The 54,726-nt window shown below is 70.2% G+C and carries 58 protein-coding genes and 1 riboswitch (2 of these 59 only partly in view); of the genes, 23 read left to right on the top strand and 35 right to left on the bottom strand.

Translation table 11 applies throughout. The features are described 5' to 3' along the window. The 5 genes from ACIRG5_RS21065 to ACIRG5_RS21045 all read right to left on the bottom strand — a co-directional run. A protein-coding gene (locus ACIRG5_RS21065) for an SRPBCC family protein (protein WP_402906900.1) crosses the window boundary here: on the bottom strand, positions 1-416 show its 5' portion. The gene continues 16 nt to the left of window position 1, outside the view; only the first 416 of its 432 coding nucleotides appear in the window; its start codon is at positions 414-416; its stop codon lies beyond the left edge, outside the window. Positions 417-546: 130 nt separating this feature from the next. Then, complete coding sequence (locus ACIRG5_RS21060; RefSeq protein WP_402906898.1) at positions 547-1,164, bottom strand: DUF1345 domain-containing protein; 618 nt, start codon at positions 1,162-1,164, stop codon at positions 547-549. 158 nt (positions 1,165-1,322) lie between these two features. After that, positions 1,323-2,054 carry an alpha/beta fold hydrolase gene (locus ACIRG5_RS21055; protein ID WP_402907097.1) on the bottom strand — a complete coding sequence of 244 codons (732 nt, stop codon included), beginning with the start codon at positions 2,052-2,054 and terminating at the stop codon, positions 1,323-1,325. Positions 2,055-2,139: 85 nt separating this feature from the next. Beyond that, entirely contained in the window at positions 2,140-3,012 is an 873-nt protein-coding gene (locus tag ACIRG5_RS21050) for an alpha/beta fold hydrolase (RefSeq protein WP_402906896.1), read from the bottom strand. 39 nt (positions 3,013-3,051) lie between these two features. Next, entirely contained in the window at positions 3,052-5,802 is a 2,751-nt protein-coding gene (locus ACIRG5_RS21045; RefSeq protein WP_402906894.1) for an AAA family ATPase, read from the bottom strand. Positions 5,803-6,128: 326 nt separating this feature from the next. Here ACIRG5_RS21045 and ACIRG5_RS21040 point away from each other — a divergent pair, with 326 nt between their 5' ends. The 3 genes from ACIRG5_RS21040 to ACIRG5_RS21030 all read left to right on the top strand — a co-directional run bounded on the left by ACIRG5_RS21040 (position 6,129) and on the right by ACIRG5_RS21030 (position 7,388). Then, positions 6,129-6,329 (top strand): hypothetical protein, encoded by a 201-nt coding sequence (locus tag ACIRG5_RS21040; RefSeq protein ID WP_402906892.1) that lies wholly within the window; start codon positions 6,129-6,131, stop codon positions 6,327-6,329. Further along, positions 6,326-6,739 (top strand): hypothetical protein, encoded by a 414-nt coding sequence (locus tag ACIRG5_RS21035; protein WP_402906890.1) that lies wholly within the window; start codon positions 6,326-6,328, stop codon positions 6,737-6,739. Before ACIRG5_RS21040 ends, ACIRG5_RS21035 begins: the two co-directional genes overlap by 4 nt. Positions 6,740-6,902: 163 nt before the next feature. Next, positions 6,903-7,388, top strand: a complete 486-nt coding sequence (locus tag ACIRG5_RS21030; RefSeq protein ID WP_402906888.1) for a hypothetical protein — start codon at positions 6,903-6,905, stop codon at positions 7,386-7,388. Between the two features lie 132 nt (positions 7,389-7,520). Here ACIRG5_RS21030 and ACIRG5_RS21025 read toward each other — a convergent pair whose 3' ends face one another. The 8 genes from ACIRG5_RS21025 to ACIRG5_RS20990 form a co-directional block, all read right to left on the bottom strand. Continuing rightward, a complete protein-coding gene (locus ACIRG5_RS21025; RefSeq protein WP_402906886.1) occupies positions 7,521-8,453 on the bottom strand; it encodes a M56 family metallopeptidase in 933 nt (310 codons plus the stop codon). Then, a complete protein-coding gene (locus tag ACIRG5_RS21020; RefSeq protein ID WP_402906884.1) occupies positions 8,450-8,812 on the bottom strand; it encodes a BlaI/MecI/CopY family transcriptional regulator in 363 nt (120 codons plus the stop codon). The genes ACIRG5_RS21025 and ACIRG5_RS21020 overlap by 4 nt, the downstream gene beginning before the upstream one ends. Positions 8,813-8,867: 55 nt before the next feature. Then, positions 8,868-11,102, bottom strand: coding sequence for a heavy metal translocating P-type ATPase (locus ACIRG5_RS21015; protein WP_402907095.1), 2,235 nt, complete (start codon positions 11,100-11,102; stop codon positions 8,868-8,870). Between the two features lie 31 nt (positions 11,103-11,133). Further along, entirely contained in the window at positions 11,134-12,075 is a 942-nt protein-coding gene (locus ACIRG5_RS21010; protein WP_402906882.1) for a hypothetical protein, read from the bottom strand. Positions 12,076-12,086: 11 nt separating this feature from the next. Beyond that, positions 12,087-12,296, bottom strand: coding sequence for a heavy-metal-associated domain-containing protein (locus ACIRG5_RS21005; protein ID WP_402906880.1), 210 nt, complete (start codon positions 12,294-12,296; stop codon positions 12,087-12,089). A 35-nt stretch (positions 12,297-12,331) separates the two neighbouring features. After that, positions 12,332-12,613, bottom strand: coding sequence for a metal-sensitive transcriptional regulator (locus ACIRG5_RS21000; RefSeq protein ID WP_189155145.1), 282 nt, complete (start codon positions 12,611-12,613; stop codon positions 12,332-12,334). Between the two features lie 322 nt (positions 12,614-12,935). After that, on the bottom strand, positions 12,936-13,547 hold the full coding sequence (locus ACIRG5_RS20995; protein ID WP_402906877.1) for a DUF305 domain-containing protein: 612 nt from the start codon (positions 13,545-13,547) through the stop codon (positions 12,936-12,938). Positions 13,548-13,596: 49 nt separating this feature from the next. Continuing rightward, positions 13,597-13,977 (bottom strand): hypothetical protein, encoded by a 381-nt coding sequence (locus ACIRG5_RS20990; protein ID WP_402906875.1) that lies wholly within the window; start codon positions 13,975-13,977, stop codon positions 13,597-13,599. Positions 13,978-14,142: 165 nt separating this feature from the next. Here ACIRG5_RS20990 and ACIRG5_RS20985 point away from each other — a divergent pair, with 165 nt between their 5' ends. From ACIRG5_RS20985 to ACIRG5_RS20975, 3 genes are all read left to right on the top strand, one after another. Further along, the gene (locus tag ACIRG5_RS20985; RefSeq protein WP_402906873.1) at positions 14,143-14,625 is read left to right on the top strand and encodes a DUF4396 domain-containing protein; all 483 of its coding nucleotides are present in this window, start codon (positions 14,143-14,145) and stop codon (positions 14,623-14,625) included. Positions 14,626-14,728: 103 nt separating this feature from the next. Further along, positions 14,729-15,502: a maleylpyruvate isomerase family mycothiol-dependent enzyme gene (locus ACIRG5_RS20980; RefSeq protein WP_402906871.1), complete on the top strand. Its 774-nt coding sequence runs from the start codon at positions 14,729-14,731 to the stop codon at positions 15,500-15,502. Positions 15,503-15,589: 87 nt separating this feature from the next. Continuing rightward, positions 15,590-16,963 carry a DUF4241 domain-containing protein gene (locus ACIRG5_RS20975; RefSeq protein WP_402906869.1) on the top strand — a complete coding sequence of 458 codons (1,374 nt, stop codon included), beginning with the start codon at positions 15,590-15,592 and terminating at the stop codon, positions 16,961-16,963. Between the two features lie 70 nt (positions 16,964-17,033). On the opposite strand, the gene ACIRG5_RS20970 is transcribed toward ACIRG5_RS20975, so the two are convergent. The 5 genes from ACIRG5_RS20970 to ACIRG5_RS20950 all read right to left on the bottom strand — a co-directional run bounded on the left by ACIRG5_RS20970 (position 17,034) and on the right by ACIRG5_RS20950 (position 21,737). Then, complete coding sequence (locus tag ACIRG5_RS20970; RefSeq protein WP_402906868.1) at positions 17,034-18,440, bottom strand: pyridoxal phosphate-dependent decarboxylase family protein; 1,407 nt, start codon at positions 18,438-18,440, stop codon at positions 17,034-17,036. Continuing rightward, positions 18,433-19,596, bottom strand: coding sequence for an ATP-grasp domain-containing protein (locus ACIRG5_RS20965; RefSeq protein WP_402906866.1), 1,164 nt, complete (start codon positions 19,594-19,596; stop codon positions 18,433-18,435). Before ACIRG5_RS20965 ends, ACIRG5_RS20970 begins: the two co-directional genes overlap by 8 nt. Before the next feature lie 107 nt (positions 19,597-19,703). Next, entirely contained in the window at positions 19,704-20,237 is a 534-nt protein-coding gene (locus ACIRG5_RS20960) for a hypothetical protein (RefSeq protein WP_402906864.1), read from the bottom strand. A 138-nt stretch (positions 20,238-20,375) separates the two neighbouring features. After that, entirely contained in the window at positions 20,376-20,858 is a 483-nt protein-coding gene (locus ACIRG5_RS20955) for a DoxX family protein (RefSeq protein ID WP_402906862.1), read from the bottom strand. Between the two features lie 27 nt (positions 20,859-20,885). After that, on the bottom strand, positions 20,886-21,737 hold the full coding sequence (locus ACIRG5_RS20950; protein ID WP_402906860.1) for a hypothetical protein: 852 nt from the start codon (positions 21,735-21,737) through the stop codon (positions 20,886-20,888). A gap of 7 nt (positions 21,738-21,744) precedes the next feature. Between ACIRG5_RS20950 and ACIRG5_RS20945 the strand changes: the two genes are divergently transcribed. Then, a complete protein-coding gene (locus ACIRG5_RS20945) occupies positions 21,745-22,044 on the top strand; it encodes a TetR/AcrR family transcriptional regulator C-terminal domain-containing protein (protein WP_402906858.1) in 300 nt (99 codons plus the stop codon). A gap of 50 nt (positions 22,045-22,094) precedes the next feature. Next, positions 22,095-22,814, top strand: coding sequence for a polysaccharide deacetylase family protein (locus tag ACIRG5_RS20940; RefSeq protein ID WP_402906856.1), 720 nt, complete (start codon positions 22,095-22,097; stop codon positions 22,812-22,814). On the opposite strand, the gene ACIRG5_RS20935 is transcribed toward ACIRG5_RS20940, so the two are convergent. Beyond that, entirely contained in the window at positions 22,811-23,683 is an 873-nt protein-coding gene (locus ACIRG5_RS20935; protein WP_402906854.1) for an SDR family NAD(P)-dependent oxidoreductase, read from the bottom strand. The genes ACIRG5_RS20940 and ACIRG5_RS20935 overlap by 4 nt on opposite strands. Beyond that, a complete protein-coding gene (locus ACIRG5_RS20930; RefSeq protein WP_402906852.1) occupies positions 23,683-24,408 on the bottom strand; it encodes an SDR family oxidoreductase in 726 nt (241 codons plus the stop codon). Before ACIRG5_RS20930 ends, ACIRG5_RS20935 begins: the two co-directional genes overlap by 1 nt. A 93-nt stretch (positions 24,409-24,501) precedes the next feature. Between ACIRG5_RS20930 and ACIRG5_RS20925 the strand changes: the two genes are divergently transcribed. Then, positions 24,502-25,173 carry a TetR/AcrR family transcriptional regulator gene (locus ACIRG5_RS20925; protein ID WP_402906850.1) on the top strand — a complete coding sequence of 224 codons (672 nt, stop codon included), beginning with the start codon at positions 24,502-24,504 and terminating at the stop codon, positions 25,171-25,173. Here ACIRG5_RS20925 and ACIRG5_RS20920 read toward each other — a convergent pair whose 3' ends face one another. The 3 genes from ACIRG5_RS20920 to ACIRG5_RS20910 form a co-directional block, all read right to left on the bottom strand. Next, positions 25,174-25,923: an NPP1 family protein gene (locus ACIRG5_RS20920; RefSeq protein WP_402906848.1), complete on the bottom strand. Its 750-nt coding sequence runs from the start codon at positions 25,921-25,923 to the stop codon at positions 25,174-25,176. Positions 25,924-26,077: 154 nt separating this feature from the next. Then, positions 26,078-28,303: a 5-methyltetrahydropteroyltriglutamate--homocysteine S-methyltransferase gene (gene metE, locus ACIRG5_RS20915; RefSeq protein WP_402906846.1), complete on the bottom strand. Its 2,226-nt coding sequence runs from the start codon at positions 28,301-28,303 to the stop codon at positions 26,078-26,080. Positions 28,304-28,410: 107 nt separating this feature from the next. Continuing rightward, a riboswitch (cobalamin riboswitch) is annotated at positions 28,411-28,616 on the bottom strand. Continuing rightward, positions 28,615-29,175, bottom strand: a complete 561-nt coding sequence (locus tag ACIRG5_RS20910; RefSeq protein ID WP_402906844.1) for a TetR/AcrR family transcriptional regulator — start codon at positions 29,173-29,175, stop codon at positions 28,615-28,617. (Overlaps the previous riboswitch by 2 nt.) 76 nt (positions 29,176-29,251) lie before the next feature. On the opposite strand from ACIRG5_RS20910, the gene ACIRG5_RS20905 reads away from it, so the two are divergent. Genes ACIRG5_RS20905 through ACIRG5_RS20885 form a run of 5 tightly spaced genes read left to right on the top strand, consistent with a single transcriptional unit; the run spans position 29,252 to position 33,899 of the window. After that, a complete protein-coding gene (locus ACIRG5_RS20905) occupies positions 29,252-29,992 on the top strand; it encodes an enoyl-CoA hydratase/isomerase family protein (protein ID WP_402906842.1) in 741 nt (246 codons plus the stop codon). Beyond that, on the top strand, positions 29,985-31,361 hold the full coding sequence (locus ACIRG5_RS20900) for an AMP-binding protein (RefSeq protein ID WP_402906840.1): 1,377 nt from the start codon (positions 29,985-29,987) through the stop codon (positions 31,359-31,361). Before ACIRG5_RS20905 ends, ACIRG5_RS20900 begins: the two co-directional genes overlap by 8 nt. Beyond that, positions 31,358-31,747 carry an acyl-CoA thioesterase gene (locus ACIRG5_RS20895; RefSeq protein ID WP_402906838.1) on the top strand — a complete coding sequence of 130 codons (390 nt, stop codon included), beginning with the start codon at positions 31,358-31,360 and terminating at the stop codon, positions 31,745-31,747. Before ACIRG5_RS20900 ends, ACIRG5_RS20895 begins: the two co-directional genes overlap by 4 nt. Further along, on the top strand, positions 31,744-33,297 hold the full coding sequence (locus tag ACIRG5_RS20890; RefSeq protein WP_402906836.1) for an amidohydrolase: 1,554 nt from the start codon (positions 31,744-31,746) through the stop codon (positions 33,295-33,297). Before ACIRG5_RS20895 ends, ACIRG5_RS20890 begins: the two co-directional genes overlap by 4 nt. Continuing rightward, a complete protein-coding gene (locus ACIRG5_RS20885) occupies positions 33,294-33,899 on the top strand; it encodes a GNAT family N-acetyltransferase (RefSeq protein WP_402906834.1) in 606 nt (201 codons plus the stop codon). Before ACIRG5_RS20890 ends, ACIRG5_RS20885 begins: the two co-directional genes overlap by 4 nt. On the opposite strand, the gene ACIRG5_RS20880 is transcribed toward ACIRG5_RS20885, so the two are convergent. Beyond that, a complete protein-coding gene (locus ACIRG5_RS20880; protein ID WP_402906832.1) occupies positions 33,885-34,706 on the bottom strand; it encodes a siderophore-interacting protein in 822 nt (273 codons plus the stop codon). The two genes, ACIRG5_RS20885 and ACIRG5_RS20880, sit on opposite strands and share 15 nt — an antisense overlap. Before the next feature lie 76 nt (positions 34,707-34,782). On the opposite strand from ACIRG5_RS20880, the gene ACIRG5_RS20875 reads away from it, so the two are divergent. Beyond that, entirely contained in the window at positions 34,783-35,262 is a 480-nt protein-coding gene (locus tag ACIRG5_RS20875) for a hypothetical protein (RefSeq protein WP_402906830.1), read from the top strand. A 92-nt stretch (positions 35,263-35,354) separates the two neighbouring features. After that, a complete protein-coding gene (gene argG / locus ACIRG5_RS20870) occupies positions 35,355-36,800 on the top strand; it encodes an argininosuccinate synthase (RefSeq protein WP_319979878.1) in 1,446 nt (481 codons plus the stop codon). Positions 36,801-36,858: 58 nt separating this feature from the next. Here argG and ACIRG5_RS20865 read toward each other — a convergent pair whose 3' ends face one another. Continuing rightward, the gene (locus ACIRG5_RS20865; protein WP_402906828.1) at positions 36,859-37,326 is read right to left on the bottom strand and encodes a hypothetical protein; all 468 of its coding nucleotides are present in this window, start codon (positions 37,324-37,326) and stop codon (positions 36,859-36,861) included. 40 nt (positions 37,327-37,366) lie between these two features. On the opposite strand from ACIRG5_RS20865, the gene ACIRG5_RS20860 reads away from it, so the two are divergent. Further along, positions 37,367-38,023 carry a hypothetical protein gene (locus ACIRG5_RS20860; RefSeq protein WP_402906826.1) on the top strand — a complete coding sequence of 219 codons (657 nt, stop codon included), beginning with the start codon at positions 37,367-37,369 and terminating at the stop codon, positions 38,021-38,023. Here the strand turns inward: ACIRG5_RS20860 and ACIRG5_RS20855 are convergent. Continuing rightward, a complete protein-coding gene (locus tag ACIRG5_RS20855) occupies positions 37,974-39,221 on the bottom strand; it encodes an MFS transporter (RefSeq protein WP_402906824.1) in 1,248 nt (415 codons plus the stop codon). The genes ACIRG5_RS20860 and ACIRG5_RS20855 overlap by 50 nt on opposite strands. 82 nt (positions 39,222-39,303) lie before the next feature. On the opposite strand from ACIRG5_RS20855, the gene ACIRG5_RS20850 reads away from it, so the two are divergent. Further along, on the top strand, positions 39,304-40,191 hold the full coding sequence (locus ACIRG5_RS20850; RefSeq protein WP_402906822.1) for a LysR family transcriptional regulator: 888 nt from the start codon (positions 39,304-39,306) through the stop codon (positions 40,189-40,191). Between the two features lie 6 nt (positions 40,192-40,197). Here the strand turns inward: ACIRG5_RS20850 and ACIRG5_RS20845 are convergent, their stop codons facing one another. Continuing rightward, complete coding sequence (locus ACIRG5_RS20845; protein WP_402906820.1) at positions 40,198-41,811, bottom strand: tannase/feruloyl esterase family alpha/beta hydrolase; 1,614 nt, start codon at positions 41,809-41,811, stop codon at positions 40,198-40,200. 13 nt (positions 41,812-41,824) lie between these two features. Continuing rightward, the gene (locus ACIRG5_RS20840; protein WP_402906818.1) at positions 41,825-43,189 is read right to left on the bottom strand and encodes an MFS transporter; all 1,365 of its coding nucleotides are present in this window, start codon (positions 43,187-43,189) and stop codon (positions 41,825-41,827) included. Between the two features lie 144 nt (positions 43,190-43,333). On the opposite strand from ACIRG5_RS20840, the gene ACIRG5_RS20835 reads away from it, so the two are divergent. Next, positions 43,334-45,001 carry a helix-turn-helix domain-containing protein gene (locus ACIRG5_RS20835; RefSeq protein ID WP_402906816.1) on the top strand — a complete coding sequence of 556 codons (1,668 nt, stop codon included), beginning with the start codon at positions 43,334-43,336 and terminating at the stop codon, positions 44,999-45,001. Here the strand turns inward: ACIRG5_RS20835 and ACIRG5_RS20830 are convergent. After that, positions 44,994-46,595, bottom strand: coding sequence for a long-chain fatty acid--CoA ligase (locus ACIRG5_RS20830; protein ID WP_402906814.1), 1,602 nt, complete (start codon positions 46,593-46,595; stop codon positions 44,994-44,996). The genes ACIRG5_RS20835 and ACIRG5_RS20830 overlap by 8 nt on opposite strands. Positions 46,596-46,675: 80 nt before the next feature. Next, positions 46,676-47,527: a LysR family transcriptional regulator gene (locus tag ACIRG5_RS20825; protein ID WP_402906813.1), complete on the bottom strand. Its 852-nt coding sequence runs from the start codon at positions 47,525-47,527 to the stop codon at positions 46,676-46,678. A gap of 68 nt (positions 47,528-47,595) precedes the next feature. Between ACIRG5_RS20825 and ACIRG5_RS20820 the strand changes: the two genes are divergently transcribed. Beyond that, positions 47,596-48,456 (top strand): EamA family transporter, encoded by an 861-nt coding sequence (locus ACIRG5_RS20820; RefSeq protein WP_402906812.1) that lies wholly within the window; start codon positions 47,596-47,598, stop codon positions 48,454-48,456. A gap of 25 nt (positions 48,457-48,481) precedes the next feature. Beyond that, positions 48,482-50,482, top strand: coding sequence for a neutral/alkaline ceramidase (locus ACIRG5_RS20815; RefSeq protein WP_402906810.1), 2,001 nt, complete (start codon positions 48,482-48,484; stop codon positions 50,480-50,482). On the opposite strand, the gene ACIRG5_RS20810 is transcribed toward ACIRG5_RS20815, so the two are convergent. Further along, positions 50,475-51,524, bottom strand: a complete 1,050-nt coding sequence (locus tag ACIRG5_RS20810; protein ID WP_402906808.1) for a saccharopine dehydrogenase NADP-binding domain-containing protein — start codon at positions 51,522-51,524, stop codon at positions 50,475-50,477. The genes ACIRG5_RS20815 and ACIRG5_RS20810 overlap by 8 nt on opposite strands. An 88-nt stretch (positions 51,525-51,612) precedes the next feature. Here ACIRG5_RS20810 and ACIRG5_RS20805 point away from each other — a divergent pair, with 88 nt between their 5' ends. Both ACIRG5_RS20805 and ACIRG5_RS20800 read left to right on the top strand, forming a co-directional pair. Continuing rightward, positions 51,613-52,179, top strand: a complete 567-nt coding sequence (locus ACIRG5_RS20805) for a TetR/AcrR family transcriptional regulator (RefSeq protein ID WP_402906806.1) — start codon at positions 51,613-51,615, stop codon at positions 52,177-52,179. Between the two features lie 61 nt (positions 52,180-52,240). Continuing rightward, the gene (locus ACIRG5_RS20800) at positions 52,241-53,176 is read left to right on the top strand and encodes an alpha/beta hydrolase (RefSeq protein WP_402906804.1); all 936 of its coding nucleotides are present in this window, start codon (positions 52,241-52,243) and stop codon (positions 53,174-53,176) included. A gap of 47 nt (positions 53,177-53,223) precedes the next feature. Here ACIRG5_RS20800 and ACIRG5_RS20795 read toward each other — a convergent pair whose 3' ends face one another. The 4 genes in view from ACIRG5_RS20795 to ACIRG5_RS20780 are tightly spaced (at most 54 nt apart) and all read right to left on the bottom strand, a layout consistent with a single transcriptional unit that may run on beyond the window. Next, positions 53,224-53,487 (bottom strand): hypothetical protein, encoded by a 264-nt coding sequence (locus ACIRG5_RS20795; protein ID WP_402906802.1) that lies wholly within the window; start codon positions 53,485-53,487, stop codon positions 53,224-53,226. After that, a complete protein-coding gene (locus tag ACIRG5_RS20790) occupies positions 53,487-53,969 on the bottom strand; it encodes a hypothetical protein (RefSeq protein ID WP_402906800.1) in 483 nt (160 codons plus the stop codon). Before ACIRG5_RS20790 ends, ACIRG5_RS20795 begins: the two co-directional genes overlap by 1 nt. A gap of 54 nt (positions 53,970-54,023) precedes the next feature. Then, on the bottom strand, positions 54,024-54,449 hold the full coding sequence (locus ACIRG5_RS20785; RefSeq protein WP_402906798.1) for a hypothetical protein: 426 nt from the start codon (positions 54,447-54,449) through the stop codon (positions 54,024-54,026). Positions 54,450-54,455: 6 nt separating this feature from the next. After that, positions 54,456-54,726 carry the 3' portion of a universal stress protein gene (locus tag ACIRG5_RS20780; protein ID WP_402906796.1) on the bottom strand. 581 nt of this gene lie beyond the right edge of the window, so only the last 271 of its 852 coding nucleotides appear in the window; its start codon lies off the right edge, out of view; it ends in the stop codon at positions 54,456-54,458.

Raw genomic sequence — 54,726 nt, 5'->3', positions numbered from 1 at the left:
GCGCGCAACCGCTCGAGGTCGGCGGTGATGCTCTTGCGCACCTGGCGCGCCATGAACGGCGTCGCCCAGCCGAAGAACCTGCCCGGCGCACCACTGGCACGGATCGCGACGACCGTGCCAGTCGGCGCGTCCGCCAGCTCGTAGCGCACTGTCATCGGGAACGGCCGGTCGACCTTCAGCTCGACCAGCCGGTCCGGATCGTGTTCGGTCACCACATAGCCGTAGACGAACTCACGTCCCAGAAACCGGGCCGTGCGTTCCACCGTCGCGCCTGTCACGAGCGATCCGGGCTGGGCGGGCCGGCTGGAGGTGATCCCGCCGGTCCACCGGAGATCGTTGGCCGGGTCGAACATGAACGCGGCGACGTCGGAGCGCGGCCGGTGAACGAGCACCTCGGGTCGCACGTCCACGGGCATGCGGCACCTCCGCGATGAGACAGGGCCGCGGCATACCGCGCGCGTCCGCCGTGAATCATCGCCCAACTTCTGGCGGCGCGCCTGAGCGTGCGACGCAGAGCCGAGCGAGTTGCCGGGCCCACTTGCGTGATCAGCCGCCGATCACGCCGATGGCGATGCCGAGCATCGCGGTGTTGTAGATGAACGAGAGCACGCCGTGCGCGAGAAGCCGCAACCGCATCCCGGAGGTGTTCGAGTCGACGTCGGAGACCGCGAAGGTCGTGCCGACGGTGAACGAGAAGTACGCGAAGTCGATGAACGTCGGGTGCTCGGTGCCGGGGAACACCAGCAGCTTCTCGGGCAGGGCGCGGTAGTAGGCCTGCGCGTAGCGGTCGGCGTAACCGAAGTGCAGGATCGCCCACGCCAGCAGCACGGCGGGCACACCGACGACCTTGTTGTCCATCGCCGCCTGGGTGCCTTCGTCGGCGACCGCGATGGTCAGGCCGGACATGATTCCGGTGACGCTGGTGATCACGGTGAACAGGGTGCCGCTGCGGCGGCCCAGCGCGGTCCTGACCCATGCGCCCTGGTCGTCACCGGCCCGCTTGCCGCGACTGAGGCGGACCACGCGGATCGCGAGGTAGACGACGGCGATGACGTCCCACAACGCGATCCACCTGAGGTCGTCGAAGAAGAAGATGGGGACGCCGAGCAGCACGAGGATGCTCTCGATGATCCGGGACAGCACGATGGACAGGCTGAAGCGCATGACTTTCCTTCATCGGAACGGCAGGGGTGGTCGTCGCTCACCTCGTCCGGATGACGACGGTCATTCCGCGGGAGCGACGCCGGGAGAGGTCATAGGCCGTACTGCTGGACAACCGCCCTGGCCCCGCGGTCTCGGGATCGCGGGGCCAGGGGGAGGCGTCAGCCCGCGGCGCGGAGGATGAGTTCGGTGACCGCGTTCGGACGGGAGACCGCCACGGCGTGCGAGGCTCCCTGGACGGTCACGGTGTCGCGTGAACCGGCCCGGTCGGCCATGAACTTCTGCGCCTGCACGGGGATGTTCTTGTCGGCGCCGGCCAGCAGGAACCACGAGGGGATGCCCGCCCAGGCGGGTGCGCCGGACGCCTCGTTCAGGGCGACGTCCCGGATGGGGCGCTGGGTGCTGGCCATGAGCGCGGTCTGGCGCGCCTGGACGTCGGCGGCGAACTGCTGCCGGAAGAGCGCGGGCTTGATGTAGAGGTCCGTCGAGCCATCGGGCAGCGGGACCGGTGCCAGCGTCTCACCCAGCGTGCTGCCGGGGTACTTCGCGGCGAGCTGTGCCGCGGCCTCGCCCTCGGCGGGGGCGAAGGCGGCGACGTACACCAGCGCCTTCACCTTCGGGGACCGTGCCTTCACGTTGGTGATGACGGCACCGCCGTAGGAGTGGCCGACGAGCACTACGGGCCCGTCGATGGCGGCGAGGCGCGTGTCGAGGGCCTCGGCGTCGGAGGCGACTCCGCGCAGGGGTTGGGCCACGGCGACGGCGGTGAAGCCTTGTCGCTGCAGCCGCTCGATGACGGGGTTCCAGCTCGCACCGTCCGCGAAGGCGCCGTGGACGAGGACGATCGTGGGCTTCTGGCCGGTCGCCGGGTGGGCTGCGACCGCGTTCGACATGCCGAACAGGGCGAGCCCGGCGGCAGCGGCGAGCACGGCCAGCAGAGCGGTGACGCGGTGTCTGTGCTTGAGCATGTCTGCGTTCTCAGTCTGTGAGGAAGGCGAGCAGGGCGGCGTTGACCTCGGCTGCGTGGGTGAGCAGGAGGCCGTGCGGAGCACCGTCGATCTCGACGTAGCGCGCGTCGGGCAGACGGCGGCGGAACTCGCGGGCGGTGGCGTCGATCGGCAGGATGCGGTCGGCGGTGCCGTGCAGGATCAGCGCCGGCACGTCGATGTGCTTCACGTCGTCCCGGAAGTCCGTCAGCCACGCCGGGACGCACGCGTACGCCGCCACGGGCGCCGAGGCGATGGCGGTGGCCCAGTTCGCCCGGAGCGCGGCATCGCTGAGACGGGACCCGAGCGTCTCGTCGGTGTTGAAGAAGTCGACGAAGAAGTTCTCGTACCAGGCGTAGCGGTCGGCCTCGGCCTGCTCGGCGATGCCGTCGAACACCGACTGCGGCACGCCGGTGGGGTTGTCGTCGGTCTGCAGCAGGAACGGCTGGAGCGCGCCGAGGAAGGCCGCCTTCGCCACCCGCTGCGAGCCGTAGGTGCCGAGATAGCGGGCGACCTCACCCGAACCCATCGAGAAGCCGACGAGGACGACGTCGTTCAGGTCGAGCTGGGTCAGGACCTTGTCCAGGTCGGCCGCGAAGGTGTCGTAGTCGTAGCCCGTCATGGTCTTGCTCGACCGGCCGAAGCCGCGGCGGTCGTAGGTGATGACGCGGTAGCCGGCCTTGACGAGGGCGTCGGTCTGCTTCTCCCACGACTGCCCGTCCAGCGGGTAGCCGTGGATCAGAACGACCGGCTGGCCGGCGCCGTGGTCCTCGTAGTACAGCTCGACGTCGGTCGAGCCCTCGGTGCCGACGGTGATGGTTCCCATGGTGCCTTCCCGCCCGTCCGCCGTGTGCGGACCGGGCATGGCACGAACCTAGGGAGCGAGCAGGGCCGTTCGCGTCCGTCAGACAACGTCTTCGGCGTACGTCATCGTGCCGCGCAGCACCGCGGCGAGCTCGCCGCGGGACGTCACGCCCAGCTTGGGGAACATCCGCTGGAGGTGAGTGCTCACCGTCCTGGGGGAGACGTACAGCCGCTCGCCGATCTCCCGGTTGGTCAGCCCTTGCGCGGCCAGCTGGGCGACGTGCAGCTCGGTCGAGGTGAGCCGGTCGACGGCGGCCGGGTCCTGGCGGGGGGAGGACGTCCCGGCGGCGCGCAGCTCCTGGCGTGCCCGCTCCGCCCAGGCCGACGCGCCGAGCGCGTCGAAGATCTCGCAGGCGGCCTGCAGGACGATCCGGGACTCCGCGGGCCGCCGGTGCCGCCGCAGCCACGCGCCCAGGGCGAGGTGCACCCGCGCCCGCTCGAACGGCCAGTCGACGGGGACGGCGTCGAGGGCCGCCCGGTAGAGCTGCTCGGCGTCGTCCGGCGGGCTGAGCAGCGCGCGGGCGAGGCGCAGCCCGCAGAGCAGGGCCGGTGAGGGGGTCGGCTCGGCGAGCGGGGTCAGCTCCCGCAGGACTTCCCGCGCCGCTTCGGCGGACTCGCTGCGCACGGCCGCCTCGACCAGTTCGGCCACGCCGTAGAAGCGCAGCCAGGGGTGGAAGGCGGGGTCGGCCGGCTCGAAGACGCGGCGCAGGTGACCGAAGGCGTCGCCGTAGCGCCCCTGGCAGAGGGCCGCCTGCCCGCGGGCCATCTGCACGATGGCCAGTACGGGGCGGGCGTTGCCGGGAAGGGCGGTGCGTTCCGCCTCCGCCGCCCACGACTCCGCCAGCGGGTCGCCGCAGACGGCGGCGACCTGTGCGCGGATGGCGTGCACCATCGCGTGCACGAGGGACTGGCCGGTCTCGCGGGCCAGCTCGGCCGCCTCCTCGGCGGCGAGGTGAGCGGCGCGCACGTCACCGAGCCGTGCGGCGCTGCCCGCCTGCACGCACAGGGCCCTGGCCAGCATCGACAACCGGCCCTGCGCCCGCAGGGCGTCCAGCGACCTCACCGCCAGCCGGCTCGCCAGGGCGGGAGCGGCCACCGTCACGGCGGCGGCACCCAGGAGCTGGTCGCCTTCGGGGTCCTCGGACGCGCGCTCCAGCTGACCGGTCAGGGCATCGAGGACGGCTCGTCCGTGCTCGACCGGCGCGCAGTACGCCCGCAGGGCCACCAGGTCGGCGTTGTCCGCGGCCACGGGCATCCGGTCGGCCGCGGCGGCGACCCGGCGGCGGGCGTCCGGCCCCGGCTCGCCCCAGAAGCAGTGCAGGACCGCGCCCCACAGCATGCGCAGCCCCAGCACGGGCTCACCACCGGCGGCGATCTCGACGGCCAGTTCGGCCAGTTCGGCGGTCGCGGTGCCCTGGCCCTGCGCCGCCCCCTCGACCAGTGCGATGCCGACCCAGGCCGCACGCCCCCGGTCCCTGGCCGAGAGATCCAGCGAGCGCGCCTGGTCCAGCAGGTGCGCCGCGGCGTCGCACTGACCCGACTCCAGGGCGAGCTCGGCCGCGCGCAGCAGCCGGTCCGCACGAGCGGAGGGGTCCGCGGTCAGCTCCGCCGCTCGCCGCAGCGCGGCGGCAGCCGCGGCGACACCGCCGCGCCGCAGGGCCCTGCCTGCGGTGAGGTCCAGCTCCCGCGCCGCGTGCTCGTCGGGACCGGCGGTGGCGGCGGCGCGGTGCCACGCCTGCCGATCGGGCTGTCCTTCGAGCTGGGAGGCGAGAGCGGCGTGCGCGGCCTGTCGTTCCGCGGCGGTCGCCGCGTGGTGCAACGCCGAGCGGACGAGCGGGTGCCGGAAGACCATTCCCCAGGGCTCCAGCAGGCCGGCGCCGACCGCGGGCGCGAGGGCGGCGGCGTCGACCGCCGTCCCGAGCATCCGGGCAGCGGCGGTGAGGCACTCGTCCGTCGTGCCGTCGCCGTTGAGGGCCGCGAGGAGAAGAACCGCCCGCGTGTGTGCCGGCAGACGGGAGACCCGTGCCGTGAAGGTCCGCTCCAGCCGCTCGGTCAACGGCAGTGGGCCCGGCGTGAGCGCGTACGCCCCGCCGACCGACCGCAGCGCCACCGGCAGTTCGGTCAACGCCAGCGGGTTCCCGGCAGCCTCCACCAGCAGTCGCCGCCTGACCTGCTGACCCAGGCCGGGGGCGACCGCGTCCAGCAGCTCACCCGACACCTCGTCCGTCAGTGGGTCCAGGTTCAGCACGGGCAGCCCGGCGCCGCCGAGCCGGTCGTCGAGGCTGCGGGTGACGGCGACCAGCGCGAGGGGGTCGGACTCGATCCGCCGCGCGACGAACCCGACCACGTCGAGGCTGGCCCGGTCCATCCAGTGGGCGTCCTCGACGACCACCAGCAGCGGTGTCCTCACCGCCGCGTCCGACAACAGGGTCAGCGCGGCCAGGCCGACGAGGTAGAGGTCGGGCACGGCCTCGTCGGCGAGCCCGACGGCGGCGCGCAGCGCGGCACGTTGCCGTCCGGGCAGGTCGTCGATCCCGTCTCGCAACTGGTGGACCAGCTGGTGCAAGCCGGCGAAGGGAACGTCCTCCTCCGACTCCACTCCCACCGCCGTGATCACCCGGATCCCGCGGTCGGCTGCCCGCGCCGCCGCCTCGGCGACCAGCGCCGACTTGCCGATCCCGGGGGCGCCGAGGACGACCACCGCGCCACCCGACCCGGAGGCGGCCTGCTCGACCAGGGCGGCCAGTGCACGGCGTTCCGTCGCACGACCCAACAGCGCCCGTCGTTGCATGCCGCGCTCTCTCTTCCCTGTGGTCACCCGCTGCCGGCAAGCGCCGCGACCCCGCGCCGGGCCCGGCCGTCAGCCGGCCGGAAGGCCTGGCAGGTGACGCGATCCGCACGATGGCACGCGCGTCACTTCGGGTAGCGGCGAGGGCTCCAGTGCCCTGCCGGAGTATTTGAGCACCAGCTCGAACGTTCCACGGACTTGTCGCTCGCGGAGGTGGCGCGCTTCACATCCGGGACCTGAAGCCGCCGTCGGTGACGCATGAGCAGTCGCTACCTCACCGATGTTCACAGTTGCTTCAGTGTTGACCAAATTCAATCCTCGCGTGCGCCGTGGTGATCACCGAGGCGGGCAACAAGAACTCGGTCATCACGGCTTATGGTCTGGTCGACACGAGGGCCTCGACGCCGAGACCGGTCGACCCGGAGCAATGGGCGGGAAACCCGAACTTCGTGGAGATCCGGACCAGCAACGGCGTCAACGAAGTGGTGTATCCCAACCGGGAGCGCTGGGAGAGGAACGACTGGCCGTGACGGTCGAGAACGGACCCGAGGACACCCCCGCCGGCCAGTGGGGGTCGGCGATCGACGCCCTGGCCGCCAGCCTCGGCACTCACCTAGGCGAGCAGGTGACGGTGGTCAACGTGACCGAGATGGAGGACGCGTTCTCCTGCCTCGTGCGCGGACCCGAGCCCTCCGGGTCACCCCTGCGGGTGGCGTGGAAGGCAGTGCTCGGCATGGAGCACTTCGACGGCAAGCCCACCGTGAGCGCGACGCTGTTCCTGTACAGCAGGGGCCGCCAGCTGCGGCTCGACGACCAGCGCGGCAGCTACCTGGAAATCGTCTACGACGGGCCGCTCGACGGCTCGGGGACGTGGCACGACCTGGGCTGGCTGCAGGACGACTTCGGCGAGTTCGAGGCGCACGACCACTACGGCGGCTGAGGCGCGCCGACCGGGACCGCCACCAGGCTGTGTGGCCGCCCTGCACGAGGAGGACGACGCGTTGCGCGACCGTGATCGCGCCAGAGCCGCGCGCGGGAACGGCCGTGCGACCAGTTCACCCCGCGCCGAACAACCAGGTGCGGGGCACGATATGGGGGAGCAAGTGAGAATAGGGTTCGCGGCCGCCTTGACGGCGTTCGTGCTCATGGCCGTGGGAGCGTGCGGCACCGACGTGCCCGCCGGTCTCGCCGACAAGGTCGAGTCGGGCTGTCCGGAGCTGCTGAAGCCAGAACCGCTCGCGGTCATCACCCAGGGCTTCGTGGTCTCCGAGGTGAACTCCGTGGAGACCAACGGCTGCCAGGTCTTCGTCTCGACCGGACGCCAGGTGCTCAACGTGGGGATCGTCGCCTACTCGAGCCCGGAGGAGTCGGAACGGCTGACACCGATGCTCTGCAGCAGCGGCACGCTGGACGCGAACACGAAGTCGTGCGCTGACGACGAGCCCGGCGGCCGCCACACGGTGCATGCCGCCGCCGGCAAGTGGAGTGTCGTGGTGTCGGTGTACGAGGTGCCGGTGAACGACGACGTGAAGGAAGCCGTGCAGCAGATCGTCGAGGACCTCAGGAGCTCCGACAAGACCCGCGGCTGACGAGCTCGTAATCCAGCAGCCTGAAGTCCTGACCGGATCTCCGCGCGCACCGCGCTTGCTCGTCGTAGGTTTCCCCGCGGTGCGCGGGTGCGCCGCGCCGCGCAACCGGACAGGAGCTGAACCGGCTGACGATCAGCCCTGCAGACAGGTCAGCAGCATCACCGCGATCAACGCCGCGGACGCGGTCACGACGGGAAGCGTCATGGCGGTGACGCCCGCGATTCCGCAGGAGAGGATTCTGCGGGTGCGGTTCGGCATCCGGTGGCTGCGTTGCAGCCGGTCCAGTCGCGTGCCGAGCGCGTCTCTGCCCATCGCGAGCGCGGAGTTCGGGGTGCCGTGGGAGGACACCCGCACCAGTGCTTCGCGGACCGTCTCGATGCCGTGTGTACGTGCTGAGGCCAGGTCGGCGGCCACCTCGACGAGTTCGCGTGTGGTCGTGGCCGCGCGCTTGAACAGCGGCAGGATCGGCAGCGTGGCGGCTATCGCGTCGGCGGCGGCGACCAGCAGGTGGTGGCGGCCGTCGAGGTGTGCTCGCTCGTGGTCGAGCACGGCGTCGACCTGGCTGGGGGTCAGGTGACGGTGCAGTCCTTCCGTGGCGACGACGACGCCGGGCTTGCCCGCGAGGCTGAACGCCAGCGGACGGTCGTGGTCGAGCCACACGGTGGGGTGGGTGCCGGCCTCTCGCCGTCCGGCGAGGCGCAGGACGGACAGGTGTTCCTCGCGGGCGCGGGCGCGTTGCCGGGCGCCGCGCGTGCCCACGACCGCCAACCGGACGAGCAGGGCGGTCAGCAGGGCGCCGCCGGTCAGGCCGCTGACCGCCTCGACCGCGGGCGTGGTGCCGTGCCGCACCGACTCCCAGCAGTGGTGCAGGGTGTCGAGAACGGCGAGGCCGTGCTCGGGCAGAACGAGCAGCACCACGGCCGCGGTCGAGGTGACCACGACCGCGGCGATCGAGGCGGTCCACGCGACCAGGGCCACCACGGGGTCGCTGATCCGCCACAGCGCGCGTGGCGCCAGCCAGCCCACCGCGGCGGAACCCAGCAGCAGCGCGAGTGCGACCGTCATCGTCCCGAGGCTTTCCTGCGCAACGCGCGGCGCAGCACCGCGGACTCCTCCGCGGTCGCGGACTGCGCGAAGTGCAGCAGCGCGGCTTCCGGGTCACCGGAGGCGATGAGGACGTCCCGTACGGCGTTCGCGGCGGCTTCCGCGCGGCTGATCGTCGGCTGGTAGCGGTAGGCGTTGCCCTCGAGTTCGCGCGTCACCCAGTCCTTGCGGTGCAGGTTGTCGAGCACGGTGAGCACGGTCGTGTAGGCGAGTTTCTTGCCGGTGTCCAGCCGCTCCAGCACCTGGCGCACCTTGAGCGGCTCTCGGGCGTGCCAGAGCACGTCCATCACCGCGGCTTCCAGCTCACCGAGTCCGTGCATCGGTCACACCCTCCCCTGAAGAACGAGAAGTATGCCTTCCTCCAGCGCGACGGCCCTAATCGTCGGCTGTGCTGCGGAACCCGCGCAGGCGCAGGCTGTTGCTCACCACGAAGACCGAGGAGAACGCCATCGCGGCCCCGGCGATCATCGGGTTGAGCAGGCCGAGCGCGGCCAGCGGCAGGGCGGCCACGTTGTAGGCGAAGGCCCAGAACAGGTTGCCCTTGATGGTGCCGAGGGTCCGGCGCGACAGGCGGATCGCGTCGACCACCGCACGCAGGTCGCCCCGCACCAGTGTCAGGTCGCTGGCCTCGATGGCGACGTCCGTGCCCGTGCCCATGGCGAGCCCGAGGTCGGCCTGGGCGAGCGCGGCGGCGTCGTTGACGCCGTCGCCGACCATGGCGACCACGCGTCCCTCCGCCTGCAGCCGCTTGACCACCTCGACCTTGTCCTTCGGCAGCACCTCGGCGATGACCTCGTCGATGCCGACCTCGGCGGCCACCGCCTTCGCCACGGCCTCGTTGTCCCCGGTCAGCAGCACCGGCCGCAGACCGAGTCCGCGCAGTCCCGCGATCGCCTCGGCCGAGGTGGGCTTGACCGTGTCGGCCACCACGAGGACGCCTCGTGCTTCGCCGTCCCACGCCACCAGCACGGCCGTGCGGCCCTTGTCCTCCGCCTCCTTCTTCGCGGTCGCGAGGTCCTCGCCGAGCCGGACGCTCCAGTCGTCGAGCAACCGGGCCCGGCCCACCAGGACGGCGTGCTCGTCGACGACCCCCTGCACGCCGAGGCCTTCCAGGTTCTGGAAGCCCTCGACCTCGGGCAGATCACCGACCCGCTCGGCGGCACCGGCGGCGATGGCCCTGGCGATCGGGTGCTCGGAGGCGTGCTCCAGCGCACCGGCCAGGCGCAGCACCAGCTCCTCCTCGACACCGTCGGCCGCGTGCACCTCGACCAGGCTCATCTGCCCGCTCGTGACGGTGCCCGTCTTGTCGAGCACGACCGTGTCCACGCGGCGGGTCGACTCCAGCACCTCGGGACCCTTGATCAGGATGCCCAGCTGGGCGCCGCGGCCGGTGCCGACCAGCAACGCCGTCGGCGTGGCGAGGCCGAGCGCGCACGGGCAGGCGATGATCAGGACCGCCACGGCGGCGGTGAAGGCCGCCGCGGCACCGGTTCCCGCACCCAGCCAGAACGCCAGCGTGCCGACGGACAGGGCGATGACGATCGGGACGAAGACCGCGGAGATCCGGTCGGCGAGGCGTTGGGCCTCGGCCTTGCCGCTCTGCGCGTCCTCCACGAGCTTGGCCATCTGCGCGAGCTGGGTGTCCGCGCCGACCCGCGTCGCACGCACGACCAGTCGTCCGCCCGCGTTGACCGTGGCGCCGACGACGCTGTCGCCGGCGCTCACCTCGACGGGCACCGACTCGCCGGTGACCATGCTCATGTCGACCGCGGAGCTGCCCTCGTCGACCACGCCGTCAGTGGCGATCTTCTCACCGGGGCGGACGACGAACCGGTCGCCGACCCGCAGTTCGTCGACGCCGACGCGCTGCTCGCGTCCGTCCCGCAGCACGGCGACGTCCTTCGCACCGAGTTCAAGTAGTGCGCGCAGTGCCGCACCGGCGCGGCGCTTGGAGCGAGCCTCGAAGTAACGACCGGCGAGGATGAACGTCGTCACGCCCGCCGCGACCTCGAGGTAGATGTTGCCGGCGCCGGACGTGCGCTGGACGGTCAGGTCGAAGCCGTGCGTCATGCCCGGAACGCCTGCGGTGCCGAAGAAGAGCGCGTACAGCGACCACAGGAACGCCGCGCCCACGCCGAGGGAGATCAGCGTGTCCATGGTGGCCGCACCGTGCCTGAGGTTCGTCCACGCGGCCTGGTGGAACGGCCAGGCCGCCCACACCACGACGGGCGCGGCGAGCGTCAGCGACAGCCATTGCCAGTAGGTGAACTGCAGCGCCGGGATCATCGCCATGGCGATCACCGGCACGCTCAGCACCGCGGAGGTGATCAACCGCCGGCGCAGCGACCGGGTGGGGTCGGACTCCTCTGCCTGTGCATCGGCCTGCGGGGGAGTGGGGAGCTCGGCGGTGTAGCCGGTGTTCTCGACGACCTTGACGAGGTCGTCGGCGGTGAGCGACTCGGGGAAGCTGACCCGCGCCTTCTCGGTGGCGTAGTTGACGGTGGCCTGGACGCCGTCGAGCTTGTTCAGCTTGCGCTCGATCCGCGCGGCGCAGGAGGCGCAGGTCATGCCGCCGATGGACAGTTCGATCTCACTCGTCGGTGAGCTCATGGAACGCGCCTCCTCTTCGAGGGTGTCGTGCTCAGCCACCGTGACCACCGTGATCGTCGGTCTGCGTGGGCGTGGCGGTCGTGGGTGACGGCGCGGGTGCGGCGCCGCTGGTGTGGAGCGTGAAACTCGCCGTGCGGACCTTGCCCTCGTGCTGGAAGTCCAGGAACAGCCGGTACCGGCCCGCGGTCGGCACTTCGACCGCGAACTTCACGTCCGGTCCGGAGCCGGGGCCGTCCTGCGGGTGCACGTGCAGGTAGGCGAGATCGGCCGCGCGCAACGCGACGAGGTGGCCGTTCGCGCCGAGGTAGGGCTGCAGGTCCGTCACCGGCTTGCCGTCTTTCGTGACCGTGGTGGTCACCGTGGACTCGGCGCCCGCGGTGAGGTCGCCGGTCAACCGGACGACGTATCCGTCCACCTCGGACTCGCGGGAGTCCTCTGCGAACTGCTGCGGCTCGTACGCGCCGGCGACCTGGAGGTCCGCACCCAGCGTGGTCTTCGCGCCGCCCGCGGGCTTGAAGTCCGCGAACACGCGGTAGCTTCCGGCCGCAGGGAGGGTGAGCGGGACCGACCAGGTGCCGTCCGCGGTCATCTCCGGGTGCACGTGCTGGAACCCGGATCCGTCGCGGCGCACCAGCACGAGGTGCAGCTTCTTCTCGTGCTCCACGTCGAACTCGGTCACGGCGCCGCCGCCGATCCTGGCGATCTTGAAGCTGAAGGTCTGCGTCGTCCGGGCCGGCAGGGCGTTCTGCGTCAGGTCGAGCACGTACCCGTTGTCCGCGACGGACAGTCCCGGTGGGAGCTCGCTCTCGGCGTTCGCCGGGGCCGACTTGGGTTGTCCGGCGCCGTGCTCCGACGCGTTCGGCGCTGACGGGCCGTCGCCGAACGGTCCGGCGGCGGCGCCGGCGGCCCATGCGCCGCCGAAGACGATCGCCAGCGCACCGGCGTAGGCAGCCACCTTCGTGGCGGTGTTCATCCAGCGCTCCTTCAGCTCGTGACCAGCGTGTAGCCGGCCTCGGTGACGGCGGCGCGGACGTCGTCCTCGGCGAGAGGCTCGTCACTGGTGACGGTGACCTTGCCGCTGTCGAGCTCGACGGCCACGTTCCGCACGCCGCCGATCTGGCTGATCTCCTCGGTCACCGAGCTGGCGCAGTGGCCACAGGTCATGCCGCTCACGGTGAACACGGACTCGGACATCGGATGCTCCTCAGCTGTGGTTCGAAAACGTGGAATCAGGAGCGGACCAGGCGGGCGATGGCGTTGGTGGCCTCGGCGATCTTCTCGTCCGCGGTCGTGCCGCCCTCGGTGATGGCCTGGCTGACGCAGTGCTTGAGGTGCTCGTCGAGCAGGTTGAGCGACACCGACTGCAACGCCCTCGTGGCCGCGGAGATCTGGGTGAGGACGTCGATGCAGTACTCGTCGTTCTCGATCATCCGCTGCAGCCCGCGCACCTGACCCTCGATGCGCCGCAGCCGCCGCAGGTGGTCTTCCTTGTTGCTGGTGTAGCCGTGCATCCACCGCTCCTGTCTGCCGGTCCACCGCGCGGCCGGTCGCGAAATGACCGGGGGAACGGTGAACTCTTGCGACCTTTATACCCATAGGGGGTATAGGTTCGCAAGGGCTGGTGGCATACGGAGTGGGGGTATCCGGCCTGTGTGGCGCCGCGTGGCCGAGTGGTGACGGGTGGAAGGGCGCGAGTGCGCACGCGTACTATCGGCTATAGTAGAAATGGCTGGTTCCCCCCGACCAGCCTGCCTCGACGAGGTTTCCCCGCCTCGCCGAGAAGAGCGCCGGACGTGCTGTGCAGGGCACCCCGTCCGGCGCTTTCTCACGTCATCAGCTGGATTTGAGCAGGTTCTGCATCTCGGTGATCTCCGCCTGCTGGGCCGCGATGACGTCCTGCGCCAGCTGCTTGGCGCCGGCGTCGCTGCCCTTCTCCTGCTGCACCTCGGCCATCTCGACGGCACCCTGGTGGTGCTTGATCATCATGTCGAGCCACGTGCGCTCGAACTCCGTGCCGGTGGCGCCGTTGAGCTTCGCCATCTCCTCGGCCGTCATCATGCCGGGCATGGAGCCGTGGCCGGAGCCGTGATCCATGCCCGGCATCGACGTCGCGGGAGTCGCGCCCCACTTCGCCAGCCACTCGGTCATGGTCCTGATCTCGGGATCCTGTGCCGCCGCGATGCGCTTGCCGAGGTCCGTGACCTTCGGGTTCGTGCTCTTCGCCGGGATCATCGCCGCCATGTCCAGCGCCTGCTGGTGGTGCGCGATCATGTCCTGGGCGAACTTGACGTCCTGCTGGTTGTGACCGGCCTGCTGACCTGCGGCGGACGGTGGCGCGGTGGTCGAGCTGTGCTGCGTGCCCGCCGAGTCGCCGCCGCAGCCCGCGAGGAGCGCGGCCGCCGCGACACCGGCGACACCGAGACCGATCAGGGACTTCTTCATCATGTGCAACTTCCTGTGCTGGGGATGTGACCGTCTGTGAAGCCGGTGTCGATCACAACCTCAGCACGCACAGCGAACTCAGCAGTCCGCGTCCGCCGAGCGGTGGCGGTCCGTCCGGTGTGCGTGGCCAGGGGGGAGTGGCTGTCGGCTCGTTCGTCGCAGGGCGTGCCGCGCGCAGCAGGAGCCATCCGAGCAGCAGCAGCGAGGCGGCGGCGCCGAGGACGGCCATGCACAGATGCAGCGCGTCGTGCGAGGGCGCGGGCTCCGGTTCGTCCGGAGTGTGCTCGCCGTGGGAACCGGCCGCCAGAGACATGACGGCGTGACCACCGGGAACATCCGCGCCGGCGGTGACGTGGTGCATTCCGACGACGCCGAGGAAGAGCAGGCAGAGCAACGCCCATCGGGTCGCTGTCCGCCGCGCGCTTCCTGTCATGCCACTACCGTACCTAGTAGATCCCATCAACGAAATCTACGGGTCAACGTTGCGGATGGTTCACCTCGAAGGCTGGAAGATCGGAGTTGACACCCCCTGGGGGTATGAACGTAACCTGCTCGCCGGGATACCCCCTAGGGGTACACGTCACTTGAAGGGGAAGTCATGGACCACGGCGGCGCACAGCAGAGTCTGACCAAACTCGCCATTTCCGCGACGCTGCACTGCCTCACGGGCTGCGCCATCGGTGAGGTGCTCGGCATGGTGATCGGCACCGCACTGGGCTGGTCCACCCTGTCGACCATCGTGCTCGCCATCGCGTTGGCCTTCGTGTTCGGTTACTCGCTCACCATCCGCCCGGTGCTCAAGTCGGGGCTGCCGCTGCGCGCGGCCATCGGCGTGGCCTTCGCCGCCGACACGGTCTCGATCGCGGTCATGGAGATCGTCGACAACGCCGTGATGCTCGTCGTGCCAGGAGCGATGGAGGCGGGCCTGGCCAGCTGGCTGTTCTGGGTGAGTCTCGCGTTCGCACTGGCCGTGGCGTTCGTGGTGACGGTCCCGGTCAACCGCTGGCTGATCTCTCGCGGCAAGGGCCACGCCGTGGTGCACGAGTACCACGGCGGCCACGAGGGTCATCACCAGCACTGACCCGCCCGTGGCCGTGCCGAGCCTGCGGCCCGGCTTTCACGACGGCGAGCCGGCGATCGTTGATCAGCGGAACACCTGCGCGGGTCCGGGAGTTGGGGATGGCATGAGTCAACTCGTGGACCGCACCATCACCGTCCTGCGCGCCGAGCACGACGTGCTCGCCGGTCTCGTCCGCACCCTCACCGACGATCAGCTGGCTCTCACCAGCGGCGCCGCGGAGTGGACCGTAGCGCAGGCCCTGTCCCATCTCGGCAGCGGCGCGGAGATCGGCCACGCGCCGATCGCCCAGGCAGCGGGAGAGACCGTGGCGGCCGAGGACAACCAGACGATCTGGGCCCGCTGGGACGCGTCCGCGCCGCGAGCGCAGGCCGAGGGCTTCCTGGAGCACAACGGCCGCTGGCTCGACATGGTCGAGGCGCTCACGCCCGAGCAGCGCTCGTCGCTGACCGTCGACCTCGGCTTCCTGCCGGAGCCGGTCCCGCTGCTGACCGCCCTGGGCATGCGGCTCAACGAGGTGGCCAACCACTCGTGGGACGTGCGCGTGGCCTTCGACCCGCACGCCGGGGTGAACGCCGACTCGGCCGCGGTGCTCGTCGACCACCTGGCCGGGCCCGTGGGCTTCCTGCTGGGCTTCCTCGCGAAGCCGGCCGAGCTCGCGGCACCCGTGTCCGTCGCGATCCCCGGCGCCGGTCTGGTGATCGACGACGCGGTCACCGTGGTGGACCACCTCGAGTCGCCTTCCGCGACGTTCAACGGGCCGCAGGAAGCGTTCATCCGCCTGGTCAGCGGCCGTCTCAAGGCACCGTACGACGACGGCGTCACCGTCGAGGGCAGCGTCACGCTCGACGACCTGCGTCGCGTGTTCCCCGGCTTCTGACCCAATCGCCGGGCCCGCGCAGCAGTGGCCGGCGGCGTGGTCTGGGCCGTGCCGCCCGGCCCTCGAACGCAGGTAACATCGCGGCCCGTGACTGCGGCGGACGGGGGCAGGACGCCGACGCGTCTTTCGCGAAGAGCGCTGCTCATCGGCGGCACCGTTGCCGCGTCGGTGGTGGCCCTGGGAGTGCAGGCGACGCGCACCTCGCCCGGTCCACGGCCGCACGGACCGCCCGACTGGGAGTCGGTGCCCGCGCCTGCCGGGACGACCGAGCCGGTCGAGGTCGTGTACTGCGCGGGATGGGACTCCGCCGCGCGCTCTCCGGCGTCGCCGATGTCCGAGTCGGTCGCACGCGGGCGGGACGCGGCGGGCGACCAGTACGCCGCGGTCCTGTTCGCCGGTGGGGTGGCGCGGGCGGTCGTCGAGGTGTGCTGGTCGGCCCACCACGCGGAGGTGTGGCACATCGACGCGTCCGGGCGCCGCTACCGGGGCGTCGCCTACCGCCGTTGGCCGGACGGGCGGTTGCGGCTGTTCGAGGTCCGCGGCTGGCGCTACGGCGGGCCGGACACACGTGAGTTCGCCGGCGAGAACCCGGCGTTCCGGGCCCGCGTTCACCGCACCGCGACCGCGACGGCCGAGAAGGTCGCGGTCTCGGCGGAACTGTCCGGCGGCGGGAAGCTCGACACCTGGCGCGAGTGGCAGAACTGGCCGGAACCGACGCGTCCACCGGACGACGTCGCCGTGCCCGCACCGGACGGCTGGCCGGCGCTCGCGGGGATGACCGGCCCCGTGACCGTCCGCCCCGGCCCTGATGCGGTCCCCGCCACTTTTCCGTGGCGTCCGCCGCACCCGCTGCGTCCCCGCCACGTCGAGGAGGTCGTCACCGACGGCGCGCGCTTCCGCATGCGGAACGGTCGCGTCCAGAGCATCAAGCGGATCCCGGCGGGCACGATCAGGCTGCCCAGCGGCAAGGTGCTCGTCGCGGACCCCGGCTGGCTCCACACCGACCCCAGACCGCTGACGGCGACCGCTCCGCCAGGTGAGTACCCGGTGGACGTGTTCGAGCTGGAGGCCGACGGCAAGTCGGCCTGGACGGTTGCCTGCCGGGTTGCCGTGAAGGACGCGCCTGTCACGTCGTGGGACCTCGCGTTGCTCGACGGCGAGCACGAACTGGACCTGGGCGACGGCGAGTTCTTCGGCAACCCGGTGGACACCGCCACGCTCGCCCTGGTCGACCAGGCCGGCGTCACCGCGTACCCACTGGCCGACATCGACGCCGCCACGGCCGGAGAGGCCGTCTTCCACCGGCTCTCGGATCCGAAGACCGGCACCGACCTGGTCATCGTGCCGGGGTGGAGCGACGGCGCGTTCCCCGTGTGGATCGGACGCACCGAGGACGGCGCCATCGGCTGTTTCGTCCTCGACTTCCGCGTGCCGGAGCTGGCCGACGCGGAGCCCGTCTGACTCAGCCACGCCTTCGGCATGAGCGCGTCGAGCAGCCGGAGCTGAGTGAACGGGTCGTGCCCGCGAACGTTCAGGACGTGGCTGAACGTCCGGCGTCCACGATCGCGGTGATCACGCGGTCCAGATCCGCTCGCGTGGTGCGCGGGTTGATCGTGCACAGCCGCAACGCCAACGCACCCTCCACAGTGGTCGTCGCGATGAGAGTGTGTCCACTGCCGTTGATCTCACGGCAGATGGTGTCCTGCACCTCGTTTGTTCCGTTGCGGTAGCGCAGACACACGATGCCCAGGCTCGGCCCTGCCACGAGCTCGAGTTCCCGGCTCGCCGCGACGCGCGCGGCGACGTGGTCCGCCAGGTCGAGCCCGTGATCGATGGCCGCGCGGAACGCCGCCACGCCGAAACCCTTGAGCGACAACCACAACTTCAGCGCGCGGGCCTCGGTGGTGAACTGCACGCCGTGGTCGGACAGGTTCGTCTCGGCGTCAGCGGGACGGGCGATGGCGAGATAACCCGCCTGGGCGCGGAACCTGTCGATGGTGAACGCACGGTGCAGCACCTCCGGGTTCCGCACCAGCACGCAGCCGATCTCGTACGGCTGGAACAGCCACTTGTGCGGGTCGACCACGACCGAGTCGGCTTCGTCCAGGCCGCGCAGCACCTTCCGGCCGCGTTCGGTCAGTGCCGCCGCGGCGCCGTGCGCGCCGTCCACGTGCAGCCACAGCTGTTCCTCGCGGCACAGCGCGGCGAGCTCGGGCAACGGGTCGATCGCGCCGGTCGCGGTGGTGCCCGCGTTCGCCAGCACGAGGAACGGGCGCAAGCCCGCGTCACGGTGCGCGTGGATCTCACGTCGCACCAGATCCGCGCTCATCGTCGGCAGCATCCGCACCTGCTCCTGACGCAGCCCGATGACATGACACGCGCGCAGCACGGCGGGGTGGGTCTGGTCCGAGCAGTAGAGCACCCCATCGGTCGCGTCGGCGCCGAGTCGGTCGTCGCGTGCGGCGGCGAGTGCGGTGAGGTTGGCCAGCGTGCCGCCGGGGGTGAACACGCCGCCCGCGCCCTCGGGCAGGCCGAGCAGGGTGGCGAGCCAGCGTGCCGTGACCAGTTCGACGGCGGCGGGTCCCGCACCGACCGGCCACGCACCGGGCGAGACGTTGAAGCCGGAAGCCAGCAGGTCGCCCAGCACGCCGAGGAAGTTGTTGGCGCTGGGGACGAACGCCAAACAGCCGGGGTGACCGAGTCGCAGCGACCGCGGCAGGACCTCGTGGGCGAGGAACTCGACCAGGCCGCCGGGATCGGCCGGCTGCTCCGGTACCGGTTCGTTCAGCACGTGCCGCAGTTCGTCCGGCGTCGCGAGCGTCCGCACCGGGTGGTCGCGCAGTCCGGTGAGGTGGTCGACGACGAGGTCGACCACCTGGTGACCGAGCTCGCGCATGCGGTGTGGCGGCAGGTCGATCCACCCGGCCGGGTCAGACACCGTCGACCACCAGAGCGCGCCGCACGGCCTGGATCCACTGCCGCGCCTCGGCGGTGAGCTCCGGGTCGGCGTGCACCGACGCGGCTGGGCCGGGCAGTTGCAGCAGCACGAGCTCGTCGCCCGCCCTCACCGGATCGCCGGGGTGGGCGTGCGCCCAGAGCAGCGCCTCACCAGGCCGCAACGTCGTGAGGTCGCCGGCTCCCAGTCGGTGTGGCCGACCGTCTTCCAGCCGATGCAGACCCGATGTGACGCCGTCTCGAAGCACTCCGGCCCGCTCGGCGGTCACGACGAGCTGGCTGAGTTTCAGGCAGGGCGTGCGGACCTCCTCGACGGTCACGGAAGGCAACAGTGAGGCGAGCACGTGCGTGCCGAGGGTGGGAAGCAGGCCCGCGGCGCGTTCCTGCGCCTGCACCAGTGACACCACGGTCTGAAACCGGGGGTTGATCTCGATGGCCAGCACGGCCCCGTCGGGCTCGACCAGCAGGTCGAGCCCGAACGCGCCGAGGAAGCCCAGCTTCTCCAACTGCTCCCCGACCGCGGCGCACACCTCGCGGCAGCGAGCCGCCGCACCGGCCGGGAGATCGTCTTCGGCGATGAGCTGGTTGCCGCAGTGCGCGCCCCAGTACGGCGTGAGCGATGAGATCCCGACGAGCTGATGCGACAACGCAGACACGATGGTGCCGTGCCGTGTCACGCATCCGCTCACCGTCACTGGAACACCGGGGACGTATGCCGACACCCGCAGCGTTTCGCCGTTCCACTCCCGCAGCACGTCGTCCCTGTGTTGCCGCGTCGTGACGAGGCGGGTGCCCTTGCCGGTCAGGTTGTTGGCCCTGCGCTGCACGACGAGCGAACCCGTTGCGGCAGCGGGAAGTTCGTTCGTCACCACCCACGTGCGGGGGATGTCCACTCCGGCCCGTTCGAACAACGCGAGCGAGGTGATCTTGTCCGCCGCGACGGCCACCGCGGCCGCGTCCGCGGCGAGCAACCGCAGGCCGGCGGCGGCCGCCCAGGCGTGCGCTCCGATCCCGTCCTCGGGCGCGAAGCTCACGGCGAAGCCCGCCGGTGCACGAAGATCGACCGGAAACTCGGCGTCCGCCTCCCGCCGGTGATCGCGATGGGCGAAGCGCAACCACGGGATCATCGGCGCGGCCACGGCACCGAGGAAAGGCGATCTGTCCTGCCACGTCAGCTCGGGCGCGTGGCGGCGTAACAGGCCCGTACCCTCGTCAAGCGGTACACCGCTGATGGTCTGCATCGCGGTCAGAGAACGGTGAACGTGCCCAGTGACGACTGCCGCGTGATCCCTTCCTCCGACAGGCACAGCAGCAGATCTGTCGTCGGCGCCGCCTGCACGGCCTGGGCGGACCGGCCGGCGAACACCCCACCGGTGATCGTGCCGATCTTGGTGATCACGTCGGCGCCGGGGGCGGAGGTCACGGTCACGGTGTAGGAGAACGTGCTCGTGGTGCCGTCCGCCCAGGTGATGACGCGGGTCTCCGGCACGGCCGCGAGGGGCTCCAGACATCCGGCGCTGCGGTCCACGACGAACTCGCTCGACCCGGTCGCGGCCACGGCCCCGCCGGCCCCGGTGCACGAGGTGTACTCGTCCTTCACCGTGGTGCGCAGCGGCCGCGGTGTCAGCACGACACCGGGCGAGTACGACCAGTCCGACGACGTCGTGCACACCACGGCCGCAGGTGCGTCCGCGAGCGCTGACGCGCCGGGTACGGCGAGCGGAACGAGTGCGGCCGCGACGACACCGAGCACGCGGTGGGACCTTGCGATGTGTGCCACTTGTTCACATCCGGATCTCGTGAGGGGCCGAAACGGCGGGCGTATCGTAATGATCAACGAACGACCGGCGTAAGGGTCCTCACCTGAACGGGTCATCCGGGAGATCCGCAGGCGGCAGAACGGACCCGGCCGCCTGCGTCAGGTGCTCGCGTGAGACGTCGCGGCCTGCCGCCGCGCCAGCACGGCGTCCAGCGACCAGCGGCCGGGCCCGGCGACGAGCAGGAACAGCAGGCCCAGCAGCATCGCCCAGTCCGTGCGCGACTCGTGTGCCATGTCCCACAAGCCATCCGCCTTCGGCTTGTCCGCCGAGCCACCCCACAGAATCGGGATCTTCGTCAACGCCAGCGCCAGCACCATGTTGACCAGCATCGGCACTGCTGCCAGACGAGTGAGCAGGCCCAGCAACAACAAGACCCCGCACACCGTCTCGGCCACCGCCGACAGCACGCCGAAGAACTCCGGCGCCGGGATCCCGATCGTGGCGAACCGCCCGGCGGCCTGTTCGTCCGGATACAGGAACTTGCCGATGCCCTCGGACAGGAACACCGCCCCGACCGCGAGCCGCACCAGGATCGCCGCCGGCGGTCCGTCGGCCTTCATCAGCCCGATCGTCTGGTTCACCGGGAATCACCCCCTGAACACGCCCGATCACGTCGCGGTGACGCCGGACGACGGTATCGCGCCACGGCCGGATCGCGATAGCGGCGACCGCGTGAGGAAGCTCGGGAGTTCAAGCAGGCCAACGAGATCGCCGGTCCCGTGGTCGAACGCACCTCGGCTGGACGCCTTCGGGAACCACCGGGTGAGCAGGACGGTCTCGACGACGAGTGCCCCGTACAGCGCCAGCACCGCTCCGATTCCGTTGAGAGGCTGGGGAAACGCCCAGATCACCGCGCCCGCGAGAAGCCCGGACGCCGTCCCGGTGACGACGGACCGTCCCGCCCCGGTGACGCTCCACAACGAGGTCACCACCGCGACAGCCGTCAGGATCACGACGACGAACGGCCTCGACCACGCCAGATCGCCGTTGTAGTGCATCCAGAGGAACGCACCCCCGATCGCCACGACCCCGGTGCCGAGGCCTCGCAGCAGAGCGGACGACGTGGCCGCGGGGCGCTTCCTGTTCGGCCACCAACGCCAGCCGGCGCACGACGCCGCGACCGCCGCACCGGCCAGGACGAGAAGGTGGCCCGGCTGGCTGAACCACCTGTCGGTGGCGACCGTGAGGGTGATCCAGCTCAGCGCGGCCGCCACCATGCTGGCGACCGGCGCCAGGAACCCGATCAGGATCGGTGGCAGCACAAGAGGTTTGAAGGCGGCGAACACGCCCCGGACAAGACGCGCCCATCCCTTCCCGGCAGGCTGCACGGCCCGCCAGGCGACGAGCCCGAGCCGCATGGCCGTGCGTCGCAGCGACGACCTGGTGAGCATCTCGCGGACCGACTCCCGGCCGACCTGCCGCAACAGGTTCGCCGACAACACGCGCAGCTTCAGGCGCACGTTGCTGATGCGCCGGGATGGAGCACGGCTCCACGCCGGCAGCACCCCGCTGAGCGACCTCGACCGGCTCCGCCACAAGATGGACTTCCTCGTCGCCTCCGGCGTGCCCGAGCGCGACGCGCAGATGGCGATGCTGGCCGCCAGTCGCTTCACGGTCGGCAGCGTCCTGGAAGAGCAGGCGGACACCGATGCGGCCCTGCCGCCCGGCGTACCGGTGATCGATCACGAGTCCGCGTTCGAGGCGGGTCTCACCCTCATCCTGAACGGCCTCGTGCACGCCGCGGTCACGGACCTGCCGTCGCGCTGAAGTCGAGGGGTGCCGCGGACCGGAAGATCCACCGTGGTCATAGTGAGCGCATGAAGTGGTTGCGCCGCAAGCCGACGATCATCACGGCGGTTGGCCTCACCCTGGTGCTCGTCGTCGCCGCAGCGCTGTGGAACGTCGCCAGCGCCCGCACGTTCCAGTTCTTCGGTGACCTGGTCGACCGCGTCGAGACCAACGAGAAGCTCGTGGCCCTGACCTTCGACGACGGCCCCGATCCCGCCGGCGCCCAGCAGGTCCTGGACCTGCTGAAGGCCGAGGACGTGCCGGCCACGTTCTTCCTCATGGGCCGCGACCTGGAGAAGCACCCGGAGCTCGGCAGGCAGATCGCGGACGCCAAGCACGAGATCGGCAACCACACCTACAACCACCAGCGCATGATCGGCGTTCTGCCCAGCACGGTGGCGAAGGAGATCGAGGACACCGACGCCCAGATCCGCAGGACCGGGTACAGCGGCGACATCCACTTCCGCCCGCCCAACGGCAAGAAGCTCTTCGCCCTGCCGCACTACCTGAAGGAACACAACCGCACGACGGTCATGTGGGACGTGGAACCGGACTCCGAAGGCACGCCCACCACGCAGCAGATCGCCCAGCAGACCCTCGCGGAGACCAAGCCGGGCTCGATCATCCTGCTCCACCCCATGTACGCGAGCCGCGAGCAGACCCGGCAGGCGCTCAGGCCCGTCATCACCGGGCTGAAGGAGCGCGGTTACCGGTTCCTCACCGTGTCCGCGCTCCTCGGCAGCCGTTAGATCAGGTCGGCCAGCTCCACCCGGCGCAGGAACTCGCCGCGCACCCGGTCCGCCACCGCGTTCACGACCTCGGCACCGTCGGCGGACGGGTCGATGTGCACCCGGAACGGCGGCTTCGAAGAGCCGACCACGTCCACGATCGCGTCCGCCACGGCACCGACGTCCGCCCACGACGGCTCCAGTTCGGCGAGACGGCCTCCCACCTGGTCCATCAGGCCGGGGTAGAACTCCTCGTACTCCGCGGCACGCGAGGTGTCGGCGGGGGTGCCGCTGTGCGCGAAGTGGTTGGTGCCGTGGGTGAAGGCACCCGGCACGACGATCGTGGTCTCGATGCCGAACCGCAGCAGTTCGGCGCGGTAGGAGACGGCGACCGCGTCCATCGCCGCCTTGGCCGCGAAGTACGGGGCCAGGTACGGGGGAGTGCCGCCGCGCGTCGAGCTGGAACCCACCCACACGACGTGGCCGGAGTGCTGACCGCGCAGGTGCGGCAGGGCGGCGCGGTTCACGCGCTGGGTGCCCAGGACGTTGACGTCGTACAGGGCCGCGTACTGCTCCGGCGTGAAGGCCTCGGCCGGGCCGGTGACCATGTGGCCGGCGTTGTGCACGACGACGTCCAGACGCCCTCGGTCCGCGATGATCGACGCGATCGCGGCGTCCGCGGACTCCTGCGACTGCACGTCGAGCTCGACGGCGTGCACGTCGGCCTTGTTCTCGGCCCCGAACGCCCGAAGTTCCGCCACGGCGGCCGAGTTGCGGCCCGAGGTCTCCCGCATGCCCGCGTAGACGGTGTGGCCGGCAAGGGCCAGCCTGCGGACCGTCAGCGCGCCGAAACCGCTGGACGCTCCCGTGACGACGATGACCTTGCCCATCAGATGATGCCCCCGTTCGCACGAATGGTCTGGCCGTTGATCCAGCGGGCCGGGCCCGCCAGGAAGGAGATGACCTCCGCGATGTCGCCGGTCGAGCCGAGCCGCTCCAGCGGCGGCTGCTTCGCGAGGGTGTCGATGGTCGCCTGGTCCTTGCCGTCGAGGAACAGGTCCGTGGCGGTGGGGCCGGGGGCGACGGTGTTCACGGTGATGTCCCGGCCGCGCAGCTCACGGGCCAGGATCAGGGTCAGCGCCTCGACGCCGCCCTTCGACATGGCGTAGGCGCCGTACTGGGGGAAGCGCAGGCCCACCACGGACGACGAGACGTTGATGATCGCGCCACCGTCACGCAGCCGGCGTGCGGCCTGCTGGGACACGACGAACGTGCCGCGGGCGTTGGTGCGCATGATGCGGTCGAACGTGTCGAGGTCCATGTCCGCGACGGTGCCGAGCGGCATGATGCCCGCCGAGTTCACGACGACGTCCACGCCGCCGAAGGTCTCCACGGCCAGTTCGAACGCGGCGGTGACGGCTTCCTCGTCGCCGACGTCGGCCTGCACGGCGACGGCCTGGCCCCCGTCGGACTTGATCTTCTCCACGGCCTCGTCGGCCGCGGCCTTGTTGCCGGCGTACACGATGACGACGGCCGTACCGTCGGCGGCCAGACGCTCGGCGGCAGCCCGTCCGATGCCCCTCGATCCGCCGGTGACGATCGCAACGCGAGTCATAGCAACACTCCTAGCTGGTGTTTCCGTCGTTACCTAAATCAACGTAGCACCGATATCGAATCAGTGCTACCACTGATGTGTTATCGTCGTTACATGGACACGAGAGAGCGTCTGGTGAAGGCCGCGGCCGACCTGCTCGTCGAGGGCGGCAAGGAAGCGGTGTCCACGCGCGCGGTCGCCTCGGCGGCCGGGGTGCAGGCGCCGACGCTGTACCGGCTGTTCGGCGACAAGGACGGGCTGCTCGACGCCGTGGCGGCGTTCGGCTTCTCCGACTACCTCGCGACCAAGCACGCGATGGGCGCCAGCGACAACCCCGTCGACGACCTGCGCAGGGGGTGGGAGCTGCACATCGGCTTCGGCCTGGCGCGGCCCGCGTTCTACCTGCTGATGTACGGCGAGCCGCGCAAGCGGGCGGCGCGGCTGGAGGCGGACGCGATGCTCCGCGAGATCATCAGCCGCATCGCGTCGGCGGGCCGGTTGACGGTCCCCGTCGAGCAGGCGGCGCAGTTCGTGCACGCGGCGGGCATGGGCGTCGTGCTGGCGTTGATCGCGACGCCGGAGGAGGACCGCGACCTGGAGCTGATCACGTTCTCGCGGGAGCAGGTGATCAGGGCGATCACGACGGACGTCGCACCGGACGAGCCGACGGACATCCCGAGCCGGGCGATCGCACTGAGGGTGGCACTGGAAGAGGACCCGCCCCTGATGCTGTCTCCAGCGGAACGGGCCCTCCTGGCCGAGTGGTTGAACCGTGTGGCGAAATAGCTACGCGTTCGGGTCGAACGCGATCCCGGAAGGCTTGGCCTGACCGAGGTTGTAGTTGAACGCGCTGTCCTTGATCGCCAGGGACGCGCTGCCGAAGTTCGCGTTCACGAGCTTGTCGCGCACCCCGGCGGGGAAGCGGTCCCAGCTGACCAGGGCGGGGTACTGGTAGACCCCGTAGTGGTTCTCCGCCTGCTCGCCCGCACCCGCGAGCCGGAAGCAGTGCGTGCTGGCGCCGTCCTTGTGGTAGATGATCTTCGGGTGGTCGCCTTCCCACTGCACGTTGGCACGCGGGTGGGTCTTGTACTTGCCGTGCTCCGAGGTCGAGACGAACTGGGCCACGTCGTTCTGCACCCAGACGATCACGTGCTCGATGTCGTGGCGGTGGCCGCAGCAGTCGATCAGCGGCACGGCCTGGTCCTTCTCGAAGTACAGGTCGTACAGGTAGGCGCACCAGCCGTTGTTGCACTTGGAACGGCTGTAGGAGTTGGTGTTGTCCAGGTCTGACTTGTCGTGGCAGTTGCCGTTCAGCGCGCCGGAGTTCTTCAGGCCGGGCGCGATGTCACCGGTCGGCGAGATCGCCGGGGTGGGGTAACAGCCGTCGCCGTCGTAATCGAACGCCGGCTGCCACTTGCCGTCGGCCGCCTCGTAGTTGGCGGGGATGGCCCGGGGCGGGTCAGCGAGCGCGATGCCGGGGAACAGTGCCGTGATCAGCAGTGCGCCGGCGAGCGCGGACAGGAGCTTCTTCCTCAACTTCAGGCCTCCGGGGTGCAGGGGAGTGAGGCTTGCGAGGCCGAAGGTGGTACATGAACCACGTTCACGTCTAGGTGCTTCGCCAAATCTTTGCCATACCGGGAAATTCACAACCTCGGGACGGAATCGATCACGTCCCGAGGTCGCGCTCTCATCAGCCCAGGTGGGCGCGTACCCGGTTGGCCGCGGCGACCAGGTTTCGCAACGCCGGCTCCACCTCGGCGTAACCGCGAGTTTTGAGCCCGCAGTCGGGGTTGATCCACAAACGTTCACCTGGCACCGCGCGTACCGCTTCGGTGATCAGCGCGGCGATGTCGTCCTCGCCCGGCACCAGCGGCGAGTGGATGTCGTAGACGCCGGGACCGATGCCCCGCGGGAACTCCAGGCCCTCCAGGATCTCCATCTTGGACCGTGCGGCCTCGATGGTCGTGACGTCGGCGTCGAGGTCGGAGATCGCGCCGATCACCTCGCCGAACTCCGAGTAGCACAGGTGCGTGTGGATCTGGGTGCCCGGCGTCGCGCCCGCGGTGGCGAGCCGGAACGCGCCGACCGACCACTCCAGGTACGCCGGTTGGTCCTTCCGGCGCAACGGAAGCAGCTCGCGCAACGCCGGTTCGTCGACCTGCACCACCCGGATCCCGGCGGCCTCCAGGTCGCGGATCTCGTCGCGCAACGCCAGCGCCACCTGGTTCGCCGTGTCGGCGAGCGGCTGGTCGTCGCGGACGAACGACCACGCGAGGATCGTCACCGGGCCGGTCAGCATTCCCTTGACCGGCTTGGACGTCAACGACTGCGCGTAGGTGCTCCACGGCACCGTCATCGCCTTCGGGCGCGAGATGTCGCCGTGGATGATCGGCGGCCGCACACACCGCGACCCGTACGACTGCACCCACGCGAACTCCGTGCTGGCGAAGCCTTCCAGGTGTTCGGCGAAGTACTGGACCATGTCGTTGCGCTCGGGTTCGCCGTGCACCAGCACGTCCAGGCCGATGTCCTCCTGCAGGTCGATCACGCGACCGATCTCGTCCCGCATCCGCTGCCCGTACTCGTCCTCGGTGATCTCACCGTTCCTGACCGCCGCGCGTGCCCTGCGGATGTCGCCGGTCTGCGGGAACGACCCGATCGTCGTGGTCGCGAGGGGCGGCAACCCGAGCCGGGCCTGCTGGGCCGCGGCACGGTCCTCGTACGGCGCGCGGAGGCCGTGCTCCGGCCGCAACGACGCGATGCGCGCCCGGACGTGGTCGTCGCGGCGCGGGCTGGGCACCTGGTGCCTCGCCTCGTCGGCCCAGCCGCCGTCGGCCCCGTCGCGCAAAGCCTTGCCCAGCACCACGATCTCGCGCACCTTCTGCCTGGCGAACGCCAGCCGTGCCCGCACGTCCGGCTCCAGGGTCTCGGCCTCCAGGTCGTACGGCACGTGCAGCAGCGTGGAGGACGACGACACGACGACCTCGCGCGCCGAACCCAGCAGTGTCGCGGCCTTCGCCAGCGCGGCGTGCAGGTCGGTGCGCCACACGTTGCGGCCGTCGACCAGACCTGCCACCAGGATCTTGTCGCGCAACGCGGGGATCGCCACCGACGTGTCCGGTGCGCTGACCAGGTCGATGCCGATCGCCTCGACCTGCGAGGAGGCCAGGATCGGCAACGCCTCGCCCAGGTCGCCGTAGTAGCCGGTGACCAGCAGTTTCGACCTGCCAGGCAGCCCGCTCAGCGTCCGGTACGTGCGGCGCAACGCGTTCAGTTCGGCCGGTGTGCGGTCGGCGGCGAACGCCGGTTCGTCGATCTGCACCCACTCGACGCCCTCGACGCGCAGGCGGCCGAGTAGTTCGACGTACGCCTCCAGCAGGCGGTCGAGCAGCGTCAGCGGTGCGAAACCGGGGACCGTGCTCTTGGCCAGCAACAGGTACGTGACCGGACCGAGCAGCGCGGGCCGGGTCGTGATGCCGAGTTCGAGCGCCTCGCGGTACTCGGCGATCGGCTTGTCGCCGGCCAGCCGGAACTCGGTGTCCGGGCCCAGTTCCGGCACCAGGTAGTGGTAGTTCGTGTCGAACCACTTCGTCAGTTCCAGGGCCGCGGCGCCGTCCCGGCCGCGTGCTGCCGCGAAGTAGGTGTCCAGTTCGGACAGTCCGAGGTCGCGGAACCGCTGGGGGATCGCGTCGAAGAGGAACGAGGTGTCGAGCACCTGGTCGTAGAACGAGAACGTGTTCGACGGCACGGAGTCCAGTTCGGACAGTTCGGTCCAGGTCTGCGCCCGCAGGTTCCTGGCGGTCTCCCGCAGTGCGGCTTCGTCGATCTTCCCGGCCCAGTACTGCTCGACCGCGCGCTTCAGTTCGCGCTTCGGTCCGATCCGGGGATAGCCGAAAACAGTGCTGCCAATGGTCACAAGCTCTCTCCTCGCGAGCGTGCGGAAGCACCGGAGACACGCGAGCAGGGCGGCACGGAGCCGCGCCCGTCAGCCCGCCCGAGAGGCTCCGGAGCACCGCGCACCGGGTCGGCGCGCGGACCGGCGGCAGGTCTTCGGACTCGTGGGCGTCTCGCGCGCTCCTACCGGCCGTCGCTTCCCAGATCTGGCAGACCCAGTGCTTCTGACGGCTTTCGTTCCCACTCACCGCTGCGGGGCAGTCCCGGACTCGCACCGGGTTCCCTTTTGCTCCACCCGGAACGAGTCCGGGTGAACCGCTGGCAGTACCGACACTAGCGGGACGCGCCGAGCATGCCCAGCGCCATGGCCGCGTATTGGATGGTGAGATCACTCAAGTCGACCGGCCCGGCGGGGGAGTACCACCGGGAGACGCCGCTGCACATCTCCAGCAACGCCAGCCGGGCGACGCTCGGATCGGCCACCGTCAGCTTGCGCGCCCTCACGCCGTCGTCGATCGCGTCCTGCCAGAAGTGCTCGTAGCGGTCGCGCAACGCCACGATCTCCTCGCGGCCCTCGCCGGTCAGCGCACGCATCTCGCCGTCCACCACCGCGGTCTCGCGCGGCTTCTCGGCGTGCGCCCGCACGTGCATCTTGACCAGTGAGACGAGACGGTCCGTCTCGTCGCCGGTGATCTGCTCGGCCTTGCCGATCAACTCGGTGAGGCTCGTGCGCATGATCTCGACCAGGAGATCTTCCTTGGTGCCCATGTAGTGGTAGAGCGTGGCCGACGAGAGCCCGGCGGCCTGCGCGAGGTCGCGGATGCCGGTGCCGTGGAAGCCGCGTTCGGCGAACAAGCGCACGGCGGCCTCGCGGACCCGTTCCTCCGTCGTCATCTGCTGCCTCCCTTGACCGCCTGGACGCCCTCACTCTAGCGTCAGGGCCGATCGATCGATCGATCGAAGGGGAGAGATGACCGTCGACTACTCCTGTGCCGAGGGCATCGCGCAGGTGCACCTGAACCGTCCGGAACGGCTCAACGCCGTCGTCCCGGCGCTGGTCGAGGACCTGCTGGCCGCGTTCGCACGGGCACGTGAGGACGGGGCGCGGGTGATCGTGCTGGCGGGCCGTGGCAAGTCGTTCTGCGCCGGCCACGACCTGAAGGAGCCGGTCCCGGTCGAGACCGAGGAGCAGACGCGGGCACGGCTGGAGCGCATCCAGGACGTGACCCGGGCGATCCGCGACTTCCCCGGCATCGTGATCGCGGCGGTTCACGGCTACGCGCTCGGTGCGGGCGCGGAGTTCGCGCTGGGATGCGACCTGGTCGTGGCGCAGACCAGCGCGGAATTCGGGTTTCCCGAGGTCGGCGTGGGGCTCAGTGTGACGGGCGGGATCTCCAGCCTGCTGCCGAAGCTCGTCGGCCTGGCGCGCGCCAAGGAGATGCTCCTGCTCGGGGAACGGATTCACCCTCCCCGCGCGCACCAACTGGGGCTGATCAACTCCTACGCCCTGAACCACGAGAAGCACGCGATGAAGCTCGCGCGCCGCATCGCCGAACAGCCACCGGTCGCGGCCGGGCTCGCGAAACGGGCGCTCGACCTGGGCCTGGACTCGACGCTGGAGCAGGCGATGGCGACCGAGGTCGACCACGCGATCGTCACGAGCCTGTCCGGCGAGGGGGACGAGCCGCGGGAGGAGTTCGGCCGTGGCTGACCTGATCTCCGCGCTGCGGACGGCCGTGACGCGATGGCCGGACAAGACCGCGTGGACGTTCGATCCGGGCGGCGCGTTCACGTTCGCCCAGATCGACGCGCTGTCCGACGGGTACGCGCAGGCGTTGCGGGACAGGGGGATCCGCGCGGGTGACCGGGTCGGGATCATGCTGCGGAACGTGCCGGAGTTCCCGCTGGTGTGGTTCGCGCTGATCAAGCTCGGTGCCACCGCCGTGCCGCTCAACGTCAAGTACCGCTCGGCCGACGCCGATCACGTGCTGCGGACCGCCGAGGTGGCCGCCGTGGTCAGTACCGAGGAGTTCCGGCCGCTGCTCGCCGATCACGTGGTGCACTTCGTCGAAGAGCTTGAGCCCGCCGACGGGTTCGTGCAGGGCGAGGTGGCCGCGCCGGTCAGCCTGCAGTTCACCTCAGGTACCACGGGAAAGCCGAAAGCCTGCGTGCTGTCGCACTCCTACTGGCTGACGCTCGGCGGCAGCCTGGCCGAGCACTTCCCGCACCTGAGCTCCGACGACGTGATGCTGACGGCACAACCGTTCCACTACATCGATCCACAGTGGAACGTCGTCGCGGCGCTGCTCTCCGGCGCGCATCTCGTGGTGCTGGACGGCTTTCACCCGTCCTCGTTCTGGGCGAAGGTCCGCGAGCACGGCGTGACCTACTTCTACTGCCTCGGCGCGATGCCGGCGTTGCTGCTGCGCATGCCGCCCGACCCGCTGGACCGAGAGCATTCCGTTCGAGTCGTGCAGGCCTCGGCGATCCCGCCCGCCCTGCACGCCGAACTGGAGGAGCGGTGGGGTGTCGGCTGGTTCGAGGCGTTCGGCATGACCGAGACCGGCGCCGACCTCCGCATCACCGCCGAGGACCACGACCGGTTCGTCGGCACGGGCTGTCTCGGGCTGCCCGCGCCGCATCGCGAGGCCAGGATCGTGGACGGCGAACTGTGGCTGCGCGGCCCCGGCATGATGGACGGCTACCTGGGCCTGCCCTCGCCGTTCGCGGACGGCTGGTTCCGCACCGGCGACCTGGCGCGGATCGAGGACGGCCGCGTCTACCACCTCGGCCGCAGCAAGGACATGATCCGGCGCAGCGGCGAGAACGTGGCCGCGCACGAGGTCGAGGAAGTACTGATGTCGCACCCGTCGGTGCGGCTCGCGGCCGTGATCGGCGTTCCGGACGACATTCGCGGTGAGGAGGTGAAAGCGTTCGTCGTCGGAGAAGTCACTGATCAGGAGCTCGCCGCGTTCTGCGCGGAAAGACTGGCGTCGTTCAAGGTTCCGCGTTTCTGGGAGTTCCGCGAGGATCTACCGCGCACCCCGTCCGAACGCGTCGCCAAGGAGCTGCTGCGGTGAGCTTTCACTGGGAGAGCCCGGTCTTCTTCGATGAGCTGGACCTGAACGGCACCTTGCACAACTCGCGGTTCGCACTGCACGTCGAACGAGCCCAGTCCGCGCTGTTCGAGTCGATGGGTTTCGGCTGGTCGTCCTACGCCGACCGCGATCCAGACCTGAACTACGTGGTCAAGGAACTGCACGTCGAGTTCAACGCGGCCTTCACCGCGCCCGGCGTGCTCCCGGTCGAGATCACCGCCGACCGCATCGGCACCACCAGCGCCCGCTACGGCTTTCGTTGCGGCCGTTACGCCTCCGGCTACCGGGTGATCGTCAAGGTCGGCCAGGACGGCCGTCCCGCACCGTGGAGCGACTGGTACCGCATGGCTTTCGAAGGGCTCTCATGATCAGGGCGGACCTGCTGCTGACGAACGCCGAGTTCGTGACGCTGGACGGCCCGGCATCCGCGCTCGCCGTGCTGGGCGACCGGATCGTGGCGCTGGAGGAGGTCCCGGCCCGCGAGGTCGTCGACCTTCAGGGCGCGACCGTCACGCCGGGCTTCCACGACGCCCACAACCACATGGCGTGGTTCGGGCTCACTCTGTCCGAAGTGGACTGCCGGGTCACGAGCCTCGACGCGCTCTACGCGGCAGTCGAAGCCGCGCCGGACGGCGAGTGGGTCGTCGGCCACGGCTACGACCAGAACAAGTGCGGTGGCCACCCGACCCGCGACGGCCTGGACCGCGTCGCGCGCGGCCGCAAGGTGTGGATCAAGCACACGTCCGGCCACATGTGCGTGGTGAACACGCCCGTGCTGGAAGCGCTGGGGATCTCGGAGAGCGCGGTCGAGGTCTCCGGCGGGCTCGTCGTCACGGAGAACGGCCGGCCGACGGGTTTGCTGCAGGAACAGGCCCAGCAACTGGTCGGCCCGCTCGTGCTGCCCTACCCGGTGGACACCCTGGTCGACGCGATCGACCGCGCCGGTCGCGTGTACCTGAGCGAGGGCATCACGAGCTGCGTCGAGGCGGGCGTCGGCGGCGGCTGGATCGGCAGGTCCCCGGTCGAGCTGGAGGCCTACCACCGCGCCCGCGACCGGGGAAAGCTGCACGTCCGCGTCGAGTTGATGATCGCCGCCGATGCCCTGCACCCCGTGACCGAACTGGGTCTGGGCCTCGATCTGGGCGTCCGCACCGGCTTCGGCGACGACTGGCTGCGCATCGGCCCGACCAAGATCTTCTCCGACGGCTCGCTGATCGGCCACACCGCCGCGATGTGCCACGACTTCGCCGACACCCCGGGCAACCACGGCTACCTGCAGGACTCCTCGGAAGCGTTGCGATCAAAGATCATCGCCGCCCACCGGGGAGGCTGGCGCGTCGCCACGCACGCGATCGGCGACGCGGCCATCGACCTGGTCCTGGACGCCTACGAGGAAGCGCACCGCCTCGACCCGCGCCCGGACGTCCGCCACCGCATCGAACACTTCGGCGTGGCCCGCCCCGACCAGGTCGAGCGCGCGGTCGCGTTGGGCGTGATCGCCGTGCCCCAGGGCCGTTTCGTCAACGAGATCGGCGACGGCATGCTGACAGCGCTCGGCCCGGACCGCGCCGCGTGGGCCTACCGCCAACGCTCGCTGCTCGACGCGGGCATGACCGTCCCCGGTAGCTCGGACCGCCCGGTGGTGAACGGCGCCCCGTTGCTCGGCATGCACGACATGGTCGAGCAGCTCACGTCGTCCGGCACGCCGTTCAGCCCGGCCGAGGCGGTGACGGGCCTGGAAGCGTTGCGCGCCTACACCTACGGCTCCGCCTACGCCAGCAAACAGGAACACCTCAAGGGCACCCTGACCGTGGGCAAACTCGCGGACCTCGTCGTGCTCTCGGACAACCCGGTCACCGCCGGCCGGATCAAGGACATCCAGGTGCTGCGCACGATGGTGGGAGGACAGTTCCGGTGAGGCTCGTAGCCGCTTCTTCGCTGACGCCAGAGGAACTCGCGCACGTCCAGCAGATCTACTTCGACGGCTTCGAGCCACACCTGCGCGCGTCGTTCGACGACCTGCTCGCCGACACCGCCCTGGTCCTGATGGACGACAAACCGCTCGGCTTCGCCGTCCTGCGCACCCTCGGCGACACCGGCTGGGTCTACCTGCGCTACTTCACCGTGGGGGAAAAGGGCCGCGGCCTCGGCGAACACCTGTGGACGCACCTGCGCGCCGTCATGACCGCCGCGGGCCACACCCGGATCATCTACGACGTCGAGGACCCGGCCCAGCACGGCATCGACCCGTCCGAGGAACGCGTCCGGCACCGCCGCATCGCGTTCTACCGCCGCCTCGGCGCCGTGCTGCTGCCCGTCAACGGCTACCTGCCGCCGCAGGGCAGCGCCGGTTACCCGATGCTGCTGATGGCGGCGGACTACGTCGCCCAGACCCCGGCCGCCGCCGACGACCTGGCCCGCATCACCGTGGCCGTGTACGAGCACCGGTACGGGATCGCGGCGTCCGATCCGGTGGTGACGCGGACGTTGCGGCTGAGCGGCGTCTCACCTGCGGGCTGAGCCGGCCTTCCAGTACCCGCTGAACATGATCGCCTTGCGGTCCACCCCGCGGTCCTTGGCCAGGTGCCGCCGCACCCCGGTCGCGAGCGCGGACTCCCCGCACGCCCACGCGTAGTCCACAGTGGACAGCACCTTGCCCTGGATCGCCTTCAGCACCGCGGAACCGGGCTCAGCGTCGCCGCGGAACACCCACTCCGCCTCGAGGTCGATCCGGTACGACTCGTCCGGCACCTCGACGAACACGTGCACCGGCCGCGTCTCGACCTCCAGGATCGCCGCGAGGGCGGGCAACGCGGTCTCGTCGGCCGCCAGCAGCACCGAGCCCTCCGGCGGCGGCAGGTAGGCGGAACCGCCCGCGCGGAATCCCGCCTGGTCGCCCGCGGTCGCGCGGCGGGCCCAGCGCGTGCCGGGGCCCGCGTCGCCGTGCACCACGAAGTCGACGTCGATCTCGGCTACGTCGGGCCGGTGCGCGCGGACCGTGTACCAGCGCAGGTCCGGCCGCGTGTCCTCGGGCATCGCGCGCAACGACGAGCGGACGTTGACGCGGTCGTCGGCCGGCATGACGAGCTCGCGGCCGGTCGCCATCAGCAGGCCGAAGTACTCGTCCGGGCCGGTCACCTCGAACGAGGCGAGCTCCGGCGCGTGGAAGGTGATCCGGCGCATGTGTTCGCCGAGCTCGGTCACCGCCGTGACGGTCATGACGAACTGGTCGAAGACCTCGCGGCGGTTCGCGGGGGCCATCAGCAGCTCGGCGGCCTTGGTGGCGGCCTTGAGCGTGAACCGGTCGAAGGCGGAGTAGCGCGACATGCCAGCAAGGTACACCTTTGGTTAGGCTTACCTAAGCTCTCGGGCGAAATCGGGGCTGGTACCGCAGACTGCGAACATGTTCCCGAGGACCGCGCAACAGCAGTGGTGGTTCGAAGAGCCCGCCAGCAAGAACCGGAGTCAGGCCATCGGCCTGCGGCTCGCCGTCGCCTACCGCCAGCGGGACGCCGAGGCCGTCGCACGGCTGCTGCCCGCCGACGAGGGTGAGATCTGGCTGGTGATGGGCGCGCTGGAGAACGGCCTGCTCGGGCTCAACCAGCTGTACCCGCCCGGCCCGCCGGACGAGGTGTGGGAGCGTGTCACGCCGATCATCGACGCTTCCGCGCCCCAAGGTGTCGCTCCGCGCGCACGTGCGTTGCTCGCGGCGATGACGGACGCGATGTACAACGCCACGCTCGGCGAGGTCAACGAACGCAAGGAGCAGGATCCGTACGTCGGCGCGCACCTGTACGCGGCCATCACGGCGATGCGCTCCATGGAGCACGAGGGCAGCATTCAGCGCATGCAGGCCAAGGCCGACGAGCTGGACTTGGCCTAGCTCGCGCCCCTGAGCTGGGGTGATAGTGCTGAGGTGCAAGTAACAGACACCCCGACGTGCATGCCCATACATCGTCGTGCATAATTCTCAACGTGTCCAAGGTGCTCACTTCACTTCCCGCCGGCGAACGCGTCGGCATCGCCTTCTCCGGTGGTCTCGACACCTCCGTCGCGGTCGCGTGGATGCGTGAGAAGGGCGCTGTGCCCTGCACGTACACCGCGGACATCGGGCAGTACGACGAGCCCGAGATCGAGACGGTCCCGGGTCGCGCCGGCACGTACGGCGCCGAGATCGCACGTCTCGTCGACTGCCGCGCCGCGCTGGTCGAGGAAGGTCTCGCGGCGCTCGCCTGCGGCGCGTTCCACATCCGCTCCGGTGGCCGCGCCTACTTCAACACGACCCCGCTCGGGCGGGCCGTCACGGGCACCATGCTCGTGCGCGCCATGCTCGACGACGACGTGCAGATCTGGGGCGACGGCTCCACCTACAAGGGGAACGACATCGAGCGGTTCTACCGCTACGGCCTGCTCGCGAACCCGTCGCTGCGGATCTACAAGCCGTGGCTCGACGCCGCGTTCGTGAACGAGCTCGGCGGCCGCAAGGAGATGTCCGAGTGGCTCCTCGAGCGTGACCTGCCGTACCGCTCGTCCGTCGAGAAGGCGTACTCGACCGACGCGAACATCTGGGGCGCTACGCACGAGGCCAAGTCGCTCGAGCTGCTCAACGAGGGCATCGAGATCGTCGAGCCGATCATGGGCGTCAAGTTCTGGGACCCGTCGGTCGAGATCGCGACCGAGGACGTCACCATCGGCTTCGACCAGGGCCGCCCGGTCACGATCAACGGCAAGGAGTTCCACGACGCCGTCGACCTCGTGCTGGAGGCGAACGCCATCGGCGGCCGCCACGGTCTCGGCATGTCCGACCAGATCGAGAACCGCATCATCGAGGCCAAGAGCCGCGGCATCTACGAGGCGCCCGGCATGGCGTTGCTCTACATCGCCTACGACCGTCTCGTGAACGCGATCCACAACGAGGACACCGTCGCGGCGTACCACAACGAGGGCCGCAAGCTCGGCCGTCTGCTGTACGAGGGCCGCTGGCTCGACCCGCAGTCGCTGATGGTGCGCGAGTCGCTGCAGCGCTGGGTCGGTTCCGCGATCACCGGCGAGGTCACGCTGCGGCTGCGCAGGGGCGACGACTACTCGATCCTCGACACGTCCGGCCCGGCGTTCAGCTACCACCCGGACAAGCTGTCGATGGAACGCACCGAGGACTCGGCGTTCGGCCCGGTCGACCGCATCGGCCAGCTGACCATGCGCAACCTCGACATCGCGGACTCCCGCGCCAAGCTGGAGCTCTTCGCGGGCCTCGGCATGGTCGGCACGCGGCAGTCGGCGCTCATCCCTGCCCTGCCGGAGCCGACCCAGCTGATCGGCGACGTGCCGGACGGCGGCGCGGAGGCCATCGCCTCGCGCGGTGAGGTCTCGGCGGCCGACGAACTGCTCGACGCGGCGGCCATGGAGTTCGGCACGGACTGACACGGACCAACACGAGAACACGGGGCCGGTGGGGATCACCCCGCCGGCCCCGTTCTCGTCAGCTCTGGGGCCACATCGAGTAGATGACGTTCTCCTCGTCGGCGCACACGACCTGGGGCAGGATGCCTTCGGCGACCTGGTTGCACGACATCGATCCGACCTTGATCGGTGGCAGTCCGGTCTTCGGCTCCAGGCGTTCGGCGTAGTAGTCGAACAGCACCGCGCCGGCCTGGTCGCAGTTCAGCCTGCCCTTCGGGGTCTCCATCACGACGGCCAGCATCGGCTTGCTGAGGGCTCCGAGGAACACCCGGTCGCAGTACTTCGAGGGCAGGCTCTCGTACTGCTCGGGCGGCACGCCGTTGAGGGCGGTGGTGCCACTGGACGTGGTGGTGGCGCTCGACGTCCGCGGCTCGGTCGTGGACCGGGTGGTCGGCGGAGCCGTCTCCTGCCGGCCGGACCCGGTGACCTCAGAGGTGCAGCCCGCCGCGAGGACGGCGAGGAGCACAGGTGTGATCAAGAACCTCATGCCTGCGGGGTCGGCGCCGGCCTCACTATCGTTACGGCTCGTGTCGATCGAGGATGAACGGGCTCGGCCCGCCGTACTGCTCAACCCGCTGGAAGGCGACCCGACGGACGCCGACAGCCACATCGGTGGCCCCATGTTGTGGCCGATCGACGAGCCGTGGCCGCACTGCGACGGCGCCACACACGATCCCGCGAGCGATGGCGAACCGTTCGTCGGCGCCGTGCAGCTCTACCGGCGCGACTTCCCGGAGCTGCCGTTCCCGGACGGCACCGATCTCCTGCAGGTCTTCCTCTGCACGCTGCACCACGAGCTTCCGGACGTCTACGGCCCGGACGTGCGGCTCGTGTGGCGCGACTCCACGACGGTCTTCGAACTGATCGAGGAGGAGCCCGAACCGTCCGCGCAGGAGGAGCTCTACGTTCCCACGGTCAACGTGCTCGAACCGATCCGCTTCACCGAGCACGAGACGAAGACGTCCGGTGGCACGAAGATCGGTGGCTGGACCGCGTGGTGGCAGTCCGGCCCGTTCGAGTTCGAGTGCCCGGAGTGCGGTGCGGCGCAACGCCAGACGCTCTCGCTCGCCACCCACGAGCCGTCCGGTGACGACGTGGAGTGGGAGTTCGGCCGCGAAGGCAACCTGAACGTCCTCACGTGCGAGAAGGACGTCCGGCACCCGATCCGGCTGCACGTCGACTGAGCGCCGCCACCCCGGCCAGCAGCACGAGCAGGACCCCGGCGAACCACGCCATCACCGTGGTGGGCGCGAGATATCGGGTGGCGAGCCCGATCGACAGCGACGGCACGCTCAACCCGAGATAGGCGATGAAGAACAGCGTCGCCAGCGCCTCGCCGCGCTTCTCCGGCGCCGCCATCGCGGAGACCGCACCGATCGACGCCTTGAACTGCACGCCCGCCCCGATTCCGGCGAGCGCGCCGCCGACCAGGAACAACGGGAAACTCGTCGCGTACATCCCGGCCACGACCAGCAGCACGCCGATCGCCTGCCCGCCCACACCCACCGCACGCCGGACGGACAGGGAAAGGCCGCCGGTCACGGTCTGGGCGAGCGCCGCTCCACCGAACACGAGGAAGACCACGAGCCCGGCCAGCAGACGGGACGGGTGGTGCAGCTGGCCCGCCACGAAGCCCGGCGAGACGGACGTGAACACGCCGAACACCGCGAACGCCGAGAAGGCTCCGGCGGCCGCCGCGAAATAACCCGTGCGGTCGCCGTGGTCGGCGCTGATCCGTTGTGGACGGTACGAGACCCGCTTGCGCACCACGGTTTCCGGCGTGAGGGCGACGGCGGCGATGCTGACCACGAGCAACACGGCCAGCACGACGTACGGGGTGCTCAGCGGCGACGGCGCGTACTGCGCGAGGGCACCCGCGACCAGCGCGCCGACGCCTAGACCGCCGATGTTCGCCGCGGTCGACACGATCTCGAAGCGACGCGGCGACGCGCCGGGGCGGTGCCGCGAGTGCAGGTCGTGGAGGTACGCGGTGGCGGTCGCGGCGATCATGCCGACGCCCAGGCCGTTGACCACCCGCGCGACGATCAGGACCGGCAGCGACGTGCTGGTCAGGAAGAGCAGCGCGGAGACGATCTCCAGGCTCAGTGCGGGGATCAGGATCGCCTTGCGGCCGGCCCAGTCCGAGACGTGGCCCGCCAGCACCAGGCTGATCACCACGCCGACCGCGAAGGCCGCGAACACGACGGTGACCGCGAACGTCGAGAAGCCCTCGCGCGCGACGTAGAGCGGGAACAGCGGCGCGGGGACGGTCGAGTAGGCCATCGCGATGAGGAACGTGCCGGCGACGGCCCAGAAACCCCTGCCGTGGCGCACGTCGGCGGCAGGTCGTTCGGCGACCGGTGAATCGAGGACCAAGGACATGCCTCCACCTTGCGTGCCTCGATGCATCACGTCCAACGAAAGTTGAAGCTAGTGATCATCACTTTCTGAGATACTCGCTGGTGTGGACCTCCGGCAGCTCGAATACTTCGTCGCGGTCGCGGAAGAGGGCAGCTTCACCCGCGCCGCCGTCCGCGTGCACGTCGTGCAGTCCGCAGTCTCGGCCGCGATCAAGACCCTCGAACGCGAGCTCGGCGCCGTCCTGCTCGACCGCAACTCCAAGCGCGTCCTGCTGACCGACGCGGGCGAGGCGCTGCTGCCGAAGGCCCAGGCCGTGCTCGACGCCGCCACCGAGGCCAGGGACGCCGTCGCGCAGGTCCAGGGCGGACTCACCGGCACGGTCCGGCTCGGCACGCTGACCTCGGTGAACCTGATCAACCTGCCGGCGCTGCTCGGCGAGTTCCACCGGCGCCATCCAGGGGTGCTGGTGCGCACGAACGCGTCGACCACGGGGTCGCTGGGGCTCGTCGAGCAGCTCCTGGACCACCGGCTCGACCTCTCCTTCGTGTCGCTGCCCGGTGACGTGCCTGCCGGGATCGTCCTCGACGAGCTGTCCCACTCGGTGATGGACCTGGTCGTGCCCCTGGACCACCCGCTGGCCGGCAGGGACGAGGTCTCCATCGGAGACCTCGCCGGACTGGACTTCATCGACTCGCCGCTGGGCTACGGCAACCGGGCCGTGGCCGACCGGGCGTTCGCCGCCGGCGCCGTGCCGCGCCGGGTGACCGTGGAGATGTCGGACATCTACACCGGCGTCGACTTCGTCCGGCACGGCCTCGGCGTCGTGTTGCTGCCCGACTACGTCATCGGCGCCGCGGCAGGCGTCAAGACCCTGACCGTGACCGGCGCGGACCTGCGCTGGCCGCTGGGACTCGCCTGGCCCGCCGGTCGCAGGCCCAGCGCCGCGACCAGGGCGTTGATCGCGGTGGTGCACGAGTTCTTCACGCGCTGAACAGGTTCAACGGGTGCAGGTGAAGCTCGACGCCCTGTCTGGATCTCCGGCGCGGTACCGGGGCCAGCCCGGGTACTCGCAGAGCGGCCGGGTGCGGTTGTGGGCCGCGTCGGTCACGACCGGGTTCGACGGCGACTGTCCTTTCTGGACCCAGCGTTCGAGCGCGGTGAGCGAGTCCCACCCGGCGGCGAACGCGGGTGTGCCGAAGTTCGCGTGGTTCGCCCCTGGCACGAGGTAGTAGCGCGAGAACTTCTCGGTGTTGTCAGGACCCAGGAGGTCACGCATGCGCTGGTAGTAGTCGTTCGTCGAGCGGTGGGACACCAGTTCGTCCGCGGAGCCGTGGAGCAGGAGCAGTTTGCCGCCGGTGCGTGCGAACGGACGCAGGTCCACGTCGTTGCGGTCCTGGATCGTGGAGAGCCGGCTGATCCGGTCGAGCCACTTGCCGGGGCGTGCCGGATCGAGGTCGAGCGAGTTGAAGCCGGGATCGCGGGTCAGGAAGTACTTCACCCACTGGTCCCAGTACTGCATGCCGTAGCCGCTGGTGACCGGCATGGGGTTCGCCGGCGCGGTCGTGCCGAACCCGAGGAACGGCGTCCGCATGTCCGCTCCCGACAGGAACGGGAAACCGGGGTACTGGGTCTCGCCGCTCGCGACCCGGTACGGCCACCGGAACGCCGTGGACATGGCGGTCACGGCCCCGATCTGCGGATCGGACAGGCAGGCCGGCCCGGTGTCGGCGCCGTCAGGGCAGCGCAGGACGCGAGGATCGAACTGGCAGCGCGGGTTCGACACGACCCGGTCCTGCACGCCGTCCGCGCCGTCGCACGCGTTGATCACGCTGTCGTACAACAGAGTCTGCTTCGCGGGGCCGGGGAACGCGCCGGGACGGGACAGGACCTGCGTCAGATGTCCCAGGTACAGGCCCTCGGCGAGGTTGTTCCACGCCGGAAAGGCCGAGATCACGCCGTCGAACGCCCGCGGCCAGCGCTGAGCGACGACGAGGGCCTCGCGGCCACCGGTCGAGCCGCCCGCGAAGTACGTCTCGGCGGGGTTCTTCCCGGTGGCACGCCGGATCAGGAACAGGCTCGCGTCGTGCGTCTTCTTCAGCGCGTCACCGGCGGCGAAGTTCCGCACCGCCTCGTCGTTCACGCCGAACGAGCCGTCCAGCGACGGAACCGACGCCGGCCCCTGCTGGTGGCCGGAGTCGCTCGCGAACGTCGCGTACCGCCGCGCCAGAGGTGCCAAGGCGTCCGGGGCGGCGAACGGCACGTTTCCCGTCAGTGCGGGAACCGTCCCGTTGTAGCCGCCGCCACCGAACATCAACGCCTTGCCGTTCCAGCCGTGCGGCAGGGCGACGCGCATCTTGATGGCGGGCGCGGACCGGTCGACGGGGTACAGGTCGGCGTCGGCCTGGCAGTACTCGATCGTCTGTCCACTCACGACACTGGAGGTGACGGCGGCCGCGGTGACGCGACCGCCGGTGGTCGGCAGGCTGATGACCGAGGCGGGGATCTTCACCTGGTTCAGGTCTGCGCACGCGGTCGTCGCGCCGGCGGGTGCGGTGCCGAGAAAAGTCATTCCTGGCAACAGAAGTGCGGTCGAAAGCAGGGCGAGCTTCATGCCGGACTCCTTCTCAGTGGTAGAGGTGCGTGCCGGGGACGGCCAGCGGGTCCTCGCGGACCTCGGCGGGGTTGGTTTCGGGGAGGAACCACGCGCTGACGAAGGTGATCAGCCCCATGAGCGTGATGTAGGCGGCGACCGGGATCGTGCTGCCGGTCTGGGCGATGAGCGCGGTCATCAGGAACGGCGTGCCACCGCTGATGATGATCGCGGAGAGCTGGTAGGACAGCGACGCGCCCGAGTAGCGGACGTTGGGCGCGAACAGCTCACCGAGGAAGCTCGCGATCGGGCCGTACGTGAGGCTCTGGAAGATGAATCCCACCACCACGGCGACGAAGATCAGCGGCAGCGACGCGGTGTTGACGAGCCCGAAGTACGGGAAGCCCCACAGCGCGACACCCAGGCCGCCGATGAGGATCAGCGGCCGGCGCCCGATCCGGTCCGAGACGTGCCCGGCCCAGGGCAGGACCGCGAGCATCGCCACGGAACTGAGCAGCACGACCGTCAGCAGCGGAACGCGGTCGAGCTTGAGGGACGTGGTGCCGTAGTTCAGCAGTCCGGCGATGCTGACGTAGAAGAGGCTGTTGGTGGCCGAGAGGATCCCGCAGGCGAGCAGGATCGTGCCCCACCTGCTCCGGATGACCTGCGCCAGCGGGGCGCGGACGACAGCGCGTTCCGGTCGTGAGACCTCCTTCTGCAGCTCGCGGAACTCCGGTGTGTCCTCCACTTTGGACTGGATGTAGAGGACCACCGCGAACATCACGACGCTGAACAGGAACGGGATCCGCCAGCCCCAGCTGAGGAACGCGTCGTTCGGCATCAGGCCACTGGCGGCCAGGAAGATCAGGTTCGAGATGATCACGGCGACGGGAACGCTGGTCTGCCCGAAGGTTCCAGCGAACCCGCGCCGTTTCGGACTCGCCGACTCAGTGAGCAGCAGCATGATGCCGCCCCACTGGCCGCCTGCCGCGAGCCCTTGAAGGAAGCGCAGTGTCACCAACAGGATCGGCGCCAGCGCCCCCACGGCCGACGCGCTGGGCAGGCAGCCGATCAGGAACGTCGCGGCCCCCATCAGCGCGAGGCAGGCCACGACGACCGGCTTGCGCCCGTACTTGTCCCCGAAGTGCCCGGCGAGCACCCCGCCGATCGGGCGCGCCACGAAACCCGCCCAGAACGTGCTGAACGCCAGCAGCGTTCCAGTCAGTGCCGAGGACTGCGGGAAGAACACCTTGGGGAACACCAGCGCGGCCGCGGTGCCGTAGAGGAAGAAGTCGTACCACTCGATCGAACTGCCGATCAGCCCCGCGGTCAGCAGCTTGCGGAAGCCTCGGCGCCGGGTCGCGGACTGCTCTTCGGGCTGGGCCAGAGGGGTTGCCATGCATGCCGCCTTCGTCGATGAACCGGCAGGTGATGACGGCCAATGCTAGGGCGGCGGCACCCGGTGGCTGAGGTCTGGATCACACACCCCTGACGTCGGTTCGGTGGGCCTTTCCACCACCGGCGTCTGGGTAACAATGGCGTCGTGACCATCGACCCGAGTGAGTCGCACGAACTCGTGCGCCGTCAGCGCGAACTGGCGTCGTTGTACGCGACGGCGAAGTCGCTCACGGCTCTCGGCGAGCTCGACGCCGTGCTGCAGTCGATCGTCCGCCACGCCCACGACCTGATGGGCACGGACTTCACCTATCTCTCGCTGGTCGCGGACGGCAGGCTGTCGGCCAAGGCCGCTGAGGGAACGATCTCCGCCGCGTTCCTGAGCGCCACGATCCCGGCCGGTGCCGGCCTCGGCGGCAAGGTGCTGGCCACCCGGCGCCCGCAGTGGGTGCGCAACTACGCCGCCTCGACCCTCATCGACCACGACGCCGGCTTCGACGTGCTGGTCGGCACGGAGGACCTGGTCGCTCTTCTCGGTGTGCCGCTGGTGATCCGGGACGAGGTGGTGGGCGCGCTGTTCGCCGCGTACCGCTCCGAGCGGTCGTTCCACGCGGGCGAGATCGCGTTGCTGAGCGCGTTCGCCGACCACGCCGCCGTCGCACTCGACAACGCCCGTCTCTACGAGAAGAGCCGGAAAGCGTTGCAGGACCTGCGGGAACACATGACCGTCGTCGAACGGGCGCAGGCGATCCACGAGACCCTGACGGGCGTGGTGCTGGAGGGCGGCACGCCGGACGACGTCGCGCAGGTCCTCGCCGGTCAGCTCGGCGGGAGCGTGGTCGTGCTCGACAGGGCCGCCGGACACCACTCCGGCAGGGTCACGACCTCGGTCGACGCCGAGGGGGTCGCTCACAGCGTGGCCCCGATCAGGGCGGGTGACAGCTATCTCGGCGCGCTGTCGTGGAGCCGCGAGGCGTTGCAGGGGCACGGCGTCTCGGACGACATGGACCTGCGCACGCTCGAACGGGCCACGCACATCCTCGGCCTGCTGATCCTCAAGGAACGCGCTGTCGCCGACGCGAGCGAGCGGCTCAGCGGCGAACTGCTGACCGAGCTGATGGTCGGCGGCCCCGGCATCAGCCCCTCCCAGCGCTCGCGCGCCCAGGCCCGGCACATCAACGCCGACCGGTTGAACCTGGTCCTGGTCGCGGACTCGCCGGAGTCGTCCGCCGATCTCGTGCGCCACCTGCACGACATCGCCAGGGACCGTTCCGGACTGGCGGGCGAACACCTCGGCCGGGCGACGCTGATCGTGCCGAGCGCGGACGACGACCGCACCGTCGAGGAGGTGCACCGCCGGCTGCGGCGCTCCTCAGGTGCTCCCGTCGTCGTCGTGGGGGAGCGGGCGGTCAACCACGACTGGTCGCGCGCGTTCTCCCTGGCCGGCCGGTGCGGCGCGGTCATGCGGGCGCTGGGGCACACCGACCGCGGCGCCACGACCGGCCGGTACTCCCTCTACGCGTTGATCTTCGACGTGGACAGGGCCGGTGAACTCGCCCGCTTCCTCGCCGAGTCCGTGGGCCCCCTCGCCGACTACGACGCGCGACGCGGTACCGATCTCGTGGGAACCCTCTGCGCCTACTACGACCACCGCGCGAACGTCGCGGCGACCGCGCGCGCGTTGCACGTGCACGTCAACACGCTCCTCAAGCGACTGGACCGGGTCAGCGACGTCCTCGGTGCCGACTGGCGCACCGAGAACGACCTGGAGCTGCAACTCGGCCTTCAGCTGCACCGGTTGCGGGACCTCACGTAGTGGCGCGCAGGGTGCTCTTCGACAGCTTGCCGGTCCCCGTCTTGGGCAGTGCGGTCCGGAAGACGACCTCGTCGGGCAGCCACCACTTGGCGACCGCGGGCGTGATGTGCCGCAGCAGGTCGTCGCCGGTGGTGGCGCTGCCGTCGCGCAGGACGACGTAGGCGACGGGACGTTCGCCCCACTTCGGGTCCGGGCGCGCGACCACGGCGACCTCGACCACGTCGGGGTGCGAGGTGAGGGCGCTCTCCAGTTCGACGGACGAGATCCACTCGCCACCGGACTTGATCAGGTCCTTCATCCGGTCCACGAGCCGTACGTAGCCGTCGGCGTCGATCGTGGCGAGGTCACCGGTCCGCAGCCAGCCGTCGCTCGTGAAGCTTTCCGGTGTGTCCACCCGGAAGTAGCCGCCCGCGACCCACGGGCCCGCGACCTGGAGCTCGCCGATGGCCTTGCCGTCGCGCGGCAGTTCGCCGCCTGTCTCGACGTCGGCGATCCGCAGGTTCACGAGCGGCAGCGGCTGGCCCTGGGAGGCCCGTACCGCGACCTGTTCCTCCGCGGGCGCGTCCTGGTGCCGGCTGCGGGTGCCGCCGATCGTCCCGACAGGACTGATCTCCGTCATGCCCCAGGAATGCGTGATGGGCACGCCGATCGTCGCCCGGTAGGTCTCGGACAGCGCCGGCGCGATCACCGAGCCGCCGCCGAGCAGGAACCGCGTGGCGCTCAGGTCGTGCGAGCGCAGTTCCGTGACCAGGCTCGTCCACACCGTCGGCACGGCACCGGCGACGGTGACCCGTTCGGTCTCCATCAGCTTCAACAGATGAGCCGGATCCGAGGACGGGCCGGGCAGGACCAGCGAGGCGCCCGTCATCATCGCGCCGTAGGGCAGACCCCAGGCGTTGGCGTGGAACATCGGCACGATCGGCATCACGACATCGCTCTCGCACAGGCCGATGAAACCGGCCGCGAGCGTGCCGAGGCAGTGCAGGATCGTCGACCGGTGGCTGTACAGCACACCCTTGGGCGGTCCGGTCGTCCCGGACGTGTAGCAGAGCCCGGAGGCCAGGTTCTCGTCCGCGAGCGTGAACGAGTCCTCGAACGAGCCCGCGAACGGCTCGGCTCCCGCGACCAGGTCGTCGTAGTGCACGACGCGCGGATCGGCCGGGATCGGGGCATCGCTGTCGTCAGGCAGTACGACCCAGTGCCGGACCGTCCGCATTCGGGCGGCACTGGGCCATATTCGGGGGAGCAGGGCACGATCGACGAACACCACGTCGTCCTGGGCGTGGTTGACGATGTACTCCAGGTGCTCCGCCGAAAGCCGGATGTTGATGGAGTGCAGCACTCGCTTGGTGATCGGCACCGCGAGGTAGAGCTCCAGGTGACGCCGTGTGTTGGTCGCGAACGTGGCGACGCGGGCGCCGGCCGGGACGCCGAGCGAGTCGAGTGCGGTGGCGAGGCGCCGGGTCTGCTCGGCCACCTCGGCGTACGTGACCCGCTCCCCGGCCGTCACGACCTGCTTGTGTGCGTACAGCCGCTCGGCTCGCTCCAGAACGTGCGCGATGGTGAGCGGCCGGGGTTGCATCAGCCCGTCCATGAAAGATCACCCTAAGTGAGCGTCCTGGTGGGCGAGAGGGCAGAACCTTCCACTCATTCTCCTGCTCTGGCGGCAATTCCTCACACCGCGCGGTAGGCGTCGCACGCCAGCGTGATCAGGTCGGTGAGGTGCTGCGGAGGCTGGTCCTTCCACCACGCGAGCCACACCGCGATCGGCGGCGCGTCCACCACGGCCCGATAGGCCACGCCGGGACGCGGGTTCAGGCTCGCGGTGGCCTCCGACGTCATGCCGACGGCCTGGCCGGCGGCGATCAGCGTCAGCCACTCGTCGACGCTGTGGGTGTTGCGGACGACGGCAGGCGCCTTGCCCGGTTGCCACAGGTCCAGAGTGGTCGTTCCGGTCCGGTCGTCGACCGCGATCCCGTACCGGGCGAGGTCGGCCAGCTTCAGCGAACGCTTGCGCGCCAACGGGTTGTCCGTCGCGACCACCCCGTAGCGCCGTTCGGTGCCGAGCAACGCCGTCTCGAACCGTGAATCCTCGATGGCTTTGCGCACGACCGCGACGTCGGCGGTGCCCTCGGTGAGACCGGCGGTCAGCGAGTTCGACTGGACGAACACCAGTGGCAACCCAGGATGCTTCGAGGCCCAGGACTTCTGCACGCGCCGGGTGTGCTTGCCCAGCGCCGACCAGGCGTAACCGATCCGCAGCTCGGTCAGCGACTGCGACGCGATCCGGTGCAGGTGCGCTACCTCGTCCAGCACTCGCCGCGCGCCGTCGAGCACCTGCGTGCCCACGGCGGTGAGCGCCACGTGCCGGGTCGAGCGTTGCAGCAGCCGCACACCGAGTGAAGCCTCCAATGCGGCGACCGAACGGGACACCGACGCCTGCGTCAGGTCGAGTTCCCTTGCCGCGTCGGTGAACGTGCCCGCGTCGACCACCGCCACGAACGCCCGCAGGTGCCGCAGATCCATGCGCCCAGCGTATAGGTGACGCGGCCAATGCATTTCCCGTGTCAAAGCCCGGACCGCAGGCTGGTGGCATGAAGAGCATCGGTGGATTCGCGACGATGACCGCGAGCGCGGCCAGCAACCAGATCGGTGCCGCCGTGGGCGCCCACGCGTTCGCGGCCATCGGTCCGGCCGGTGTCGTGGCGGTGCGTCAGTTCGTGGCCGCCGCGGTGCTGCTCCCGATGGCCCGGCCGAACCTCCGAAGATTCACGTGGGCGCAGTGGTGGCCGACGATCGCGCTCGGCCTCGTGTTCGCGACGATGAACCTCAGCCTCTACATGGCGATCGACCGCATCGGCCTCGGCCTCGCCGTCACGCTGGAGGTGCTCGGGCCGCTCGGTGTCGCGCTGGCTGGATCGCGAACCCGCCAGGACTTCCTGTTCGTGCTCATCGCGGCTGTCGGTGTCTACGTGCTGGTGCTGCCCGGTCCCAGCAGCGACTACCTCGGCGTCGGGCTCGGCCTGCTCGCGGCGGGTTGCTGGGCCGCGTACATCCTGCTCAACCGCCTGGTCGGCGCCCGGCTGCCCGGTCTGCAGGCGCCCGCCGTCGCGACCGCGATGTCGGCGACGCTCTACGTTCCGGTCGCGGTGCTGCTCGTCCTGCACGGGAAGCTGACCGGGATGTCGATCCTCTACGCGGTCGGCGCGGGCGTGTTCTGCAGCGTCGTGCCCTACGCCGTGGACGTGATCGCGCTGCGGAAGGTGCCCGCGCGCCTGTTCGGACTGGCGATGAGCGTGCATCCGGTGCTGGCGGCACTGGCGGGGCTCGTGGTGCTGGGGGAGACGCTCGCACTCCACCATTGGGCTGGAATCTTGCTCGTGGTCACCGCCAACGCACTGGCCGTGACTTGCTCGAAGTGGTCTGGATCACCTACCGTCAACCCCGAAATGTGAATCCAATTCACTTAGCGGGGTGTTCATGCGGACGAAAGTCTTGACGGTGGTCGCCGCACTCGTCGGTGCGGCGCTGGTCAGCGGCCCGTTCGCGTGGGCGGAACCCGAGCCGTACCTGGTGGGGCGTGGCATCTCCGACGTCACCGGTCCGGCCGCCGAGAACGGCATGATGGGCTACTCCAAGTTCGACCAGAAGACGACGGGCATCCACCAGCGGCTGCGGTCGCGGGCCTACGTCGTGGTCGACCGCGCCACGAACAAGCGCGTCGCGTACGTCAACGCCGACCTCGCGATGATCTTCCGCGCGGTCCAGGAGGGCGTCCTCGCCAAGCTCCAGGCCAAGTACGGCACCACCTACACCCGCGAGAACCTGCTGCTGTCCGCCACGCACACGCACAGCGGCCCCGGCGGCCAGTCGCACAACCTCGCCTACAACCTGTCGATCCTCGGCATGCAGCCGCAGGCGCTGGCGGCCGTGGTCGACGGCATCACCGAGTCGGTCGTCGAGGCGCACGAGGACATCAAGCCCGGTTCGATCAGCCTCGGCATCGGCGAACTGACGAACGCCTCGGTCAACCGGTCGCGCGTCGCGTTCGACCGCAACCCCGACAAGGCCGCCTTCCCGGCCGGCATCGACCCGCAGATGACGGTGCTGAAGTTCAGGCAGGGCAGCAACAACGTCGGCGCGATCAGCTGGTTCGCCACCCACAACACGTCGATCACCAACGCCAACACGCTGATCAGCCCCGACAACAAGGGGTACGCGGCGTACCAGTGGGAGCACGACGACGAGGGCGTGCGGTACCTGGACAACACCGCGGGCTTCGTGGCGGCGTTCCCGAACACCAACGCCGGCGACATGTCGCCGAACCTCAACCTGAAGCCCGGTTCCGGCCCCACGGAGAACGAGTGGGAGAACGCCCGCATCATCGGCGAGCGCCAGAACCGCAAGGCGCAGGAGATCTACAACGGCCCGCAGGCCTCGGTCTCCGGCGGTGTCGACTCGCGCATGCGTTTCGTGGACATGTCGGCCGTGCAGGTCGACGGCCGGTTCACGGCTGACGGCAAGGCGGGTACGACGTGTTCCGGTGTCGTCGGCGCGTCGACGATCGCGGGCAGTGTCGAGGACGGCCCGGCGATCCCCGGTTTCTCCGAGGGCATGCAGTCGCCGTGGAAGAAGCTCTTCGAGCCGTTGCAGATGGAGGTTCCGCAGTGGCTGCGGGACTGCCAGTTCCCCAAGGCCTCCCTGGTGCCGACGGGTCTGATCGGCGCTACGCCGAACATCGTGCCGCTGCAGATCGTCCGGATCGGACAGTTGCACCTCGTCGCGGTGCCCGGTGAGGTCACGATCACCGCGGGTCTGCGCATCCGCAAGGCCGTCGCGGCCGAGATGGGCGTGCCCGTGCAGAACGTGCTGATCCAGGGCTACGCCAACGACTACAGCCAGTACGTCACCACGCCGGAGGAGTACGACTCGCAGCAGTACGAGGGCGGCTCCACCCTGTTCGGCCGCAACACCACTCCCGCCTACCAGCAGGAGTTCGGCAAGCTCGCCGCGTCGATGAAGACCGGTTCCGCCCTGCCCGCCGGTCCGAACCCCGGCAAGCCGCCGTTCACCGAGATCAACCTGCAGACCGGTGTCGTGCTCGACGACAAGCCCGCGGACAAGAAGTACGGCGACGTGCTGATCGCGCCCAAGGCGTCCTACAGTCGCGGCGAGACCGTCACGTCCGTGTTCGTCACCGGCCACCCGAAGAACAACCTGCACCGCAACGGGACTTTCCTCGAAGTGCAGCGGCAGGTGAACGGCCAGTGGACCCGCGTCGCCGACGACGGTGACTGGTCCACGCGCTACAAGTGGGAACGGGTCGGCATCGCCAACTCCAACGCCACGATCACCTGGCAGATCCCGGCGGACACCCCCGCGGGCACCTACCGGATCGTGCACAACGGCGACGAGAAGTCCGGCTGGACCGGCAAGATCTCCGGCTTCACCGGCGCCACGGCGGGCTTCACCGTCAGCTGATGATCTCGCCGCCCGCGGCGGTGGCGAGATCGGGGCCGAAGGCGGCCGCGGGCGTGTACGCGCCGGGCTTGCCTTCGCCCCTGGCGAGCCGTGCCGCGACCTCCGCGGACACGCCCGCCGTGAAGTCCATGGCGTCGTCCGCCCGCAGCCACCCTTCGCGGGTGGTGCCGTCGGGCCACGTGACCACCGCGTGGCCCCAGGAGTGCTTGCGGGGCCTCGGCGCGGCCTTGCCCCTGACGCCGGCCAGTTGACGGATCGTGAAGCGGCGCAACGGTTCCAGCCCGAGCAGGCGTCCCGCGAACGGGAGCACGGCGCGGGCCGCGGGCGAGTTCGGCATCATCGCGGTGGCGGCGGAGACCTCCGGCGCGGCGCTCGCACGGTGAGCGGCCAGCAGTTCGGCGGAGGGCGCCTCGGAGACCGCGGCGTGCTCGCCGTCGGGCAGGAGCAGCCGCCGCGCTCGCGCGCCGATGCGGGACCTCGTCAGCTCGCCGTCGCGGTAGCGGCGTCCGCCGGTGGTCAGGACGTCGAGGATCGAGGCGGCCAGAGCGACGCCCAGCAGGCCGTCCTCCACGGCCACCGAGGCGACCGCGTCGACCCGCACGTCGGCCGGGACCGGGCGGCCCTCGCACAGCGCCGCCACGACGGCTTCCGTTGCCAGGACGCCGAAACCCGCGCCGGTGACGAGCGTGCTGCCCGCCGCCGCGGCCTCGTCGTGCAGCGCCAGCAGTCGCGGGACGGCGGTCAGGTCGGCAGCCTGGTCGAGGTAGTGCCCGCCCGGCAGGCAGGCGCGGGCGATGGTGGTCGCGGACTCGGCGTAGTTGCCGATGGTGTTGACGACGACAGCCGGTCGTTCCTCCTTGATCGCCGCCGCGATGCGGTCGGCCGTGTCGGCGATGACGACCCGCAGACCGCTCTTCGCGGCCTTCTCGCGCAGTCGTTCGCTCTCCCTGCCCACCAGCACCACGCTCTCGCCCCGGTCGAGCAGGCGAGCGGTGACCGCACGGCCGACGCGTCCGGTGGCGCCCAGAACCCAGATGCTCATGACGACTCCCGCAAGTGATGTCTCAGTGTGCCGTCACCGAGGCTAGCACGGTGACGGCACACTGAGACATCACTTGCTAGGGTGTGCTGTGGCCAGGTGGGATCCCGGAACCGAAGATCGTCTCAGGCAGGCGGCGCTCGACCTGTTCGCCGAGCACGGGTACGACGACGTGACCGTCACGCAGATCGCCGAACGCGCGGGCATCACGCGCCGCTCGTACTTCCGCTACTTCCCGGACAAGCGCGAGGTGCTCTTCGCCGGAGCGGAACAGCTGCCTCTCGCGATCGCCGAGGCGGTGCTCGCCTCGGCGGAGCGGTCCTCGCCGGCCATCGCCCTCGACGCCGCTCGCCAGGTCGGCGCCCTGCTCGTGGAACGCGTGGACCGCACGGCCGAGCGTCGCGCCGTGATCGCGTCGAGCCCTGAGTTGCAGGAGCGCGAACGCACCAAGGCCGCCGCGATCACGACCGCCCTCTGTGACGCACTGGTAGAGCGCGGAGCGGCGGTCGACGAGGCAAGGCTCGTGGCGCGGCTCGTCGCAGTCTGCTTCCAAGAGGCGCTGGAGCGCTGGATCGACACGGGCGAGGACTTCGAGCGCTGCCTCGACCTGGTCGTTCGCTCGGCGGCGGAAGTATTCCCGCCCCAGGTGAGTCCGTGATTACGTTGTGCACGATTTAATCGCGCAATAGCTTTATGGCAACCGACCCGAAGGAGCAGCCATGAAGCGCCCAGTCCTCGAGCCCGCCGCCGCCGAGTTCGCCGCCGCCACCGCCCAGCCGCCGTTCCTGTTCGAGATCGCCCCGGAAGAGGGCCGCAAGGCCGTCGACGAGGTGCAGTCGGGCGCGATCGCCAAGCCCGAGGTCGACGAGCAGTGGGTCGAGCTCGACGGCTTCAAGGTCCGCGTGATCAAGCCCGTTGGCGCTACCGGGCAGCTCCCGGTGATCCTCTACATCCACGGCGCGGGCTGGGTGTTCGGCAACGCCCACACCCACGACCGCCTGGTCCGCGAACTCGCCGCCGGTACCGGCGCGGCCGTCGTCTTCCCCGACTACTCGCTCTCGCCCGAGGCCCGCTACCCGGTCGCGATCAACCAGAACTACGCCACCGCGCAGTGGATCCAGGCTGAAGGCGCCTCGTACGGCCTCGACACCTCGCGCGTCGCGGTGGCCGGTGACTCGGTCGGCGGAAACATGGCGGCGGCGCTGACGTTGCAGGCCAAGGAACGCGGCGATGTCGCGTTGAAGGCGCAGGTGCTGTTCTACCCGGTGACCGACGCGTCGTTCGACACCGACTCGTACCTGCAGTTCGCCGAGGGCTACTTCCTGCGCCGCGACGGCATGCAGTGGTTCTGGGACCAGTACACGACGAACCCGCTGGAGCGCGCCGAGATCACCGCGTCGCCTCTCCGGGCCACCAAGGACCAGCTCGCCGGTCTGCCGCAGGCGCTCGTGATCACCGCCGAGGCCGACGTGCTGCGCGACGAGGGCGAGGCCTACGCCGACAAGCTGCGCGAGGCCGGCGTGCCCGTCACCGCTGTCCGGTACGCGGGCGTGATCCACGACTTCGTGATGCTGAACGCGTTGCGCGGCACGCACGCCGCTGAGGGCGCGATCACCCAGGCCATCGCGTTCCTGCGCGAGGCCCTGAGGAACTAGGCGCCGTTTCCCGGCCCCGTTCCCACCGGGAGCGGGGCCGAACGTCGTCAGAGGACGAGGACCACCAGTGCCGCCACCACCGCGATGAGCAGCACCAGCCCGCTCAGCACGAGCAGGATCCGGGACCACCTCACGCCGTCCTGCTCGCCTGCCTCGTCTGCGTCGCCTGCGCAGGGCGCACTGCCCACGGGGGCGGGGAACTGGCCGGTCGACTCTGGTCCGTCGTAATTGATCATGCTTCGGCCCACCACCGGCCACGGCGCCGGGCCGGTCTGCGCGGAACCACCGGTCTCGTCGGGTTTCTCGATCATCACGGCCACCCCTTCAGCTGGGCGAGTTGCACACACCAGGCGGACACCTCGACGAGCAGGAGCACGAGGCCGGCCACGAAGCACCACTGCAGCTTGCGGAGCTTCTTCTCGTTGGCGTCCAGCCACTTCTCGAAATCGGCCGCGAGGTGCCGGCGCATCGAGTCGAGGTCGTGGCCGAGGTCGACAGCGCCCAGCAGCCGCGACGCGCTGGACAGGAACGTCCACCGCCAGACCGGTGCGCAGATGACCAGCGCCAGCGCGAGGACGCCGGTCATCGCCACGATCGCGACCACCGTGGCCGCTCCCCAGCGAGGACCCTGCAACGCGGTACCGACGAACGAGGAACTGACGAGAGCCGCGCCCGCGGTCAGCAGCGTGACCCGTGAGCGGAGGTTGTCGAGGGCGCCCTCCTGGTAGCTCAGTGCCCGCAGCGATTCCGAGAACACCAGCTCAAGCCGTCTGTCCGGCTCACAGCTCTCCACCTGCTCATCATCCGCCGGGCGGCGCAGCACAGCTTGAGCCGAACGGGTGAGACCTCAGCCCCGCTTCGTGCTGGTGACGTGGAAAGGCGTGCCCTGCTGGCACGTGGTCATCGCACCGGGATCAGCCTTCCCGGTCACCTCCACCACGGCGCCGGCCATCGCGATCGCGGGGTCGGCGCCGAGCAGCAGGTACTGCTCACCGGGCGCGGTGAGGATCGTGCAGCCGGACTCGACGCCGCCCGACACGGTGCCCCGGACCGTCTGCACACCCGGATCGAGGGCTCGCGACGGTGTGGGCAGGGTGGGCGGCAGCGAAGCCGACGACGGGGGCGCCGGTGCCGGGACGCTCGGCACGGTCGTGCCAGGAGCGGACGCGGAGCTGACGACGGTGGATGTGCTCGGCCCAGGAACCTGGGCCGGCGGCACCTGGCCGCACGACGCGAGCATCAGACACAGCAACACGGCCGCTAACCCGCGCATCTCGCGTCACCTCCGATGGACCACGGCGACCGGGCACGGCGCGTGGTGGAGCACAGCGTGGCTCACTGAACCCAGAATTGCACGCGTCACCGCTCCACGGCCGTGACTGCCGACGGCGATGAGAGCCGCGCCATCGGCCGCCTGGAGCAACGCGCGTGCGGGTGCGTCGAACGCGACCTCCCGCGCCACGTGCACCTCGGGGTGCCGAGCCGCGTGCGGCGCCAGCTGTTCGTCCAGCACCTTGGAGAGGTCGACGCGGACGTGGTCGAAGTCCTGC

Source organism: Lentzea sp. NPDC102401 (assembly GCF_044765805.1).
In the GTDB taxonomy this organism is placed as follows: domain Bacteria; phylum Actinomycetota; class Actinomycetes; order Mycobacteriales; family Pseudonocardiaceae; genus Lentzea; species Lentzea sokolovensis.
This window is presented reverse-complemented; position numbering and strand designations above follow the sequence as displayed.

Bases quoted from the DNA above. Each gene is read 5' to 3' on its own strand.
- ACIRG5_RS21060 (WP_402906898.1), bottom strand. From the start codon at position 1,164: ATGCGCTTCAGCCTGTCCATCGTGCTGTCCCGGATCATCGAGAGCATC.
- ACIRG5_RS21055 (WP_402907097.1), bottom strand. From the start codon at position 2,054: ATGTCGAACGCGGTCGCAGCCCACCCGGCGACCGGCCAGAAGCCCACG.
- ACIRG5_RS21050 (WP_402906896.1), bottom strand. From the start codon at position 3,012: ATGCCCGGTCCGCACACGGCGGACGGGCGGGAAGGCACCATGGGAACC.
- ACIRG5_RS21045 (WP_402906894.1), bottom strand. From the start codon at position 5,802: ATGCAACGACGGGCGCTGTTGGGTCGTGCGACGGAACGCCGTGCACTG.
- ACIRG5_RS21025 (WP_402906886.1), bottom strand. From the start codon at position 8,453: ATGACGGTCGCACTCGCGCTGCTGCTGGGTTCCGCCGCGGTGGGCTGG.
- ACIRG5_RS21020 (WP_402906884.1), bottom strand. From the start codon at position 8,812: ATGCACGGACTCGGTGAGCTGGAAGCCGCGGTGATGGACGTGCTCTGG.
- ACIRG5_RS21015 (WP_402907095.1), bottom strand. From the start codon at position 11,102: ATGAGCTCACCGACGAGTGAGATCGAACTGTCCATCGGCGGCATGACC.
- ACIRG5_RS21010 (WP_402906882.1), bottom strand. From the start codon at position 12,075: ATGAACACCGCCACGAAGGTGGCTGCCTACGCCGGTGCGCTGGCGATC.
- ACIRG5_RS21005 (WP_402906880.1), bottom strand. From the start codon at position 12,296: ATGTCCGAGTCCGTGTTCACCGTGAGCGGCATGACCTGTGGCCACTGC.
- ACIRG5_RS21000 (WP_189155145.1), bottom strand. From the start codon at position 12,613: ATGCACGGCTACACCAGCAACAAGGAAGACCACCTGCGGCGGCTGCGG.
- ACIRG5_RS20995 (WP_402906877.1), bottom strand. From the start codon at position 13,547: ATGATGAAGAAGTCCCTGATCGGTCTCGGTGTCGCCGGTGTCGCGGCG.
- ACIRG5_RS20990 (WP_402906875.1), bottom strand. From the start codon at position 13,977: ATGACAGGAAGCGCGCGGCGGACAGCGACCCGATGGGCGTTGCTCTGC.
- ACIRG5_RS20985 (WP_402906873.1), top strand. From the start codon at position 14,143: ATGGACCACGGCGGCGCACAGCAGAGTCTGACCAAACTCGCCATTTCC.
- ACIRG5_RS20980 (WP_402906871.1), top strand. From the start codon at position 14,729: ATGAGTCAACTCGTGGACCGCACCATCACCGTCCTGCGCGCCGAGCAC.
- ACIRG5_RS20945 (WP_402906858.1), top strand. From the start codon at position 21,745: ATGCGCCGGGATGGAGCACGGCTCCACGCCGGCAGCACCCCGCTGAGC.
- ACIRG5_RS20940 (WP_402906856.1), top strand. From the start codon at position 22,095: ATGAAGTGGTTGCGCCGCAAGCCGACGATCATCACGGCGGTTGGCCTC.
- ACIRG5_RS20935 (WP_402906854.1), bottom strand. From the start codon at position 23,683: ATGGGCAAGGTCATCGTCGTCACGGGAGCGTCCAGCGGTTTCGGCGCG.
- ACIRG5_RS20930 (WP_402906852.1), bottom strand. From the start codon at position 24,408: ATGACTCGCGTTGCGATCGTCACCGGCGGATCGAGGGGCATCGGACGG.
- ACIRG5_RS20925 (WP_402906850.1), top strand. From the start codon at position 24,502: ATGGACACGAGAGAGCGTCTGGTGAAGGCCGCGGCCGACCTGCTCGTC.
- ACIRG5_RS20910 (WP_402906844.1), bottom strand. From the start codon at position 29,175: ATGACGACGGAGGAACGGGTCCGCGAGGCCGCCGTGCGCTTGTTCGCC.
- ACIRG5_RS20905 (WP_402906842.1), top strand. From the start codon at position 29,252: ATGACCGTCGACTACTCCTGTGCCGAGGGCATCGCGCAGGTGCACCTG.
- ACIRG5_RS20890 (WP_402906836.1), top strand. From the start codon at position 31,744: ATGATCAGGGCGGACCTGCTGCTGACGAACGCCGAGTTCGTGACGCTG.
- ACIRG5_RS20880 (WP_402906832.1), bottom strand. From the start codon at position 34,706: ATGTCGCGCTACTCCGCCTTCGACCGGTTCACGCTCAAGGCCGCCACC.
- ACIRG5_RS20875 (WP_402906830.1), top strand. From the start codon at position 34,783: ATGTTCCCGAGGACCGCGCAACAGCAGTGGTGGTTCGAAGAGCCCGCC.
- ACIRG5_RS20865 (WP_402906828.1), bottom strand. From the start codon at position 37,326: ATGAGGTTCTTGATCACACCTGTGCTCCTCGCCGTCCTCGCGGCGGGC.
- ACIRG5_RS20855 (WP_402906824.1), bottom strand. From the start codon at position 39,221: ATGTCCTTGGTCCTCGATTCACCGGTCGCCGAACGACCTGCCGCCGAC.
- ACIRG5_RS20845 (WP_402906820.1), bottom strand. From the start codon at position 41,811: ATGAAGCTCGCCCTGCTTTCGACCGCACTTCTGTTGCCAGGAATGACT.
- ACIRG5_RS20840 (WP_402906818.1), bottom strand. From the start codon at position 43,189: ATGGCAACCCCTCTGGCCCAGCCCGAAGAGCAGTCCGCGACCCGGCGC.
- ACIRG5_RS20830 (WP_402906814.1), bottom strand. From the start codon at position 46,595: ATGGACGGGCTGATGCAACCCCGGCCGCTCACCATCGCGCACGTTCTG.
- ACIRG5_RS20825 (WP_402906813.1), bottom strand. From the start codon at position 47,527: ATGGATCTGCGGCACCTGCGGGCGTTCGTGGCGGTGGTCGACGCGGGC.
- ACIRG5_RS20820 (WP_402906812.1), top strand. From the start codon at position 47,596: ATGAAGAGCATCGGTGGATTCGCGACGATGACCGCGAGCGCGGCCAGC.
- ACIRG5_RS20815 (WP_402906810.1), top strand. From the start codon at position 48,482: ATGCGGACGAAAGTCTTGACGGTGGTCGCCGCACTCGTCGGTGCGGCG.
- ACIRG5_RS20810 (WP_402906808.1), bottom strand. From the start codon at position 51,524: ATGAGCATCTGGGTTCTGGGCGCCACCGGACGCGTCGGCCGTGCGGTC.
- ACIRG5_RS20800 (WP_402906804.1), top strand. From the start codon at position 52,241: ATGAAGCGCCCAGTCCTCGAGCCCGCCGCCGCCGAGTTCGCCGCCGCC.
- ACIRG5_RS20795 (WP_402906802.1), bottom strand. From the start codon at position 53,487: ATGATCGAGAAACCCGACGAGACCGGTGGTTCCGCGCAGACCGGCCCG.
- ACIRG5_RS20785 (WP_402906798.1), bottom strand. From the start codon at position 54,449: ATGCGCGGGTTAGCGGCCGTGTTGCTGTGTCTGATGCTCGCGTCGTGC.